We start from the raw sequence: 57,671 nt of genomic DNA, 5'->3' as shown, positions 1-57,671 counted from the left end.
GGGAGGCAGTTGACGATGACTTCGTTGTCCTTGTTCACAGTGGTCATATTGCCCTTCCTTGTGTCATGAATCATCGATTCGAATGTTTCGATATGACCTCACGGTAATACACCGTTAGTGTATCGATACACCAACCAGTAGTCATGATACGACGGATACTTCAGCGACGCAACGAATCAACAAAATCCCCCACACGTGCCAGACCTTCACGCAACGCATCGCGGGATGCCGCATAGGACAGCCTGACATGCGTATCCGCGGTCTTCACGGCGAAGTCGCGTCCTGGGGTAAGGGCCACATACCGCTCCTCCAGCAGTCGGCTACAGAACGTCCATGCATCCAGACCCGTGGACGCAACACTGAAGTACGCGTAGAAGGCACCGTTGGGCTCGACCTCCACCGGCAATCCGATCCGCTTCAGCCCCTCGATGACCAGCGATCGGCGTTTGCGGAATTCGTCACGACGATGATCGCACTCCGCATACGCCTCGGGTGTAAAGCAGGCCAAAGCGGCCCACTGTACCGGGGTCGGCGCACAGAGCAATGTATTCATGGCCAGATTATCCACCGCTCCGAGCAGGCACTCAGGCAGCACCATCCACCCCAGTCGCCAGCCGGTCATGCCGAAGTATTTCGAAAAACTGTTGACGGTGATGGCATCGGGATCGCATTCCAAGGCCGAACGCACCTGCGATCCGTCGGATTCGACATCGGCGAGATCGAGATAGGTCTCGTCGATGATACGCCACGCCCCATGGTCTCGCGCATAGCTACAGATATTCCGAAGCATTGTGAATGGGATACAGGTACCGGTCGGGTTCGACGGGGACGTGATCATCACCGCCTTGGTTCGTTCGGTCCACGCGGACGACACGGAATCCGGACTGAGATGGTATCGGCTGGCGGCGTCGGTCGGCACATTGATCACAGTCCCGCCGAACATGTTCACCAGTTCGCGATTGCAAGGATAGGAAGGGTCGGCGGCAAGCACCTCGTCACCGGGATCGATGGTGGCGGCTATGGCCAGCATCAGCGCTTCGGATCCTCCGCAGGTTATGGCGATGCGCTTCGGATCGACGTCAAGTCCGTGCCGCTGTCGATAGAACTCACTGATCGCCTCCCGCAGCGGGGTGATGCCAAGCGAGGCGGTATACGGCAACGGCCGGCCATCCATCTGCTCGATCATGGCGCGACGGACCACGGCAGGTGCGCCGAAGTCCGGCTCCCCCAGCCCGAGCTTGATGACGTCATGCCCCTGCGCGATCAGCTCATCGGCACGCGCTCCGAAGGCCATGGCCCGGAACGGCTCCGATTCCCTCGCTCGTTTCGACATCCTCGGCGACCCCATGGCCATGGTTGCATCTCCTTTCCGCGTCATGCGTCCGCACAACGTTGTGCCCCTAATATATACAGATGGTAAGGGCCGGCGACCCATGTGCGGTCGCCGGCCCTTACCGGATTCTCATATCATCGCATTGGAACGCCGATCGTCAACAACGATTGGCGTTCCAATGCACGGATGGATCAACGGGTGTAATCCATATCCTTGCTTTCCTTGATGAGGAACAGCGCGATCAGGGCGATCACCGCCATGACGGCAAGGTACCAGCCCACGGACATGATGCCGTACTTTTCAACCAGCCACGTGGCCAGCGACGGAGCGAAGGCTCCACCGAAGATCGCGGCGAGGTTGTAGGACAGGCCGGCACCGGAGTAGCGGACGTTCGTCGGGAACAGCTCGGGCAGATAGGCGCCGGAGGGGCCGAACAGTCCGCCCATGAGCACGAAGCCGAGGCACAGGAACAGCATGATGGATGCGACATTGTGCTGCAGCAACGCGGGAGCGAAGAAGCTGAAGACCACGGTGACCGCCGTGGTGGCGATCAGCACCTTCTTGCGTCCGGCCTTGTCGGCCCACAGGCATCCGACAACGATGAATGCGGCGAAGAAGAACACGGAGACCATCTGCATGGCAAGATACTCAGGCTGCTTGAATCCAAGGTTGGCGACGCCGTAGCTCAGCGACCAAGTGCCCAGTGTGTAGAACAGCGTGTAGGTGATACCCATGGCGAGAGTGCCGAGCACGACCTGCTTCCAGTACGGCACGAGCGAGCGTAGCGGGTGGCGGACGATACGCTTTTCCTCGGCTGCCTTGCGGAACACGGGGGTTTCGCTCATGCGGGCGCGCACGTAGAGTCCGACGATGACGAGGATGGCGGAGAGCAGGAAGGGGATGCGCCAGCCGAATGCGATCATCTGGGCCTTGCTCAGGTGGGTGGTGAGCAGCAGGTTGATGCCGTATGCGCAGAAGAAGCCGATCGGGGCGCCGAGGTTCGGGAAGGAGCCGTAGAGGGCGCGCTTGTCGGCGGGGGCGTTTTCGGTGGCCACGAGGGCGGCACCGGACCATTCTCCGGCGAGGCCGACGCCCTGGCATGCGCGGCAGAGGCACAGGATGACGACGGCCCATGCGCCGATCTGCTCATAGCCGGGCAGCAGGCCGACGACGAAGGTGGAGATGCCCATGGTCAGCAGGGCGATCACGAGTGTTTTCTTGCGGCCCATTCTGTCGCCGAAGTGTCCGAAGAGCATGGAGCCGAAGGGGCGGGCAAGGAAAGAGACGGCAAAGGTGACGAAGGACATCAGGGTCGCCAGCGCGGGGTTGGATTTGGCGACCGTGGTGAAGAAGATGGTGCCGAAGTAGCTGGCGGCTGCGATGGAATAGCAGTAGTTGTCGTAGAATTCGATGGCTGTGCCGACCATGGATGCGGCGATGATCTCGGCGACGGAGTCTTTCTTGACCGTCTTTGCGCCGCTTAGCGATGCTGTTGTGGTGGACATATCGCTGTTCCTCTCATATGTCTCAATACGCACCGCGCGTCAATCGTGACCGGCTGGCCATGTTCGGGCCGTGCCAAGTCAACGCTTGGCAACGGCGCGAAGGTTGATCATTTCCCCCTCTTAGGGAATCGCTTCACATTGTTGTCGGATTGGCGTGTCCCCTGTGTTTTATTCCGGATATTGGACAGTTTTTCTCGTACTGTGATACGTCGCACATTATGGCCGTCACGGTTTCAGCCGACCGGAGAGGCACGGCCGGTTCCAGTCAGCTCAGTCGGAATGGCGATCATCCTGCGGATGCTGTCGCGACTGTCGCTCGTTCTGTTCCGTCCCATCGCGGAGGATTTCGCGGATGCGCTGCAGTCGGGGTCCGATCTCCCGCTCATATCCCCTGTCGTTCGGATGGTAGTATTCCCTGCCCACGAGCTCGTCCGGCATGTACTGCTGGGCGGCAATGGCCCCGGGCGCGTCATGCGCGTACTGGTAGCCCTCGTGGTTGCCCCATTGCTTCATGAGCTTGGTCGGGGCGTTGCGCAGATGCAGCGGAACCGGGCCGGACAGGCCGGCGTCCACGTCGGCGAGCGCGGCGTTGATGGCGTTGTAGCTGGCGTTGGATTTGGGGGCTGTGGCGACGGCTATGACGGCTTCGGAAAGGATGATGCGGGCTTCGGGCATGCCGACGAGGGCCACGGCCTGTGCTGCGGCGACGGTGGTTTGGAGTATTTGGGGCGCGGCCATGCCGACTTCTTCCGCTGAGGCGATGATGATGCGTCGGGCGATGAAACGTGGGTCCTCTCCGGCACGGAGCATGCGGGCAAGGTAGTGGAGTGCGGCGTCAACGTCGGATCCGCGCATGGATTTGATGAAGGCGCTGGCGACGTCGTAGTGGTCGTCGCCGTTTTTGTCGTATCGGATGGTGGCGCGGTCCATGACGCTGGCGACGATGTCTGGGGTGATGGTGGGGATGGTGTCGTCGGTGTCGCTTGTGCTGCGTTGCGGGATGGCTCCGGCTGCGGCTTCGAGGATGGTGAGGGTTTTGCGGGCGTCTCCGCCGGCCATGCGGATGATGTCGTCTATGGCTTGTGGGGTGGCGGTGACCTGGTTGTTGAGTCCGTGCGGGCTGGTGAGTGCGCGTTGGATGAGCGTGGTGAGGTCGTGACTGTCGAGTGGGTTGAGTTTGACGACGACGGATCGGGACAGGAGTGGGGAGATGATGGAGAAGCTGGGGTTTTCCGTGGTGGCGGCGATGAAGGTGATGTCTCGGTTTTCGACGCTGGGCAGGAGTGCGTCCTGCTGGGTTTTGGAGAATCGGTGGACTTCGTCGATGAAGAGTACGGTTTCCTGGCCGCTGGTGACGAGTCGTTCGTGGGCGCGGGTGAGGACGGCGCGGATGTCTTTGACGCCGGAGGTTACGGCGGAGAGCTCTTCGAAGGCGCGGTCGGATTGGCGGGCGACGATGTAGGCGAGGGTGGTTTTGCCGACGCCGGGGGGTCCGAAGAGGATGATGGCGCTGGGGGCGGTGAGGGATCGGCGGCTGGAGGGTGATGCGAGGCGGCGCAGCGGTGAGCCTTTGCCAAGAATGCGCTGCTGTCCGACCACGTCGTCGAGGTTGGTGGGGCGCATGCGTACGGCGAGCGGGCGTGTAGGTTCCTGTGTGGCGTCGGCGGCGCCAAAGAGATCTTCCGGCATGGGTCCCAGTGTAGCCCACGGCTTCGAACGCGTGTTCTATACCGTGGGCCGTGGTGGGACTGTTGGATTATCGAAGTTCTTCGATGGGGCCGACCGCGTAGTCGGCGAAGACGACTTCGGCGCTGTCCTGGGTGGCGTCGAGATCGACGATGCCGTCGATGGCCCAGTCGTGATCGCCGTCGGAGTCGTCGAGGATCTGGCGGACGTGCCAGGTGTGCTCGTCGTTTTCGTGTTTGGTGTCGAGGATGAAGTAGTCTGCGGATCGGGCCTGTGCGTCGACGTTGATGTATTCGTGGTCGTCGTAGAGGTCGTCGAGGGTGTCTTCCCAGTCTCGTAGTCCCATACCCCATTGATCATCAAGGGATGCGAGGGTGCGGCTGTCTTCGCGGTCGATGAGTTCGACGCGGTGGAAGAGTGCGTTGCGGACGAGAACCGTGAGTCCTCGTCGATCCTGGACGACGCTGTCGCGTGTGGGCGGCGCGGCGGTGGCGGCGTCTTCGTCGGTTCTGCCGGAGTTCTCCCATTCGTCGACGAGGCTGGAGTCGATGCCGCGTACGATGACGCGCAGCCAGGCGATGATGTCATCAAGTTGCTCGTCGCATTTTTCCGGAGGTACGGTTCGTTCGAGCGCACGGTAGGCGTCGGACAGGTACCGCAGGAGTGTGCCTTCGGAACGGGCGATGCCGTATCGGGCGATGTAGCCGGTGAAATCGGAGGCGGTTTCGATCATGTCGCGCAGCACGGATTTGGGGCTGAGCCAGTAGTCGTTGGCCCAAGGCACGTCCTTGCGGTACTGGGTGAAGGCCGCGTCGAGCATGTCCTCCAACGGTTTCGGATAGGTGATCTCCTGAAGCCTGTCCATGCGTTCGTCGTATTCGAGGCCGTCGGCCTTCATGTCGGCGAGCGCCTTGTCTCGGGCCTGACGTTCCTGGGCCCGGAGCACCTGGCGCGGGTCCTCGAGCGTTGCTTCGACCATGGAGATGACGTCGAGGGCGTAGGTGTCGCTTTCCGGGTCGAGGAGTTCGAGCGCTGCGAGCAGGAAGGGTGAGAGCGGCTGGTCGAGGGCGAAGTCTTCGGGCAGGTCGACGGTGGTGTAGTAGTCGACGGTGCCGTCGGTGTTGGTTTCGCTTTCAATGACCTGGGTGTCGATGAGTGTCTGGAAGATCTCGTCGGCGCGGGCGTGGAGCTTGTCCTTCTGCTGTGGTGTCTGTGCCGAGTCGTCGATGAGGTCGTTGACTCGCTTGCGCGCGTCTCCGCCTTGTTCGACTTCGGCGAGGACCATGGAGTGGGTGATGCGCAGGTGGGGCGTGAGGGTTTCCGGCGGCTGGTCGATGAGTTTGTCGAAGGTGGCGTTGTTCCAGGTGACGAATCCCTCGGGGGCCTTCTTGCGTTTGATCTTCTTGAGTTTCTTGGGGTCGTTGCCGGCTTTGGCGAGCGCTCGCGCGTTTTCGATTTCGTATTCGGGGGCTTCGGCTATGACGAGGCCTTCGGTGTCGAAGCCGGATCGTCCGGCGCGTCCGGCGATCTGGTGGAATTCGCGGGCGCGGAGGCGGCGCATGTGTGAGCCGTCGAATTTGGTCAGCTGGGTGAGGATCACCGTGTGGATGGGAACGTTGATGCCCACGCCGAGTGTGTCGGTGCCGCAGATGATGGGGAGGAGTCCCTGCTGGGCGAGTTGTTCGACGAGTCGCCGGTATCGGGGGAGCATGCCGGCATGGTGGACGCCGATGCCCGTGCGGAGCAGTCGTTGCAGGATCTTGCCGAATGCGGTGGTGAATTTGGTACCTTTGATGGCTTCCGCGATGCTGGCCCGCTGCTCCTTGGTGGTGACTCCCGCACTGGAGAGGGCCTGTGCGGTTTCGAGGGCCGCGTCCTGGGAGAAGTGGACGACATAGATGGGTGATTCGCCGCGACGCATGGTCAGTTCCACGGTTGCGGCGAGTGGTGTGTCGACGTATTCATAGCTGAGCGGTATGGGGCGTTTGGCGTCGTCGACGATGGCCACGTCGGCGCTGGTGTGGGTTTCGAGGGTGTCGGCGATGCCGTCGACGTTGCCGAGCGTGGCGCTCATGAGAAGGAATTGGGTGCGGGGCAGGGTGAGCAGGGGGACCTGCCATGCCCACCCTCGTTCCGGGTCGCCGTAGTAGTGGAATTCGTCCATGGCCACGCAGCCGATGTCGGCGTGGCGGCCTTCGCGCAACGCCTGGTTGGCGAGGATCTCCGCGGTGCAGCAGATCACCGGCGCATCGCTGTTGATGTGCGTGTCGCCGGTGATCATGCCGACGTTGTCTCGGCCGAGCGTGGCCACGAGATCGAAGAACTTCTCCGAGACCAGCGCCTTGATCGGCGCGGTGTAGTAGGAGCGGCGTCCTGTGCACAGGGCTGCGAAGTGCAGTCCGAGCGCGACGAGGGACTTGCCGGATCCGGTGGGTGTGGAGAGGATCACGTGATCCCCGGCGAGCAGCGACATGATCGCCTCCTCCTGATGGGGCCATGGTGTGATGCCCCGTGATTCGACCCAAGAGAAGAATCGGTCGTAGATGTCGTCGGCGTCGAGGCTGCGGTCGTCATCGCCACGCCCCGGAATCATGTCCTGTAAAGTCCGTTCCACTCGATCAAGTCTAGCGTGAACGCCGCTGGATCCGATGAACCTATTCGTTCAGTCTGCGGCGTGCCTCGTCGAGATCGTAGTCGGCTGCCGGCCAGGACAGTTCCATGCTTTTGAGCGTGACTCGCAGCAGCTCCGATACGACCGCCCGCGAGTACCAGCGGTTGTCGGCGGGGACGAGATACCAGGGGGCGTAGTCGGTGCCGGTCTGTTCGAACACGTCCTGCCATGCGGCCATGTAGTCGTCCCATCGTGCGCGCGCGTCCAGATCGGAGACGTCGAACTTCCAATGCTTCGTCGGATCGTCGAGGCGTTCGAGGAACTGTCTGCGCTGTTCGTCGCGGGAGACGACGAGGAAGATCTTGATGATCGCGCAGCCGTCGGCGACCAGTTCCTTCTCGAATCGTCGGATCGTCTCATACCGGGATCGCCATTCGGTCTCGTCCATGGTGTGATACACGTGGGGCATCACCACGTCCTCGTAATGAGACCGGTCGAATATGGAGATCCAGCCACCGGCCGGCAGCTCGCGTCGCACACGCCATAGAAAGTCGTGGGCGGACTCCTCCGCGGTCGGTTTGCCGAACCCGTGATAGTGGATTCCCATGGGATTGACCTGACGGAACACGTGGCGCACGATGCCGCCCTTGCCTGAGGCGTCCATGCCCTGCAGCACGATGAGCAGCCGCCGATGTCCGCCCGATGCGCCGTTGGCGTACAGCAGGCTCTGGTATCGGGCGATCTCGGTGGAGCTCAACGCGATGAACCGCTCCCCCTCCTCGCTGGTGGCGTGGAAGCCTGGGGTGGATCCCCCTTTGACGTCGGACAGATCGTCCACTCCGGTTCCGAACCGCAGGCGGGTGGTTGGGTGCTTGCTCCACACCGAGCTGAGCAGGGCCGATGTCTCGCCGGCCAGCTTCAGACGATCCTGCAGTGATTTGCGTCGTTTGATGGCCTTGTCAAGTCCTCGGCTTGCGTTGGATGCGCTGTTGAGCGCGTTGTTGATGTATCGAGTGTCTGCCATGACGGTCTCCCTCAGCGTCGAGTTCGTTCAGCCCACTGTAGTCGCTTCGACACCGATCCGATGCACATATCGGTCGTGTCCTACGACCGGCTCTGGGGCCTCCCACCGGCGCGCAGGAAATCGATGAGGGTCTGGGCGTAGGGAACGCCCGTGTCCCGATAGTCGTTGCCGGTGAGGAAGTCCGAGAACCCGTCTCCTCCCGTCAGCAGGAAGCTGTTACCCGTCACAAGGATCGGCTGCGCGTCATCCACCGGTACGCCGTCAATGCTGAGCGCGTTAACGGCCACTCCGCGATCGGAGAACGTTATGTCGGCGGATACGTTGGATGAGACGCCCAGCGCGTCGCGATGCCACACACCGTCACGGTCATGCCGCCACTGTCTGGCCACCAGACGTTTGACATGCGCACCGTCGAGTGTGACCACCGCGTTGTCGAACTGCAGGGCCATCATGTCCCGGGCTTCACGGACGGTGACCGTGCCGTCGCCATCCAGATCAAGGGCCTGGGTGCGCAGACTGCCTGGATTGGAGAATCCGACACGGGCACCGGCGCCGTCGCTCGTACGTCGCGCCCCATCCAAGGCCGCATCGGCGATGAGCGTATGCAATGCGATCCTGCCCTGTTCGTCGGTCTTGTCGTACGGCTGACTCACGTTTGCGACGGGAACATCCCCGGTGGCGTGGGCTGACGCGTTCGCCGCACGGACGAGATCGGTCACCCGCGTATCCGTCTGGAGCGACGTCGCCGCAGCCGACCGCAACACGGCGTCGGAGCGTCGCTGCAGTGGCACGCCGAACGAATCGCGCACGACCACCCGCGCATTCCGGCCGCTTCCGGAGACCAGCAGATCCTGCACGGCGAGCGTATTGCCATAACTGCCGGCTTCGATGATGGGCGCGCCGAAACGGGTGTGCCGTCCGGTCTTGTTCGCATGGGTGTGCCCTGTGTAGACGAGGTCGATGTTGCCGTTCAGTCCCGTCTCGTCGCGGGCCACGATATCCGCATCATCATGGATGAGCGCCACCACCACGTCGGCCTCGCCGTTGGACTCGTCACCGTCGGACAGCATATCGGCCACCCGATTGACACTGCGTACAGCCGTATCCTTCAGATGGACGTCCTTCATGATGCTTGCGGACAGCACCGAGGAAAGATGATCGGTGACCGCTCCGACGAAGGCGATGCGCGTGCCGTTGACGGTTCGCATGGTGTAATCGCGTAGGTTGGAGAATTGTTCGGTCCGTTCCACGTTGGCGGCAAGCCAGTCTATGCCGTTGTTCGGGGCTGCGACCCGATCGTTGAAGTCATCGACGCCGCGATCCAGCTCATGATTGCCCATCGCGCTGACGGTCAGCCCCCATATGCCGGCCATGTCCAGCGTGGGACGATCCTGCTGGACCGCTGAAGGGTATGGGGATCCGCCCACCAGATCCCCGGTCGATACGAAGACCGTGTTGCCGGGGTTATGGCGTCGGGCCTGTTCCACCTCGGTTTCGACCCAGTCGCCATGCTCGATGTGCCCGTGAAAATCGGTGATGTCCGCTATGGTGACCGTGCGCTCGTCGTCGACTGCGGCGGCGGGCCGCGATACGAGTGTTCCGGCGAGAAGCGTCGCCGCAATCAGCAGTGTCATGATCTTTGCCGGGCGAGGCCAGGCGAAGCGCAGACCGTCACCGTGCATTCCCTCGAAAACCACAGGTTCACGGTATCGACACAAGGTGGCCGGCAATGATCGATAGACGAACGTGTCGGCTACGCTGACATGAACTCCCGTCGACAATGAGTCGGATCAGGCGCGGGCACGGCAGATCGACGCGATCGCACCCGACAACGTACGGTAGGCCACGTCATGCCATCCCGTCTTCCGCAGCATCGCGGCGACGCCGGCGCGTCCCGGCCACGCGTCGATCGAGTCGTCGAGATACCGGTAGGCGTCGCCGTTGCCTCCAAACAGGTTTCCCAGCATCGGCAGCATGATCGTGCGATACCGTTCATACAGCATGCGCCATGCCGGATTGTCAGGGGTGTCGAAATCAAGCACGACGATGATCCCGCCGGGACGGCACACGCGCCGCATGCCGGCGAGCACCGCTATAGGGTCGGGCATGTTGCGCAAGCCATACGACGTGGTGACCGCGTCGAACCGGTGATCGGGGAACGGCAGCCGCTGGGCGTCGCATCGCTCATACCGGATGGACGGCCGTGCGCCGCTCCCCCGTTCGGATTCCCGTCGGCGTGCGATGTCGAGCATGCCGGCGCTGATGTCGCAACCGGTGACCAGGGCGCCACGGGATGCGAGCGCGCGCGAGGAGGCACCGGTGCCGCAGGCCACGTCAAGGATCATTCTGTCGGCAAGCCCGTGGCACCCTCGTTCGAGTTCGTCGGCCACGACACGACGCCATGCGCGGTCTCGCCCCAACGAAGCCAGATCGTTGATCAGATCGTAGTGGCGTGCTATCCGGGCAAACATGGTCGACTGTTGTGCCGGGTCCTTGAGCGCGGCTTTCTGGGTATGCATACCGCACACGATACCGTGCTTTCCATCATGCCGTGCACGGTGGCCCGTCAGTGCTCGGGTTCGTCGAGGTCGAGCCGGTATCCCATGCCGGGTTCGGTCTTCAGGTAGCGCGGGTGCGAGGGGTCGCTTTCGATCTTCTTGCGCAACTGGGAGATGTAAAGCCGGAGGTATCCGGTGTCACGCACATGCTGGGCGCCCCATATTTCGGTGAGCAGGTCCTGTCTGGTCACAAGTCGTCCGGCGTTGCGGGCGAGTGCCTCGAGGACCTTCCATTCAGTGGGGGTGAGTCGTACGCGGACCTGACGTCCCTTGCGTCCTCGGAATACCGCGTGGGCGGCCAGGTCCACCGTCACATCACCGAAGGTCAACGTGGAGGATGGCGCGTCGGAATCCTCTTTGCGGGTACGGCGTAGCAGGGCGCGGATTCGGGCAAGCAGTTCGTCGATCGGCACCGGTTTGGTCACGTAGTCGTCGGCACCGGCATCGAGTACGGCGACCTTCTCCCGTTCGTTGGTGCGTCCGGAAACGACGAGGATGGGCGCTTCGGTCCATCCTCGTACGCCCTGGATCACACCCATGCCATCCATCTTCGGCATGCCAAGATCGATCATGAACAGGTCGGGATGCTCCCGGACCGCCACGGTGATGCATTCCACGCCGTCGCGTGCGGTGACGATCTCGTATCCCTGTGAGTGCAGCGTGATCTTCAACGCCTTGAGGAACTGCGGATCATCATCCGCGATCAATATCTTCATTATGTCCGTCCTTCTCGTTCTCATTCTTCACGGCTGGTTCCGTGGTGAGCGTTGCTGTCGCCGTCGGCGTAGGTGTTGGCGCCTCATCTGGGGCATGGTCATCGGCGGACTCGTCCCCCGTCCCGTCTGAGGATCGCGTGATGCCGTAGTTGATGAACCGGTCAAGCCCCCGCTCCTCGGAGGGGCCTTCGCCCGGCAGGGGCAGTATGACGTCGGAGATCGCACCGGACAGATTGAGGGTGTTCTCCCCCAGCATCTGCGAGGGGTCGGGACGCTCCGCATGAGGGATGGGCTGCCCCGGGTACAAGGCCGGGTCCGCGACGCGTAGCGAAATGACCATGGTCAGGCCTCCGCCCGGCGTATCCTCAGGTTCGATCGTGCCGCCCATCGATTCGACGAATCCCTTCGACAGGGCCATGCCGAGTCCCAGACCGGTGGTGTTGTCGGTGTCGCCCAGCCGGTGGAACGGCACGAAGATATCCTCCTTGCGATCATCGGGCACGCCGGGGCCCTGATCGACGATGCGGATTTCGACGACGCCGTTGAAGGTGGATGCGGCGATGCGCACCCGCTTGTCCGAAGGAGTGAATCGCAACGCGTTGACCAGTACGTTGGACAGCGCCCGACGCAGCAGTGACGGGTCCGCCACCACGGAGGGCAGGTTGGGGGCGATGTCGAGATCGACCTTCCAGGGGCCAATGCCCAGTTCATCGAACAGCGGCATGATGGCCTCCACCACGTCGGTGGCGACCAGTGACAACGGCAGTGCGCCCTCACGCAGTCGGGACACATCCAGCAGATCGGTGACCAGATTGGTGAGTTGCTTGAGGCCGTTGGATGCGACCTTGAGCAGCTCGACACGATCCTGTGCGCTCACCTTGTCGCCCATGCGCTGCAGACCGGACACCGCCGTGGTGGCGGATGCGAGGGGACGGCGGAGATCATGGCTGACGGCGTTGAGCAGCGCGGTGCGAATCTTCTCCGCAGCGGCAAGAGGCTCAACCTCGCTCGCCTTGCGTTCCAGATCATTGTGTTCGATCACGGTCTGCACCTGGGAAAGGATCGCCATGAGCATGCGCTGATCGCCCGCCTCGACCGTATGCCCGTACAGTTCAAGAGATGGCCCACCATCGTTCAGCGAGATCGTGTCATGCTCGATCCCTTCGCCGGCTGCTATGCCCAATGAGGTCAAGGGCTCTCCATCGGAGACGAGAAGCCGGCCCTTGTCAAGAATGCGGACACAATCGAAGCCGAATGCCTCACGGGTACGGTGCGCGATCGCGCGCAACGGGTCGTCACTGCGGAGCACGGCGCTGGCCACGCTTGCCAGCATCTCCGACTCCGCCCTGGCACGTTGCGCCTGACGGGCACGGGAGCTGGCGTTGTCGACCACGATCGCGACGATCAGACCCACAACCACATACAGGATGATCGTCACAACATCCGATATGCGCAGCACATGGAGCGTACCCACCGGCGCGGTATACAGAAAATCAAGCGCCAGACCGCTGAGCACGGCGGCCACGGTCGCGGGAATCAGTCCGCCGATCACAGCGGACACCACGACCAGCAGCTGCAGGATCAACGCGTCACGCTGGGCCGACTGTACTGAAGAGAACATCGCCAACAACCAGCTGACGCCGAGGACCGACAACAATGCGAATACCAGCCCCACGATCCTTCTGCCCAATCCGAGGGACTGCCGGTATCGGGGAAGCAGCCGCAGACCGCGGTTGGCGAACGTATGGGTGACAATATGCACATCGATGTCGCCGGATTTGGCGACGATCCCGCTCGTCGCGGACGGTCGTCCAAGCCATCGCGACAGCAGGCTGCGTCTCGACACTCCGACGATGACCTGCGTCGCATTGTTCGCCCGCGCAAAATCCAGCAAGGCGTCGGGGATATCTTCACCGACGATCTGATGATAGGTGCCGCCAAGCTTCTCCACAAGATTACGCTGCCTGGTCAGCAGACTAGGATCCGAGCCGGCCAAGCCGTCCTCCGAAGTGACATGCACGGCGATCAGGTCGCCGCCACCCGAAGCACGCGCCACACGAGCGCCACGACGAAGCAGCTGGTCACCCTCCGGTCCACCGGACAACGCCACAACCACGCGCTCTCGGGTCTCCCATTTGGCCTTGATGTGATGCTCGCTGCGATACTCCTTCAACGCCTCGTCCACACGTCCGGCAAGCCAGAGCAAGGCAAGCTCTCGCAACGCGGTAAGGTTCCCTACACGGAAGTAGTTGCTCAATGCGGCATCCACCCGATCGGGCTTGTACACGAAACCCGCGGCCAGACGCTCACGAAGCGTCTCCGGGGGAAGATCGACCAGCTCGACCTGTGTGGCGGACCGCAGCACCTTGTCTGGAACGGTCTCCTTCTGCGTGCTGCCGGTGATCTCACGCACCACATCGTTCAAGGACTCGATATGCTGCACGTTGATGGTTGTGATCACATCGATACCAGCGTCAAGAAGATCTTCGACATCCTGCCATCGTTTTTCGTGCACGGAACCGGGGATGTTCGTGTGGGCGAGTTCGTCGACCAATGCCACCTGCGGATGCCGTTCGATGACGCCGAACAGATCCATGTCATCAAGCGTCATCCCACGATACCGTTGACGACGTCGGGGAACGATCTCCAGTCCATCCGCCGACTGCTCGGTGACCTTACGACCGTGGGTCTCCAGCAGGGCGATGACTACATCCTTGCCATCATCCTTGAGCCGATGCCCCTCCTTGAGCATGGCCACGGTCTTGCCTACGCCGGGGGCTGCACCAAGCAAAACCCGGAATGATCCTCGCGCCCTTGCCATTGACGATGCGATCCTTTCTGCGATGCGTGATTTCGGGATTTCAGACCCACCCCCACTGTAGAGGATGCATGTTCCGAACGAACGAAGGCCCGTTCCCGCGACATGAATCGCGGGAACGGGCTCACCGCCCCTGACGGAACGGATGACATGGATCAGGACAGGTCGTCAAGCGCCTTGTTCAGGGTCACCACGTTGACAACGGGCTCGCCGATGAAACCGAGTCCACGTCCGGTGGTGTTGTCCTTGACCAGCTGCTCTACCTTCTCCTCGCTGATGCCACGCTCCTTGGCCACGCGGCGAACCTGAATGGCCGCGTATTCGGGGCTGATGTGCGGATCGAGTCCGGAGGAGGATGCGGTCACGGCGTCGGCAGGAACATCCTTGACGTTCACGCCCTCACGCTTGGCAATCTCGGCGCGACGCGTCGTGACATCCTTGATAAGACCCTCATCCTGATGACCGAGGTTCGTTCCGGACGATGCGGACGCATCGTACCCGGACGGGTTGTCGTCGCTGGCTCCAGCCGCCGACGGACGGGACTGGAAGTACTGCGGCAACGCCTCGCCCTTGGAATCGGTGAACGACTGTCCGATCAGAGAGGAGCCAACCACCTGACCCGATTCGTCGGTGATCAGCGAACCGTTGGCCTTATCCGGCATGCCGAGCTGGCCGATGCCGAACATGGCGAACGTGTAGACGATCACGATGACCGTGAACACCAGGACCGCCCTAAGACCGGCCCAATAGCTGCGCATGTTGAGCGCCATTGCGTTCTTCATAGATGCCTTCTTTCAAGCCTCGGGTCAGAACCCGGGAATCAGACGGACGAACAGATCGATGATCCAGATGCCGACGAACGGTGCGACGATGCCGCCCAGACCGTAGATCGACAGGTTACGGCCAAGGATCTTCTCCGACGATTCCGCACGGTACTTGACACCCTTCAGTGCCAGCGGGATCAGCAGCACGATGATGATCGCGTTGAAGATGATCGCGGACAGGACCGCGGACAGCGAGCTGTGCAGACCCATGAGGTTCAGTACACCGAGTCCGGGGAACTGCTCCATGAACATGGCCGGAATGATGGCGAAGTACTTCGCGATATCGTTGGCGATCGAGAACGTGGTCAGCGCGCCGCGGGTGATGAGCAGCTGCTTGCCGATCTGCACGATGTCGATGAGCTTGGTCGGATCGGAGTCGAGGTCGACCATGTTGCCGGCCTCCTTGGCAGCGGAGGTACCGGAGTTCATGGCCACGCCGACATCGGATTGGGCAAGCGCCGGGGCGTCGTTGGTACCGTCACCGGTCATGGCGACGAGCTGGCCCTTGGCCTGTTCCTTCTTGATGTAGGCGAGCTTGTCCTCAGGCTTGGCTTCGGCGATGAAATCGTCGACGCCTGCTTCCTTGGCGATGGCCGCAGCGGTCAGCGGGTTGTCGCCGGTGACCATCACCGTACGGATACCCATGGCACGCATGTCGGCGAAACGCTCGCGCAGACCCTCCTTCACGACGTCCTTCAGCTGGACGACACCCAGGATCTTGACGACGCCCGAAGCATCCTGCTCGGCGACCACCAGCGGCGTGCCGCCGGCGTTGGAGACGCTCTCCACACGGTCGTGCATAGCGTCGAGGATCTCCTGGCCAACGCCGGAACCCTCCTCGGCAACCCAATGCTCGATCGCGGAGGTGGCACCCTTGCGGATGCGCTCGCCGGTGGGCAGATCCAGACCGGACATACGGGTTTCAGCGGTGAACGGCACAGCAATGGCACCCGGAATGTCCTTCAGTTCCATGCCCTCCTTGCGGGCCAGATCCACAATGGACTGGCCTTCCGGAGTGGAGTCGGCGAGCGAGCTCAACGCGGCCGCACGCACGATCTCATCATGGTCCACACCGGGCAGGGCGTGGAAGTTGGAAGCCTGACGGTTGCCGTACGTGATGGTACCGGTCTTGTCGAGCAGCAGGGTGGTGACGTCACCGGCCGCCTCAATGGCTCGACCGGACGTGGCCAGCACGTTGCGCTGGACAAGACGATCCATGCCGGCGATGCCGATGGCGGACAGCAGGGCACCGATCGTGGTCGGGATCAGGCACACCAGCAGGGCGATCAGCACGGTCAGGCTCACGGAGGCGCCCACCGCGGAAGCCTGCGGATTGATGCAGAGCACCACGATCAGGAAGATGATGGTCAGCGAGCTCAAGAGCACGTCCAGGGCGATCTCGTTCGGGGTCTTCTGACGGTTGGCACCCTCAACGAGGGCGATCATCTTGTCCACGAAGCTCTCGCCCGGCTTCTGCGTGATGCGCACGACGATACGGTCGGACAGCACGCGAGTACCACCGGTGACGGCGGAACGGTCGCCGCCGGATTCACGAATCACAGGAGCGGACTCACCGGTGATGGCGGACTCGTCCACGGATGCGATACCGGAGATGATGTCACCGTCGCCGGGGATCAGATCGCCGGCTTCGACAACAACCACATCGCCAAGCTTCAGATCGGAGCTGGGAACCTCGACGATGGACGACGGACCCTCTCCCTTTTCCGGACCACGGACATCGGGATCGTTCTCCTCGTCATAGCACACCACACGGTGAGCCGGCGTGGTGGTGCGGGTCTTGCGAAGCGCATCGGCCTGAGCCTTGCCACGCCCCTCGGCCACTGCCTCGGCGAGATTCGCGAACAGTACGGTGAACCACAGCACGATGGCGATGATCCACGTGAAATACACCGGCTGTCCCTGGGAAAGCTCGGCCGGGGCGAAAAGCTGCCCAATGCCAAGCAGGGTAAGGAACGCAGCGCCAACCCACACGATGAACATGACGGGGTTGTGCCACATGTTGCGCGGATCGAACTTGCGCAACGCGTCGGGCAGGCTCTTGATGAGCATGGCACCCATGGACTTGTTGTTGGAATTCCTGACGTCGGACGCGATATCGTTCGCGACGCCATTCGCAGTTGCGGTAGACATTGCTTACGCCACCAATCCTTCAGCCAACGGTCCCAGAGCAAGCGTCGGGAAGAACGTCAGCGCGGAGATAATGAAGATAACGAACACCAGCAGGAAGACGAACAGACTATTGTCGGTCTTCATCGTTCCGGAGGTCTCCGGAACCACATCCTGCTTGGCGAGGGAGCCTGCCAGAGCGATGACCAGCATGATGGGCAGGAACCGGCCCAGCAGCACGGCCATGCCAAGAGCGGTATCCAACCATGGAGTATCGGCCGTCAGGCCGGCAAATGCGGAACCATTGTTGTTGGCCGCTGAAGTGAACGCATACACGACCTCGGAGAAGCCATGGTTGCCGTCATTGGCCAACGAGGTGTCGAACACGGACTGGCGGGCGAACGGCAGAGCGAAGCTCAGCGCCACACCGACGACGACCGTGATAGGCATGACCAAGAAGTACAGCGATGCCATCTTCATCTCACGGGGGCCGATCTTCTTGCCCAAGTACTCCGGGGTACGTCCCACCATCAGGCCGGCGATGAACACAGCCACGACGGCCATGACGAGAATGCCGTACAGACCGGCACCCACACCGCCCGGGCTCACCTCGCCGAGCATCATGTTGAACATGTACATCATGCCGCCAAGAGCCGTGTACGAGTCATGCATGGAGTCGACGGCACCAGTGGACGTGGACGTGGACGTCGTGCCGAACAGGCCGGACCAGACGATGCCGAAGCGATCCTCCTTGCCTTCCATCGAGCCGCCCGTCAGGCTGGTGATCGGATCGTTGGAGAACGATTCAGCGGTCACCACGGCGAGGAAGCTGATGCCGAACAAGGTGACCATGGCACCGAGCAGCGCATAGCCCTGACGGATATTGCCAACCATACGGCCGAAGGTGCGGGTCAGTGCCACCGGGATGCACAGCATGAGCAGGATCTCGATGAGGTTCGTCCACATATTCGGGTTCTCGTAAGGGTGAGAGGAGTTGGCGTTGAAGAAACCACCACCGTTGGTACCGAGCTCCTTGATGACCTCCTGGGAGGCCACGGGACCCTGCATGATCGACTGGCTACCGCCGGCGATGGTCTGGACATCGACGAAGCCGGCGAAGTTCTGAGCCACGCCAAGCGCCATGAGGATGATGCCCATGACAATAGCGATCGGCATGAGAATACGCATGGTGCAACGGGTGAGATCCACCCAGAAGTTGCCGATCGTGTCGGACTTGCGACGAGCGAAGCCGCGCACCAGCGCAATGGCCACGGAAATGCCCACGGCCGCGGACACGAAGTTCTGCACGGCGAGACCGGCGAACTGCACGGTGTAGCCCAGCGTGACATCAGGCGAATACGACTGCCAGTTCGTGTTCGTCACGAACGATGCTGCAGTGTTGAACGCCAGCGGCCCCTCGACGTTCGGGAAGCCCAGCGAGAACGGCAGCCACTGCTGCACACGCTGCAGCAGGTAGAGGAACAGCACGCTCATCAGCGAGAATCCAAGCACGCCGCGCAGGTAGGCCTTCCAGTTCTGTTCCTTGTTGGAGGCGACGCCGATGATCTTGTAGATCCAGCGCTCGAAGAACAGATCCTTGTCGGAGTTGAAGACCTCGTACATGTAGTCGCCCAGCGGTTTGTATATCACCGCCAGGATGATGGCAATCAACGCGAATGCCAGAACAGCGAACAGATAAACCATATCGAAACCTTGATCCTTGACCTTGTATGAATCCGAGCCGATATCAGAACTTCTCGGGACGGCACAGGGAGTACATCATGTAAACGACTCCGACGATTCCCAGAATCACACCCAATGTGGTAAAAACGGCCATCATAGCTTGTCCACCCACTTTCCACACAGATCGAACACAATGAATATGACGACCGTGCCAACGACGTAGGCGACATCAACCCACCAAGGCATGTCCTCTCCTTTGGTCAAACGAAAACCGGTCGACGCAGGCACTCACATACTTCCGTGCTTCATCGCGCCGACCGGCCATTACGGATTCAATGCTAGAGATGGCGCGACGAACGGATCGGAATCCTAACGGTTTACATATGGCTTTGGCGGTGAAACGCGGCATGCCACTAACACCGAATTAACGAAAAAGGACCGCCCCGGAAAACGGGTGCGGTCCCTGTATACGTGGAATCGGATCAGGCGGATCAGATCTCTGGCTTTCCGCCGATGTCGGTGTGTCCCTTGCCGATGTCGGCACCATGCTTGAACGTGGCTGCGCCGAATCGATGATGGTCTCCTGAGAAGCTCTTTCTGGATTCGTGACGATCCTCGGTCTTCTTTGGCGCACTGACTGACTTGTCCTCGGAAGACTGTCTGTCCTGAGTCTCCGGATGCGTCTGGTCATACCCCTGCTCGTAGCGAGTACGACGCCAATTATGGATCGACGCGTTCGTGCCGCGATGATGCGCATGGTATTTGCGCGGCGTGCCGCCGAGCGGCAGCTCCTTCATCTCCTTGGCCACGGCGATCTGATTGACGTTGGAGGGGTCCATGACGGCGATCGGGGCGACCGGCTCGGTATCCACCGGAGCGGCGGTGCGTTTCTGCATGTGCTCGGGAAGCCACTCGGCCAGACGGGACAGCAGCCAGCAGGCGAAGAAGTACACGATGCCGGCCACGACCAAGGTCTGCAGAATGTTGAAGTACATGGATCCGAGGCGGCGGGATTCCTGCAGAAGATCCGTGTACATGATGATGGAGCCCAGAGCCGTGTCCTTGAGTACGACAACGAGCTGGGTGACCGCGGCGGGCAGCATGGCCGTGACCGCTTGGGGAACCTCGATCTGCATGAGGGACTCGGTGCGGGTCAGGCCCAGTGCGAGCGCGGCTTCACGCTGACCGCCGGGCAGATTGCCCACACCGGATCGGACGAGCTCGGCCACCACGGAGCCATTGTAGAGCACCAGAGCGAGCACGACCGCCCAGTAGGAGGGCGATGCCATGCCGGTGAACGCGAACCAGCGCCAGAAGAAGATCATGAGCAGCAGCACAGGCACGGCGCGGCAGAATTCCACGATCACGGAGGAGACCATTCGTATGATCACGTTCGGCAGCAGTCGGCCGATGCCGAACAGCAGGCCGAAGACCACGGAACCAATCACGGCGAGGACGGACGCCTTGATGGTCATCCACAGACCGGGCAGGTAGAAGTCGGTCCACGCCTCCTTCTCCAATGCCGGCTTCCACAGTTCCCAGCTCAGCTGGTTCTCGCCGTTCGGAGGATTGTGCAGACGCATGAGGATGAGCAGGAGGATGATGGCGAAGCAGACGCCGGCCACCCAGTTGATGATCGTGATGCGACGACGTCCCTTGGGACCGGGCTGGTCGAACAGGACGGATGATGAGGTGTTGTTCATCTGGTCACCTTCTCACTGCGAGCTTGTTGGACAGGAACGTGGTGAGCATGCCGATGGGGATGATCAGGATCACGTAGCCGAACGCGAAGATCAGGAAGATCGAGACGATCACGTCGGGATGGTATTCGATCATCTCGCTCATCAGCGATGACGTCTCCGTGGCCACGGAGGCCGCGGCCGCCACGGTGGAGTTCTTCAGCAGCGCGATGAACGTGTTGCCGAGCGGTGCCACCGATCCTCGGAATGCCTGGGGCAGGATGATCTGCGTGGCGGACTGCATGAAGCTCAGTCCCAGCGCGCGAGCCGCCTCGGCCTGTCCGATCGGCACGGTGTTGATGCCCGAGCGGAGCGATTCGCAGACGAACGCCGCCGTGTACAGGCTCAGACCGGTGACGGCGAGCCAGAAGAAGTTCGTCGCGAACGTGTCGGAGAACGTGAGCTTGAGCTGGGCATATGCGCCGAGCACCATGAACACCATGATGATCGTCAACGGCATGTTCTTGAAGAACTCCACATAGCCGCCTGCGACGGTGCGCATCGAGCCGATCGGCGAGATGCGCATCATGACCAGGATCACGCCGAGAATCAGTGAGAAGAGCGTGGACCAGAGAGTCAGTTCGATGTTGACGAGGAATGCGGCGGGAATGTCGTATTCACTGAACAGGCTGATGAGACTTTCCATGTCACTCCCCTTCCTTGGCCTTCGGCGGGTTGTACTGCGCGTTCGGCTTGTACCCGGTGCCCTTGGTGTTATCCGTCACGGCGCGCTGCCATGCGCCGTCCTCGATCATTCCGTTGATTGCGGCGTTGATCTTTCTGGCGAATTCCTTGTCACCCTTCTTGATGCCCACGCCATAGTATTCCTGGGTGAACGGCTTGCCGACCACGCGCAGCTTGCCGCGGGATGCCGATGCCAGACCGGCGAGGATGATGTCGTCGGTGGTCACCGCGTCGACGATGCCGGAGAACAGTGCCGTGGCGCATTCGGCGTAGCCGGGCTGCTCCATGAGCTGCACCTCGTTGGCGAACTTCTCCTTGACGGTGGTCGCGGACGTCGATCCGGTCACCGAGCACAGGCGCTTGCCGTTCAGATCCTCGGGACCGTTGATGGACGTGTCGTCCTTGCGCACGAGCAGATCCTGACCAGCCACGAAGTACGGTCCGGCGAACGAGACCGCGTTCTTACGTGCGTCGGTGATCGAATACGTGGCGAGGATCATGTCCACATCACCGTTCTGCAGCATGGCCTCACGCTGCTTGGACGGCGCTTCCTTCCATATGATCTGATCCTCGGAATAGCCGAGCTGCCGGGCAACGTACCGGGCAACGTCAACGTCGAATCCCACGTAGGTTCCGGACTTCTTGAAGCCGAGTCCGGGCTGGTCGAACTTGATGCCGATGCGGATCTTGCCCGCCTCCTCGTCCGACCCGCAGGCGGCAAGGGACACCAGGCAGGCCAGTGCGCACACGCATGCCAGCGCCTTTCGTCCCAGCCGTCGCAGACTGATAATCATTGTGTTCATTCTTCTCACTTGTTTTCCTCCGCCGTGCACATATACGCATATACGACGGAATGGCTCACATGGTTCATCGATGTGTGTGAATCTCAGTGCGTCAGGATCTTCGACAGGAAGTCCTTGGCACGTTCGGTCTTCGGATTGTCGAAGAACTCGTCGGGAGCGGCTTCCTCGAGAATCTCGCCGTCGGCCATGAACACGATGCGATCGGCCGCTCGACGGGCAAAGCCCATCTCATGGGTGATGCAGATCATCGTCATGCCCTCATGGGCCAGTTCGATCATCACGTCGAGCACTTCGTTGACCATTTCGGGGTCCAGCGCCGAAGTGGGCTCGTCGAACAGCATGACCTTGGGCTGCATGGCCAGGGCGCGGGCGATGGCCACGCGCTGCTGCTGGCCGCCGGACAACTGGGAGGGCATCTTGTTGGCCTGGGAGTCGACGCCGACTCGGGCCAGCAGATCCATGGCCAGATCCTCGGCCTCCTTCTTGTCCATGTGACGTACGCGCATGGGAGCCAGAGTGACGTTCTCAAGGATCGTCTTGTTGGCGAACAGGTTGAACGACTGGAACACCATACCCACCTCGGCACGGAGGTTGGCAAGTTCCTTGCCTTCCTGCGGCAACGGTCGGCCGTCGATACGGATGTCGCCGGAATCGATGGTTTCCAGACGATTGATGGTGCGGCACATGGTCGACTTGCCGGAGCCGGACGGCCCAACGACAACAAGCACTTCTCCCTTGGCCACCTTAAGGTTGATGTCCTTGAGGACATGAAGGTCGCCGAAATGCTTTTCGACGTGGGTGAGTTCCACGAGCGGACGCTCCGCGCCCTCGGTATTCAGAATCTTCTCTTCAGACATAGGGGCAGTATAGCCCATGCCAAGGTTCAATCGTTTGACACGCCCACTGAACGGGATCGGCAAAGGACGACGCCGATACCGCCGTCGGATCTATTGCTGATCGGGACGGGCCTTCCCCAGATTCTCCACGATGCGCGCGCCCGGAATATGGTTGAAGATGGAACCGTTTACGACAAGCTTGGACGGGCGGATGCCCGAACCGAGATACAGCCTCGGAATGTCAAGGATGCGACGGTCCACCAGCAGTGGCCATTCGGCGGGCAGGCCGATCGGCGACATGCCGCCGGATTCCATGCCAGTGGCCTCAACGGCGGCGGCGATGGGCGCGAAGGAGACCTTGCTGACCTCAAGCGTGTGCTTGACCAGACCATTGAGATCGGCGCGACTGTCCGCGGTGACGAATGCGGCCGCGAACAACGGCGGAGCCTTGCGGGTCTTATGCGTGTGGACGACTACGACATTGCCGGTCGTCGCAAAAGGAATGCCGTACTTCGGGCACCACAGGTCGGTGTCCGACTCCTCGTCGGTGTTTTCGGTGACCCCGATGACCAGGTTCTCATCCACGCCATTGGCGATCAATGCATTCAACGCGTCGAACACCGGCTTCGCCAGCAGTTTTCCATCATGCCAGTCCAGTATTTCCAACGCCATGTATCCCCCGATCCCGACATATTTCCGGTTCCCCGGCTCGTCACTGGTGTTGAGAATAACGAAAGCGCCACCGGCACATGCCGATGGCGCTATTCGTAATACCTATAGACCGTTATTCAACCCCGGTGAGTTTCCTATTGGGAAATACCACGGAGGAAACCGGTCAGTCCTCGTCCTCGTTGGGGTCGTAGTCGACACCCGTCTCGGCACGCTGCTCGTCGGAGATCGGAGCCGGGGCGCCGGTCAGCGGGTCGCGGCCGCCGCCAGCCTTCGGGAAGGCGATGACGTCGCGGATGGAATCGGCACCGGCGAGAATGGACACGGTACGATCCCAGCCAAGGGCGATGCCGGCGTGCGGCGGCGCACCGAACTTGAAGGCGTCGAGCAGGAATCCGAACTTCTCCTTCGCCTCCTCGGGCTCGATGCCAAGGACGTTGAGCACACGATCCTGAATGTCGTCGCGGTGGATACGCACGGAACCGCCACCCATCTCCTCACCGTTGCAGACGATGTCGTAGGAGTCGGACATGGCGTGCTCGGGATCCTTGTCGAACTTGTCGATCCAATCCGCAGACGGCATGGTGAACGGGTGGTGCATGGAGGTCCACTTGGAGTGGCCGACCGCCACGTCATCGTCATCCGGATCGTCGGTCGGCTTGAACAGCGGGAAGTCAACGACCCAGGTGAACGCGAACTTCTTCGGATCGAGCAGACCCTGACGACGGGCGATCTCGACACGCACGGCACCGAGCAGCAGCTGGGAGGACTCGCGGGCACCAGCGGCGAAGAAGACGGCGTCACCGGGCTGGGCGCCGACGGCCTCACGCAGACCCTCACGTTCCGCATCGGAAAGGTTCTTGGCCACAGGTCCCTTGAGCGTGCCGTCCTCGGTGAACTGCACGTAGGCAAGTCCCTTGGCTCCGCGCTGGCGCGCCCAGTCCTGCCATGCGTCAAACTGACGGCGCGGCAGATCCGCGGCACCCTGATAGACGACGGCACCCACGTACGGGGCCTGGAACACGCGGAACGGCGTGTCCTTGAAGTACTCGGTCAGTTCGACGATCTGGTTGCCGAAACGCAGATCCGGCTTGTCGGAGCCGTACTTGTCCATGGCGTCCTGCCAGGAGATGCGGGCGATCGGCAGCTGGATGTCATAGCCGGCGGACTTCCAGATGGCGGCGATGACCTTCTCGGCCATGGCCATGACATCCTCCTGATCGACGAAGGCCATCTCCATGTCGAGCTGGGTGAACTCGGGCTGACGGTCGGCGCGGAAGTCCTCGTCGCGGTAGCAGCGGGCGAGCTGGTAGTAACGCTCCACACCGGAGACCATGAGCAGCTGCTTGAGCAGCTGCGGGGACTGCGGCAGCGCATACCAAGAGCCCGGCACCAGACGTGCCGGCACCACGAAGTCGCGGGCGCCCTCAGGGGTGGACTTGATGAACGTCGGGGTCTCGACCTCGGTGAAGTCCATCTCCTCAAGTGCGTGACGAGCCGCCTTGGCCATGTCGGAACGCAGCTTGAGGTTGTGCTGCATGGAGGGACGACGCAGATCAAGATAACGGTACTTGAGACGCACGTCCTCGCCCGGCAGCTTGTTCTCGGACTCGTTCTCGAGCGCAGTGGACACCTGGAAGGGCAGCGCGTCGGACTTGGCAAGCACCTTGAGGTCCTCAACGACGACCTCGATCTTGCCGGTGGCCAGATGATCGTTCTCGTTGCCTTCCGGACGCAGGCGCACCTCGCCGGTGATCTGCACGACGAACTCGCTGCGCAGCGGGCGGGCCATCTCCTCGTCGTAGATCACCACCTGCACCAGACCGGTGTTGTCCCTCAGATCGATGAAGGCGACACCACCGTGGTCGCGGCGACGATCGATCCAGCCCGCAAGGGTGACCTTCTGCCCTACGAGCGCCTCGGTCACTTCGGTCGCATGATGTGTTCTGTAAGCCGTCTGGCTCATCTTCCGTCCTTTGTTGTCGGTTCCCCGTGATGAACAGTCACGCGGAAAATGTTCGGATCAAATGCGGATATCAGTCCCCGTATTCGACGGTCTGCCGGGAGTACACAGTATCCGGCTGCCACGACGTGCGGTCAGCGGCCTGCTGGTCTCCGGTAATGATGTTCTTCACCTCGTCGCCGGCTCCCTCCTGTCCGGGGAACCACACATACGGAATGCCCAGCTTGTCGGCGTACTTGATCTGCTTGCCGAGCTTGGCGGCCGTGGGCGCCACGTCGGTGGCGATGCCGCGAGAACGCAGGGCCTCGGCGATGCGATTGGCCTCGCCGCGCTCCTCCTCGTTCCATACCGCGACAAGCACCGCAGCGGGAGACTGACGGTTCGCGTGGGCGCCAGCCGTGTGCAGCATGTAGGAGACCAGACGGGACAGGCCGATGGACAGGCCCACGCCCGGATACTTCTTCTTGCCCTGGGTGGCAAGGTTGTCGTAACGGCCACCGGAGCAGATCGATCCGAGAGACGCGGCACCGTCGAGGAAGGTCTCGTACACGGAACCGGTGTAGTAGTCCAGACCGCGGGCGATCTTCAGATCCGCCACCACGGAGCCGGGACGGATGCGTGCGGCGTCGTCCACGATCATGGCGAGCGTGGCGAGACCTTCGGAAGCCAGCGCGTATGCGTCGGAGGACTCTTCGATGCCGTGCCGTGCGCACAGCGCGCGGAACTCACGCTCCAGCTCCTCACCGGTGGACGCGCTCAGCTCCGCCAGTTCCAGACAAGCCGCCGCCTGAGCCTCGTTCGCACCGCATTCCGAGATCAGCAGCTTGGAGACCTCTTCGGCCCCGATCTTGTCAAGCTTATCGATCTCACGCAGCACGCCTTCGATGTCCTCGAGGCCAAGACCACGATAGAAGCCTTCGGAAAGCTTGCGGTTGTTGGCGTGGACGGTCGCCTTGGGCAGACCGAACGCACGCAGCGCCTCGAGCGCGGAGACCATGACCAGCGGCAGCTCCACCTCATAGTGCGAGGGAAGCTCGCCGTTGCCCACCACGTCGATGTCGGCCTGGATGAATTCGCGGAAACGTCCCTCCTGCGGGCGCTCGCCACGCCAGACCTTCTGGATCTGCCAGCGCTTGAAGGGGAACGCCACATCGCCGGAGTGCTCGACCACATACCTGCTCAGCGGCACGGTGAGATCGAAGTGCAGGCCAAGCCGATCCTCCACCGGGGTGTCGTTGTCCTGTCCTACCTCCTGAAGACGGCTCAGCAGGTAGATCTCCTTGCTGGTCTCGCCCTTCTTCAGCAGGCTGGAGCCCTGCTCCACGGCACGGGTCTCGATGCCGAGGAATCCATTGAGTTCGAAAATCCTGCGGAGCGTGTCGATAGCCTGCTGCTCGACGACCCGTTCTTCGGGGAGCCACTCCGGGAAACCTGATAATGATGCGCCTTTTGCCACGAGTCCATATAATAGGTCTAGTTGTGGAAAAATCGTGACATTCGGTTCTTCCCAATCTCTCTCACGCAAGAACACAAGGAGCTGGTCATGTCGGACGAGACTGCAACCACACCCGAGAACGTATCCGCCAACGCCCCGAAGGCTTCCGAGCCTTCGACGGCAGCACCGAAGCCGGCGGCCCCCAAACCGCACGCCCCCTCCCCCGCGGCCTTCGCGAAGAAGACGCCGAAGGTGGCTCCGGTCAAGAGCTCGTACTCCGACGAGGAGCTCGCCAAGGCCGAAGCGTTCGGGCGTGTCGCCGACGATGGCACCGTGTATGTGAAGGACGGGGACGGCGAACGCGAGGTCGGACAGTTCGCCGAGGGCGACAAGAACAAGGAATCCGCATTGCGTCTGTATGCGACCCGCTACCTTGATCTCAAGGCGAAGCTGGACTTCCTGGGAACCCGTCTCAAGTCTCAGAGCATCAAGCCCCACGACATTGACGACTCCATCAAGCTGCTGGAGCAGGAGATCTCCAACCCGCCGGTGGTGGGCGATCTCGCGGCGCTGAACACGCAGTTCGAGGCGCTGAAGGCCGCCGGTACCAAGAAGAAGGAAGAACTGTCCGCTGCCCGCAAGGCCGCCGTGGCCAAGGCAATCGAGGAACGTACCGCCATCGTGGAAAAGGCCGAGGCATTGGCGGCATCCCTTGGCGACAGCACGAACTGGCGTTCCACTGCGGACAAGTTCCGTGCCCTCTTCGACGAGTGGCAGGCCCATCAGCGCACCAGCGTGCGCATCGACAAGGCCCAGGCCGACGTGCTGTGGAAGCGCTTCTCCTCCGCCCGTACCGTCTTCAACCAGTCCCGTCGCAAGTGGGCGCAGAACCGCGACGCCGAACGCGCCCATGCCAAGAGCGTCAAGGAATCCATCATCGAGGAAGCCGACAGCATCAAGGACTCCACCGACTGGGGAGAGACCTCGCGCAAGTTCAACGAGCTGATGGACCGTTGGAAGAAGGCCGGTCGTGCCGGACGCAACGATGACGATGCGCTGTGGAACCGTTTCCGTGAGGCCGCCGACACCTTCTTCAACGCCCGTCAGGCCGATCGTGACCAGATCGACTCCAGTGAGAAGGAGAACCTCGCCGCCAAGGAGGCTCTGCTGGTTCGCGCCGAGGCCCTGCTGCCCGTGAAGGATGTCAAGGCCGCCAAGGAGGCCCGTCAAGCCCTGGGCAAGATTCAGGACGAGTGGGATCAGATCGGCTACGTGCCGCGTGGCGACGTGCACCGCATCGAAAGCCGTCTTGACGCCGTCGAGAAGCAGATCAAGGCCGTCGAGGACGCCGAATGGACGCAGACCGATCCGGAGACCGATGCCCGTAAGTCCAGCTTCGAGGAGCAGCTGACCGCTCAACTCGCCGAGCTGGCCAAGAAGATCGAAACCGAGACCGATCCGAAGAAGAAGGCCGCGCTTGAGGCCGAGAAGGCCACCAAGGAGCAGTGGCTCAACGCCGTGAAGTAGTTGTTCACGATTCCGGATAAGCACCCGGATACACCGACAGGAAGGTTCCTTCACTCCCGTCCCGCCTTTTGGCCCTTTCGGGAGTGAAGGGACCTTCCTGCGTTTTGCGACAATAAGTAGTGGACAGTGGACAGGGTCCAAGTACAAAGGAGCCGGTCGGATGGTCATTCCCCATCCGACCGGCTTCCGTGAACCCAGATGAATTACGATTTCTGGTCACATGTCACATATGCCGCAGCCGTGGCTCAGCGCTGTCCTTGGCTCCGGTGATGCGATAGCAGTCGAATACGCCATCGATCCTGCGCACCGCGGACAGCAGTGTGTTGAGATGCTGGGGGTCGGCCATTTCGAACACGAACTGGCTGGTAGCCACGCGGTCGTCGCCCGTCGAGATCGTGCCGGAGATGATGTTCACCCCATGATCGGACAGCATGCGGGTCACATCGCTGAGCAGATGAGGGCGGTCAAGCGCCTCGACCTGGATCTTCACCAGGAACGTCCCGTTCGTGCTGTTCCATGACACTTCGACGATGCGATCACCCTGATGCTTCTTCAGGTCGATGAGATTCTGACAGTCGGCCCGATGCACGGAGACTCCCTGGGCCTTGGTGATGAAGCCGACGATGGCGTCCCCGGGAACCGGCATACAGCATTTGGCCAGCTTGACCCACACGTCGCTGACCCCCTTGACGGAGATGCCCGGCGTGTTGTCGACGTTGCGCACGCGCTGCAACGGCAGCGCCTCCTGCTCCACCTCGTCGTCCACTTCAGCGGGGCCGACGTCCTTGACCAGTCGGGAGATGACGTTCTGCGTGGAGACCTGTCCCTCGCCGATCGCCGCGAATACCGCATTCGGATCAGGATAGTTGAGTTCCTCCGCCACGCCGATAAGCGCTTCAGGCGTCAACAGCGCGGAGATCGGCATGTTGCGCTTGCGCATGGCGCGGGTCAGTTCGTCGCGCCCCTCCTCGATGGCCTCGCTGCGACGCTCCTTGCTGAACCATTGACGGATCTTGTTGCGGGCCTTGGGGCTTTTGACGAAGCTCAGCCAGTCACGAGACGGTCCGGCGGTGTCGGATTTGGAGGTGAGGATCTCCACCGTATCCCCGTTGTCGAGTTTGGTATCCAGCGGGACCAGACGCCCATTGACACGGGCGCCCATGGTGCGATGACCGACTTCGGTGTGCACGGCATAGGCGAAATCCACGGGTGTGGCATTCGCAGGAAGGGAGACGATCTTGCCCTTCGGCGTGAACACGTAGACCTCGGCGGAACCGAGATCCTGTTTGAGGGATCCAAGGAACTCGTCGGAGTCCGGCGTCTCGCTGGTCCAGTCGGCGAGCTGCTGGATCCACTTGAGGTTGTCGGCCTCAGAAAGCTCCTTGTAGTCGTCCTGGCTTTCGCGCTTGCGATCCGATTTGTCCGGGGAGGACAGGGCACGGCCGGCCTGACCGTTCTCCTTGTACTTCCAATGGGCGGCGATGCCGAATTCCGCACGACGATGCATATCCCACGTGCGGATCTGGATCTCCACAGGCTTGCCGCCCGGGCCCACCACGGTGGTGTGCAGGCTCTGATACATATTGAGCTTCGGCATGGCGATGTAATCCTTGAACCGTCCGGGAACGGGGTTCCATCGTGCATGCACGGCACCGAGGGCCGCATAGCAGTCTCGGATCGAATCGACGATGATGCGCACGCCCACCAGATCGTAGATGTTCTCGAAATCATGTCCTCGAACGATCATCTTCTGGTAGATGCTGAAGTAGTCCTTGGGCCGACCGGTCACGTACGCCTTGACGTTCTGCTTCTTCAGATCGGCGTTGACCTCTTCGAGAATCTGCTTGAGATAGACCTCACGCTGCCCGGCGCGACGCGCCACCAGCACGACGATCTCGTTGTAGATCTTCGGATGAAGAACCTTGAAGCTCAATTCCTCAAGCTCGGTCTTGATGGCGTTCATACCCAGACGGTTCGCCAACGGCGCATACACATCGAGCGTCTCCCGGGCCTTGCGTTGAGCGCTGGGTGTCTTGACGTAGCGCCAGGTGCGGGCGTTGTGCACACGATCGGCCAGTTTGACGACCAGGACACGGACATCGCGACTCATCGCCACCACCATCTTGCGGATGGTCTCCGCCTGCGCGGAATCGCCATAATCCATTTTGCTCAGTTTGGTGACGCCGTCGACGAGACCGGCCACGGTATCGCCGAACTCCTTGCGACACTGATCGAGCGTATAGTCGGTGTCCTCCACGGTGTCGTGCAGCAGTCCCGCGGCCACGACCAGCGGCCCCATGCCCAGATCGGCGAGGATCTGTGCCACCGCCAGCGGATGGATGATATATGGCTCGCCCGACTTGCGCCGCTGTGGGGCGTGCTGGATCACCGCTCGGTCATACGCCCGCTGCAGGATCGACAGATCATCGTCGGGATGGTGCAATTCGCACATCTGCCGAATGGGCAGCAAAGGGTTGAGAGGGTCTGCGCTGATCTCACAACCCAACGCGTGTGCGGAGATATCCTTGGGCTTGTCATCGCCTTGTTCGGCCATAAATGCTCTCCTCTCCTACGCGTCTCTTACGCGGCTGTAGTGTTGCCCATTGTAATGAGTTTCCCCGCGAACCGTTGCATTCGCCTCCGGTTCGCGAAGATACACCGTTCCATCTCAGGAACGCACGCCGGTGGAGCCGAATCCGCGTTCCGCACGATCGGATCCAGGCAGTCGCTCGGCTTCGATGAATCTGGCCTCGACGTATCGCTGGATGACCAATTGCGCGATCCTATCCCCCGGTTCGAAGACCACGGTGTGTTCGGGGTCGAGGTTGATCAGCGGCACTTTGATCTCTCCGCGATATCCGGCGTCAATCGTTCCCGGGGCGTTCAGCACGGTCACACCCTGCTTGACCGCCAGTCCGGAACGGGGATGAACCAGCCCCACATACCCCGCAGGAAGCGCCATGGCCACACCGGTAGGCACCAAAGCCCGCGCGAAGGGTCTGAGCTCCACTCGCTCGGTGGTCCGCAGGTCGGCACCTGCATCCCCGCCATGGGCGTAATGCAGGTCGACGGGCTCGCCAGTCAGCGACCTGACAAGCACCTCCACGTTTTCCGGACCGTTGTATGTCTCGTCGTATGCCATATCAGCCGGCGCACTCCTCGCACACGGGGTCGCCGTCGTCGGTGGTGTAGGCCAGCTGGCTACGATGCTTGACGAGGAAGCATTCGGAGCAGACGAATTCGTCGCCCTGCATCGGGATGACGGTCACCGAGGAATCCTCGTTGCTCAGATCGGCACCGGGCAGCTCATAGTCTTCGGCAATGGCGTTCTCATCATCGTCGATGTCGCCGGCCTGATTCTGCCGCGAACTCTTGCCCAGGGCCTCGATGGACTCCTCGTCCTCGTCCTTGCTTCTGGGGGTATCGTAATCCTGCGCCATGATGGGGCTCCTTTCCTGTTCGAAAGACATGGTGTCATGTTCTGCGCCATAGGATACACGATTTCAAATACCCGCAAAATTCCGACACGTGGGGCACAATAGAAGTATTGGTGATCTTTGTAGGAAGTCGGGTACCTGTATGTCGGATGAAACGCTCAAGGTGGCGCATTTCGAACGTGTCGATACAAATGGCGATCTGGTCTTCTCGATGGATGGTCATTCCTTCCTCGTACGTATCGATGACCGCCTTGAACAAGGCATTCTCACCAGCAAGCAGATCCGGGTGGAACGTGGAGACGCCCCGGATCCACAGTCCAGTGCCACGATCCCCATTTCCATGATCCAATCGATGATTCGAGCCGGGCACAGCCCCAGTGAAGTGGCAAAGAACTACTCCATCAGCGAAGTGCTGGTACGGCGTTTCTCCCAGCCCGTGGAGACGGAGAAGAAGTACGCCATCAACCAGTTCTTCTCCGCGCCGGCCTCCGGAACCTCGCGTAGCAGGAGCATGGTCGACGTGGTCGAGACCTCACTGAGGGCGGCGCACATTCCCATGGATACGGTCCGCTGGTCAGCCACTCGTCATGCGCGCGAACCGTGGCGGATTCACGCGTCGTTCGAAACTGCGGGCCGCCTGATCAAAGCGGAATGGGCATGGGATATGCGCGACAATTCCGTCACGCCGATGAATTCCACGGCAGGCATGCTGATGAAGGCCAAACGCTTTGAACCAAACGGAGGGGAACCACCGGAATCCCCTTTCCGTTCCGACCATGAACAGCGGTCCAAAAATTCCGATAACGGCGTCCATATTTCGGACACTCATGGCGTTTCCTCCGGCGCTTCGAAAGAAACGACCGCCATCGCGGCACGGATTCCGGATTCGTCAGAGCATCGCAAGGATTCACCGAAGCAATCCGGCGACGGCGCATCCACGACCACGGACGCGTGGCTGTACGGAAAGGGAGACGGAACCACAGTCAAGGAAACCGCTCCGGACGCCCCGCAGCCGTCAACGTCCGGATCGGCGGAACCCGATCATGATGGGGTTCCGTCACTGGTGCCGGGCGCGCATGGCGATGCGACCGATGTTGGCGAGCCGTCGGCGAAACCACGGCGAAAAGGCCGTCGGTCGGCCGTTCCCAGCTGGGACGAGATACTGTTCGGAGAATAACCGGATCGACGCCGTCAGGCCATGTCGATCAGCAGCGGGATGTCCATTTCGGCGGATGTCTGCGATCCATGCACGGATGGCAGACGGGTCGCCTTATCGGTCTGAATGCGGGAATCCACAATGGTCGTCCGTCCGGCGGCGCTCACCAGCACATCTCCGATCATCGGCACGACACGAGGATCGACCGGACCGTAGACCCCATCGGCCACCGCCTCATCACGGGTTCGAACCAGCGCCCTGTCCCCCAGTCGATCCCGCCATCGATCGGCCACCTCATCGGCGGAGCATTCCGGCTCAAGATACAGCATGAGCGCCCGCGGCTCCCCTCCCACGGCTTGGACGCCCTGTGCCAGCATCGGCTCCTGGGCGATATCGATGCGCAGATCGGGATCCGTGGAGATCATGCCGTGATCGGCGACCACCACAATCAATGTCCCCCTGGGCACGCTGCGCTTCAACAGTCCGAGCTGGGCATCGATACGTTCAAACGCGCCGACCCACCGATCGGAATCCCATCCGTAGTTGTGTCCGGTCTTATCCGCGTCACGAATGTACAGGTAGGTGAGACCAGGCGTGCGGGCGGCCTTGGCCGCAGCGAGCACACGGTCCCGGGGCAGCACGTTGGAGACGTAATCGGCACCACGGAAGGCAGCCTGCGTGAGTGGCGACGCCGCGAATTTCGGCAGCCCGGAGGATGTGACCCGGACGCCTTCGGCGCTGAGCCGTTCAAAGATCGTCGGCTGACGCTGCAACTCCAGAGGCTCCGGAGCCCCCTTGAATTGAATGAGCTGGCATATCTCGTTGGTCTGAACATTCATCTGGGTGTACCCGGTCATCGCGGTCAATCCCGGGCAGGTACCGGTGCCGAATGTACTCATGGCGGCGACGGTGGTACTGGGATAGCAGGTGGAGATCGGCGTCGAGCAGGACGAATCATCGAGCAACGAACGCAGATACGGTGCATGGCCGCGGCGCATGGCCAGATTCCAAAATCCGAGTCCATCGACCAGAACGACGACGACGCTGGCCGCCTCGGGCAGTCCGAGCTGTTCACGGGCGAATTCGGGATCGCTGTGGACCGGCGTCGGAAGGGGGTGTCCCATGGCGGCGCTGATCGCCGGCAGCACCGCACTCAGGTGACGTGCGCCTCCACGACCCTGTTCGTTTCTGTCGTCGTATCGTACGGTCGGCTGCAGTCTCAACAGCTCGTTCGGGTCGGGCACTTCCACACTCATGCCTTCCATTGAACCACTGCTTCCCGTCAAGTCGTCGTAATATGGATGGTTGATTTACGTTCGCAAAGGAGTTCAAGCGTTGGCCACGAAGCATAAGACCAAGCCCTCGTTCGATCCTCGCACGGTGCAGGAGAACATCGTCGATACGCCGCTCAACGAGGAGATGAGCCATTCGTTCCTTGAATACGCGTATTCGGTGATCTACGCTCGCGCGCTGCCGGACGCCCGTGACGGACTCAAACCCGTGCAGCGGCGCATCATCTATCAGATGGGTGAGATGAATCTGACTCCCGACCGCTCGTATATGAAGTCGGCCCGTGTGGTGGGCGAGGTGATGGGCAAGCTCCATCCGCACGGCGATTCCGCTATCTATGAGGCCATGGTCCGCCTGGCACAGCCGTTTGCCATGCGCCTTCCGCTGGTCGACGGTCACGGCAATTTCGGTTCGCTTGATGACGGTCCGGCGGCATCCCGTTACACCGAGGCGCGTCTGGCACCGGCGGCATTGGGCATGAACGCCAACATCGACGAGGACACCGTGGCGTTTCGCGCGAACTACGATAACAAGCTGCAGGAGCCTGAGGTGCTTCCGGCCGCGATTCCGAACCTGCTGGTCAATGGATCGTCGGGAATCGCAGTGGGCATGGCCACGAACATGGTCACCCATAACCTTGGCGAGGTGGTGGCCGCGGCAAAGTATCTGATGACCCATCCCGAGGCAACCGTGGATGACCTGATGCGGTATGTCCCCGGCCCCGATCTGCCCGGCGGCGGCATCATCATCGGCCGCGACGGCATCCGTGATGCCTACGAGAACGGCCGTGGTTCGTTCGTCACACGTTCGGTGACGCATGTCGAGAACATCACGGCGCGCAAGAAGGGCATTGTGGTGACCGAGCTGCCGTTCATGGTAGGGCCCGAGAAGGTGCTCGAGCGCATTTCCGAAGGGGTGAAGAACAAGAAGCTCGAGGGAATCACCGGTGCGATCGATCTGACCGACCGTCATAACGGCACACGTCTGGTGATCGAGGTGAAGACCGGATTCAATCCCGAGGCCGTGCTCGCCCAGCTGTTCAGGCACACGCCGCTGCAGGATTCGTTCACGATCAACAACGTGGCCCTGGTGGACGGCCGCCCCCGTACCATGGGGCTTCGCGAGCTGTTGCAGGTGTGGATCGATCATCGTCGGACCGTGGTGCGTCGGCGTAGCGCCTATCGTCGTCGCAAGGCACAGGAACGCCTGCATCTGGTCGAAGGCCTGCTGCTGGCTCTGATCGACATCGACGAGGTGATCCAAGTGATCCGCGGATCCGAGGACGCCGATACGGCCAAGACCCGTCTGATGGCGGTGTTCGATCTCGATGACATCCAGGCGCAGTACATTCTTGACCTGCGGCTCCGTCGCCTGACCCGAATGAGCCGTATCGAACTGGAGGCCGAGCGTGACGATCTTCGCCGCCGCATCGAGGAGCTTGACGAGATTCTCGGCTCCGACGATCGACTGGATCGTGTGGTGACCGATGAGATGGATCAGGCGGTGGCCCAGTGGGGCACTCCCCGTCGAACGGTGCTCCTCGATTCCGCGCCGAGCGGCGAGCTCTCCCCCGTGCATAGCGAGGCATCGAACCTCTCCGGTGCTGATGCCGTTGCGGCCAAGGCCATCAGCAATGCGACGAGCATGGCCAAGGCCGCGTCCGTCCAGGCAGACGCCTCCACTCCATTGACGATCAGTGACGAGCCATGCACCGTGCTGCTCTCCGCATCCGGACTGATCGCCCGCAGCGGGGAAAGCGCGATCGACGCCCTGAACGCGCGCAACACCGACACGCCACGCTGCGCGAATGATGAGATCATCTCGGCGTTCCGCACCACCACGACATCCGATTACGGTCTGGTGACATCCGCCGGACGTTTTGTGCTGGCCCATGTGGCGGATCTGCCTGCTCTCCCGGCCATCGCCGAGCCGAACGTCTCCGGGGGCGTGCCCGCGGACGAACTGCTGACGATGACGGAGAACACCAAGCCCGTCGACGGCGAGCATGTCATCGCCGCCGTGGCCCTGGACGATGAGCGACCACTGGCCATCGGCACGCGCGGCGGCGTGATCAAACGATGGAACCGCGAATCCCCGACCACCATGGACTCCTGGAGTGTGATCGATCTCAAGGACGGTGACGTGGCGCTCGCCGCCGCCCCGGCCGCCGACGAGGATCGACTGGTGTTCGTGTCCACGGATTCCTCGTTGCTGACGTTTGACGCCGGCAATGTCCGCGCTCAGGGACGCAACTCGTCCGGTATGGCGGGCATCCGTCTCGCCGAAGGATGCCGGGTGGCCGAGTTCGCGGTCGTGTCCGCCGGCAGACTGGCTTGGACCGAGTCGGAGGACGCGAATGGCGATCCCGTGCATTCGGGGGCCGTGGTGCTTACCGTCGCCGGCGATTCCGATGCGCTCGAGGGCACGGAAAACGGCAGCGCCAAGATCACGCCGCTGGAACTGTACCCGACCAAGGGCCGTGGCACCGGCGGTGTGCGCTCCCAGCGGTTCCTCAAGGGCCAGAACACACTGATCCTAGCCAAGGTGGGGTTGTGGCCGCTGCTCGCATCCAGTGGCTCGGGCTCGCCCGTCACGTTGCCCGCGCCGGATATGCGCCGCGACGGATCCGGCGCGGATCTGGACTCCCCCATCGCATTCGTGGCCTGACCGGCATGGTCCCGTGGGATGGTGTCCGGCATCCGTCCCGCATCATTCAACCCGCCCGTGTACGCGTTCATGATCGTGTGCACGGGCGGACTCATTTGCAGGATCTATCGCGAATGGCGGAGGAACGGAACCGCCAGGTCACACGCTACGGATATATCTTCAGCCCCTGCGGAGAGGGCGCGAATCCTGCGGCGTGCATGATCCTCCATAGCGGATTCCCACGCGTCAGCGGCACGCCGTTGACGTCGCAGAACAACGTCGTTGATCGGAATCTGCCACGGCATGCATATGCCAGTTCACTGAAGGACCGACGTAGCACGTCATCATCATAGATACCCCCATCAGGATCGACGAACACCACCAGATGATGGCTCCGCGGCATGGCGTACAGTATCGCCATGCCTTCGCGCACCACGATCAACGTGCCATCCCTGCGCGTGGGACGTATGACGGCATGTGTCTCCACATCGGCCGGCCCTGTGATCGGCATTGGGTCCGGCCAACGGATCATGGCCCCGAACAGGCACGCAGGATCAAGCACATCCATGACGACCGGGGATCCATGCCCCCGACGTTCGTGGGAGCGTTCCTCGGTGATGCCACGCAGGGCGTCAACCGTATCCCTTCTGGCGAACTGGGCGGCACCGCAACCGTCCACGAACATGCCTCGGATCACATCCCCCCGGTCCTCCATGCGTCGCAGCACCGGGTAGATCCCGGAGAAGCCTCCGGCAAGACCGATCATTTCGATCAGCGATGCGCTGACCACACCGTAGCGGTTCAGCAGTCCATCGACGGTGTCCACGGCATGTCGCGCCGCCATTCTGGCCATATCCGCCGATGCGTTGCGCGGGGAATCCAGCTCGTCATAATCCGGTCCGTCATGATCTTGTTCGTCATGATCATCCTGACTCCGTCCACCGGGGAACGTCAGGGACCACAGTCCCGGTAGCTCGGCATCGATAATGGTCGGACGGACACGCCCTCGTGAACCTCTTCCCATGAAACCGACGGCACGTGATCGCCGACGGGATGCCCGCCGTGTTGGAATCGCGCCGCCATCGATCACCGCCCGAACCGGCGCGAACGAGCTGCTGGTAATCATCCCATCCCACATCAGTGTCCTCATCCAGTTCAGAAACGCATCGCTCGACATGTCGTCGGGCTTGAGCTCGCGAGCGTATCGGGCATCTCCATCCAGCAAGGGGTCGGGCACTCCCGGTTCATCATCGCTCAACACGTTGTCTTGTGATAACGGGGAGTCCGCAAGATACCAGATGATGGTTCTTGCCGACCCCTTGCCCGTCTTCGCCACCCAGAACACGTCGCCGGATGCCAGTAATTCGTCGAGCATACCGGCATGGTATCCCCGCACGCGGGAAGGGAACACCGATGATTCCCACACGTGCGCAGGCAATGCGACACCTTCCATGAGTTCGATGACGTCGAGCAGTCCGTCCACTCCCTCGTAGCGCTGCCCTCCGACCTGTTGGGGTCCGAGCCGCTGCATCACCAGCTCCTGATATACATGACAGGAGACCGGCCGCACGGCCGCACGGGCCTTGTTCAGCGACCTCCGACGAAGCATGCGGAAGACCCGTGGATGCAGCCAGCGCACCATATCCGTGCCGCCGACTGCGCCGCTATCCTCGATATCGCTCTCGTTGGCCCCGACATCGACGCCATCGCCATTGGCAATGAAGGAGCCCCGCAACAGCCGCCCCTCCTCCGTGAGATCGTTGAGCTCGGCACGGGTCTGCCCCAGATGCAGTCCGAATCGGACGGCGATGGTCTCCGCTGTGAATGGACCATGCGTCCCGGCGTACCGAAGAATCAGATCATCCGGATCCTCATCGAGACGGCGGCCGTCCTCAGGTGCGGCCCAATAGATGACACCACGGATATCCAACGAGATTGCCCGATGTTCGTGTCGCAGCCGTTCAACATGCTCCTCCGCCGAGTCGCCGTCTCGGAGTCGTGCCGCGATCTCGCCCACGGTAAGCGGCCCCAACAGGCGTAGCAGGTCCGCCACACCCTCCTTGCCGTGTTTGCGACGGTCCGGGATCAGGCACTGCAATTCGGCTTCGGTGTCCGTGACGATTTGCGAGTCGAGCAGTCCGGTTGGGGCGGTGTCATCGCCCAGAAGGCCGGCGAGCAGATCGGGGTCCAATGCCAGCGTGGCCGCGGCACGTTCGGCCTGCGGCACATCGTACTGATACATGTAGGCGCCGGTGTATCCGAACAGCAGCGATCGGGCGAATGGTGAAGGCGAGGCGGTCTGGGCGCAGACCACGGCGATGCGTCCGTCGGCGAGCGCGGCCATCATGTCCCGCAATGCCGTCATGTCATAGACGTCCTGGAGGCATTCTCGTGCGGTTTCGAGGATAAGCGGGAACCCGGGGATGCCGGATGCCGCGGTCTGCAGTTGGGCTGCGCGGAGTCGTTGCTGCCAGAGCGGGACGCGCTTGCTGGGATTCATGCGCGGCATGAACAGGGAACGTGCGGCGTTTTCCCGGAATCGCGCGGCGAACAGCGCCGTGCCGGCGACGTGCTGCCGTACGAGGGCCTCGAGCTCAACCGGGTCGAAGGTGATCAGCGTCTTCCATGGCAGCGGCGTATCCGTGTCGGGAACCCGGAGCACGATGCCGTCGTCGGCGGCCATGGTCTGTCCTTCATAGCCGTACCGTTCGCGTAGCCGCATGTCGATGCCCATGGCCCAGGGCTCGTGGATGCGTCGGCCGTATGGTGAGTGGATGATCACTCGCCAGTCGCCGTCCTCGTCCTGGCATCGTTCGACGAGCAGGGTGCGGTCGTCGGGAATGGTTCCCGTGGCCGTGCGCTGTTCGGTGAGGAACCGGGCGAGTTCGTCGATGCCCTGGTCGTCGAGCCCGTCGGCGTGCAACCGGCGGAGCGTGGTGGCGTCGAACAGTCCATCGGGCTGGATGCCGTCGGACAGTTCGCGGGTGATACGGCCTATGGTCCGACCACTGTCGGCATCCCTGCCGGGGCCGTCGCCATGCCAGAAGGGCAGTCGGGCGGTCTGCCCCGGTGCCGGCGTGACGATGACGCGGTCGTGGGTGATGTCGTGGATGCGCCATGTGGAGGTGCCAAGGGTGATCACGTCGCCGATGCGTGACTCGTAGACCATTTCCTCGTCGAGTTCCCCGACGCGTTTGGGGCCTCCTCCTGCGGCTTCGTCGGTCAGGACCACACTGTAGGTGCCTCGATCGGGGATGGTCCCTCCACAGGTCACGGCGAGACGCTGTGCTCCGGGTCTGCCGCTGATGGTTCCGGTATCGCGGTTCCATACCAGCGCGGGGCGGAACAGAGAGAATTCCTCCCCGTTGTATTGTCCGGACAGCATGCCGATCGTCGCGTCGAATGCAGCATGATCGAGGTGACGGTAGGGGGCTGCGCGACGGACGGTGTGGTACCAGTCGTCGTGATCAAGGTTGTCCATGGCCGCCGCCGCAACCGTCTGCTGCGCCAGTATGTCCAACGGATTGGCGGGAATGGACAGCGGCTCGATGCTTCCGGACCGCATGGCCTCGACGGTGGCGGTGGTGAGCAGTATCTGTTCTCTGGTGAGTGGATAGAATCGGGTCTGGGATGTGCCGTTGACGTGATGGTCAGCGCGTCCGGCGCGCTGCAGGGCACTGGACACCGAGAATGGCGGGGACACCTGGATGACCAGATCGATCGACCCCATGTCGATGCCGAGTTCGAGGCTGCTGGTGGCCACCACGCATCTGAGTCGGCCTTCCTTGAGGTCGGCTTCCACTTGACGTCGTCTGTCCTTGGATACAGACCCGTGGTGGGCCATGGCGATGATGTCGTCGGGGGCATGGTCGTGCACGAGCATGGTGCTGGAGCCGGCCACGGCGTCGTAATGAGTACGGTTTCGATAACGGACTGGCAGATCGCCGTGCAGTCGTTCCGCGTACAGGTCGTTAAGCCGAGCGGTGAGTTTTTCGCATAGTCCGCGTGAATTGACGAATACCAAGGTGGTGTGATGGTCGAGGACATCGTCCAGTATCGATTGTTCGACCTTTGGCCATACCGACCCATGATTGTCGTCTTCGTCGGCGGATGCGGAGATCTCCATGTCGTTCATGGCGTCGGCGGGATTGATGATGTGCAGCTGGAATGACGGGGATCCCTTCGGAGCGACGATGGAGACGGCACGGTCGCCGGCGAGGAATTCGGCCGCCGTTTCGACAGGACGTATCGTGGCGCTGAGTCCGATGTGTTGGAATGGCCCGGCCAGGTGTTCCAGTCGTTCCAGGCTGAGCGTCAGATGCACGCCGCGTTTGGTGCCGACAAGGGCGTGGACCTCGTCGATGATCACCGTATTCACCGTGGAGAGAATCCGCCGGGTCTTCGATGTGAGCATCAGGTACAGGGATTCCGGCGTGGTGACGAGGATGTCGGGCGGGTGGGACGCGATGGCGCGGCGTTCCTGCGGTGTGGAATCGCCGCTGCGTACTCCTATGGTGATCCTGGGGATCTGACGATGGTTCCGGTCGAATTGTTCGGCGATGCCATCGATCGGCTGACGCAGGTTTCTGGCCACATCCGTCCCCAACGCTTTCAGCGGGGAGATGTACAGGATACTGACGCCGTTGCGCTTCGGCTTGGCTTTGGTATCCGTGACATCCGTCGCATCGCCGTGACCGGCCATCCGGTCCCGGATCACCGCATCGATGGCGGACAGGAACGCGGCGAGAGTCTTTCCCGATCCGGTCGGCGCGGTGACCAGCACGTTGCCGCCGGATCGGATCGCATCCCACGCCGCACGTTGCACGTCGGTGGGAGATCCGAAGGCGTGAACGAACCAGTCCCGGGTCTCAATGGAGAACCATTCCGGAAGGGTTATGTCACTCATGTCTTTGATTCTTGCCATCCGCTCCGACATACAGGTTCCGACGACCGGTGCTCAGATGATCCGTACGGTTCCTCGGCGGATCAGTTCCGGCGGCAGGATGACGTGTCGGGGCTCCGACTCCTTGTCCTGCTCGATACGCTCCAGCATGAGTTTCACTGTCTCGTGGGCCAGCCATCCGATTTTCTGTCCCACAGTGGTGAGCGGATTGTCGAATCCGAATCGTTCGGCTATGCCGTCGTATCCGATCACGGACATATCATCAGGCACGTTCATACCTCGCTCATGCATGCGTCGCATTAGTCCCATGGCCATCAGATCGTTGCAGCAGAACACGGCGGTGGCGTCCGAGTCCAGTACGGAGTCCGCCGCATCGTATCCGCCTTCGAACCGGTAGTCGCCCTCGGCCACGATGACCGGTGTGATGCCATCGGCATCACACAGCGCCTGAATGAATCCCTCCCGGCGTTCGTAGGCATTGCCGACGCGAATGTCGCCGGATATGCAGGCGATGCGCCGGTGCCCGCATTCCAGCAGGAACTGCGCCGCCATACGACCTCCGGCACGGTTATTGATACCGACGCCGTCGATCCAGTCGAGATCGACAAGGCGATCGACGAACAGCACCGGGCAGCGGCATTCAGCCACATCCGACCGCAGGTCATCCACATCCACGCAGGATTCCCCTGCGGCGATCAGGAATATGCCGTCCACCCCGCGGGCGGACAATCTGCGCATGATATCCGACTCCGCGGCACGGGAATCGGAGTTGTTGGCGATTATCAACGAATACCCCGCTTGCCGGCACTCATCCTCCACGCGTTTCGCCAAGGCGGCGAAGAACAGGTTCTGGATGTCCGGTACGACGAGGGCCAGCATCATGGACCGCTGTGTCACCAGCGTGCGGGCAACCTGATTGGGTACATAGTGCAATCGTTCGGCTGTCTCGAGTATGATTCTGCGACGTTCCTCGGAGACCCGCGACGGTCGGTTGTTCAGTACCAGAGACACAGCCGTGACCGAGACGCCGGCCTCAGCGGCGACGTCTCGGATCGTCGTTCGTCCTCCCATATGATCAGACGCCGAACAGCTCTCGGATCTGACGGACATCGCCGTAGGAGGCCTGAGCGCCGGAGCCGGTGGCCGCGTAAGCGGACACATAGGACGCCACCTGAGCGGACCTGCCCAGCGTGAGGCCGGAGGCGAGGCCGGCGAGAATGGTACCCATGAACGAATCGCCGCAGCCCGTGGTATCCACGGCGTTCACGCGCACCGGGCTGATGCGTTCCACGGTTTCTCCGTCGATGACCACGCTGCCGTCGCCGCCGAGTGTGATCACGGCCTGCTCATAGCCGAAGTCGTGCAGCGCAGCCGCCACCGACGTCCAGTCCATGCCGTCCCAATCGCCGTCCTCCGGCTCGTCCACTCCAAGCAATTGGCTCATTTCATGCTCGTTGACGAGAAGGATGTCGGAATTGGCGATCAACTCGGCCGGCAGTTCCGGGATGAACGGGGAATCGTTGACCAACACCTTGACGCCGGCCTCATGGGCGATACGCGCACTCTCGATCACAGCCGGCAGCGGGCTTTCCAGGCAGAGTCCCAGCACAGCGGCCTCGGTGATGACGGATGCGTGGTCATGGATGTAGTCGACATCCACCTTGGCATTGGAGCCAGGCGAATAGACGATCGTGTTCTCACCGTTTGCGTCCACGGTAATGACCGTGGTGCCGCTGGGACCGGGGACATGCAGCACGTCCGACACGTCGACGCCGGCGTCCTTCAGTTTACCGAGCAGGAACTCGGCGTTCGCATCCTGTCCCACGGCACCGAGCAGACGCACCCGTGCGCCGATCCGGGCTGCGGACGCAGCCTGATTTCCGGATTTGCCGCCGGGCAGTACCCGCAACGGTCCGGCGTTCACGGTCTCACCCGGCTTGGGAAGACGCTCGGTAGTCACGGTATAGTCGGCGTTCATCGAACCCACCACAGCGATGGCTTCGTCGGCCGAGGCAAAGGATTCGAGCAGTGAGAACACCTCATCCCGATTGCTTGCTTGAGACATATGACAACTCCTTCGTTGGGCCAAGGGCACGAGCCATCGGCGAGTCGTTTTCGTCGTAACGTCGTCACGAGGACCGCCATAACGACCATCCTATCCTATGGTAAAACGTTAAACTACTTTTGGCAAGCGGCGGTCTCGCAATCAGTGATCAGGTCCTCGTATTGGCCAAGTTCGCATTCGATCAACGCAATCGCCATTTGCCGGACCGGAAGATCATCCGTCACTCGGTGCAGCACCACACAGGCCATGCCCTCGCACAGGTCCCGGAACAATCGCTGCTGCGTTTCGGATTCCTCCTCGCTGCAGTACAGCAGGGATTCGACGCCGGGATCATACCGATCGATCAGCAGCCTCGGCATCATGGCGAAACCGGACTCCCCTACGATCGTCATCGCCTCTCGCAGCTGCTCCACACCCCGATTGAACGTCCTGCGGTCCCGCTCCTCGAATCCGACGATCAGGTCGGACGACAGAGCGGACCCCAGCAACGATATGGCGAGATTGCGCAACGTCAGCGGATTCTGCCACAACGGCATATCCCGATCGCCGTCCCGGTTGCCCGCGGACAGCAGCACATCACGTGATCGAGGCGTCTCCGTATCCCACAGTTGGCGATACGCCTCGATCAGCCGCTCGGCGTCACGCAGATATCGCGCGCCGATGGCCGCAAAGCCGCACCCATCATCGGTCGCGGAGACGCCATCCCGATGTTCGGCGTCCCACCGACCGACCTCGTCCATCAGCTCCTCCTCATAGGCGACCACACGACGATACCGGTAATCGGGAACGGCACCCATGTCATCCACGCCGGCGTCGTCGCGGAGCATGCTCATGCCGATGCCCGGATCAGTGAGCATCATGCGGGCGATGGACAGGCTTTTCGGCTCTTGTTCGCCCCATTTGAGCATGGTGAAGGCACCGAGACGATGGGTCTCACGAACGAACTGCCAGACGTCCTCCTTGCGCTGCTTCTTGGTGCCAAACCGCTTGCGCCCCTTCGCCATGCCGCGAATGGCGAGCTCACGCGGGGTGAGAACGCGAATACATTTCGGCATGCGGTCGGACGGCTCCCCCGTATAGGCGGCGAGCGTGGACGCGCTCATCAGATCGTACAGCCATACCGGCAGGCCATACCGACGCACCACCGAGGCGGAGCCTCGCAGGAACCTCCGGCATTCGTCCATCAGCGCCACATCGAAGCATGCGGCCGCCGAGAACAGGTCCATGGACCATCCGGTATTGGTGAACACCTCATGCGCCAGCACATACAGGCGATGGTCAAGCGGTTCGGGGTTGACGCCGTTGTTCTCGTACACCCGCCGCTGCGATTCCCGCGAGGTCAGCTCGTCGAACCGACGCTCGAGCTTGTTGAGCGTCTGCAGGAATCCCCTGGCATCCATATTGAATTTCGTGGACATGATTACCCTTCTTTGCGCACCATTGTCCCTGCCGGACCTTCCGGAAGGCCTGTGCAAGGCACACTATGGCACGTTGGAAAATCAGCTACCACCGACCGGTGCAGAAATGTGGATAAGTGGAATAACTGAAAAGTTATCCACATTTCACGGCACCAACCGAGTGGCATGCCACGAATCGTCAGGCGTCGATATTGGACCGATCGAAGTCGTCGGCGTTGTCCACGATGAACTTCTTACGCGGAGGCACCTCACCGCCCATAAGCAGGTCGAAGATGTCCGCGGCCTGGGCGGCGTCCTCCATGCGAATGCGACGCAGCATACGCGTACGCGGATCCATGGTCGTGTCGGCCAGCTGATCGGCATCCATCTCACCCAGGCCCTTGTACCGCTGGATGTCCTCATCAAACCCGATACGATCGTGTCGGAGCTGCTCGAGCTTCGACGCCAGCTCATCATCGGAGTACGTGTAGATGTATTCGCCCTTGCGTTTGCCCGTCAACGCGATGCGGTGCAGTGGCGGTACGGCGGCATACACATGACCGGCTTCGATGAGCGGCCGCATGTACCGGTAGAACAGGGTGAGCAACAGGATGCGGATGTGCGCGCCATCCACATCGGCATCGGTCATCATGATGACCTTGTTGTATCGCGCCTGCGAAATATCGAAGGTCGCCCCCGATCCCGCACCGACCACCTGAATGATCGCACCGCATTCCTTGTTCGCCAGCATCTGCGAGATCGACGCCTTCTGCACGTTGAGGATCTTGCCTCGAATGGGCAGCAGGGCCTGGAAGCCGGAATTGCGGGCGGCCTTGGCGGTGCCGAGTGCGGAGTCGCCCTCCACGATGAACAGCTCGGCGATATCGTCGTTGCCCGGCTGGCAGTCCGACAGCTTGGACGGCATGGATGCGGATTCCAGCGCGTTCTTCCGCCTCGTGACCTCCTTGGTCTTGCGTGCCTGAATGCGGGCATGCATCTCGCCGACGATCTTCTCCAGCACGCGGGAGGACGGCTCCTTGTAGCCGCGTTTCGCACCAGTGATCATCTCGCCGAACTGCTTGTCGGTGAGCCTGGTGACGATCGGCTTGACCTGCGCTGTGCCGAGCACATCCTTGGTCTGTCCCTGGAACTGCGGCTCGGCGATGCGCACCGTGACCACCGCGACCAGACCAGTGGTCACATCATCGCGTTCGATCTTGGTACTGGAGTCCTTGAGATTCACCTTGAGCCGACGCGCATTGGCCTCCACGGTCTTGCGCACCTGCCGGGTGATCGCATTGAGGAACCCATCCACGTGCATCCCCCCGCCGGGGGTTTCCACTACGTTGACGAAGCTACGGATGGTGGTGTCATAATCATTGGTCCAGCGGAGTGCGATATCCACCCCGCAGGTGCGCTCGACCATCTGGGCGTGAAGGTCGCCGGTGGGACCCACCACCTGGGTCTCCTCCTCATAGGTGCCCTCGCCGGAGATATGCCAGATGCCACATACCGGCTCGCCCTTGGACAGAAAGTCCACGTAATCCACCACGCCGCCGGTGTGAAAAAACTCCTCCACGCGGGCGTGACCGGAACGCTCTTTCACTGTCGCCGATGCGGGGATTTCGTCGCCGGCGGTCTCGGCATCGGCCGTCTCCTCGACGGAGCGTACCCGCTGCTCCCGCAACGTATCATCCGTCTCACGCACGTCGTCGATGGATTCGTCACCGGTTTCCGGCACGTTCTCGTCGATCACGGTGATCGACAGTCCCGGAACGAGGAAGCTGGTCTGCCGCACGCGGTCGATCAGCTGCTCGTAGCTGAATTTCGCCGTACGGTTGAAGATCTCGGGGTCCGCCCAGTAGCGGATGCGGGTGCCGGTGACATTGGCGTCCACCGTGCCCACCTCACGCAGTTCGGTCGGAGACCGCTTGCGGGTCTTCTTGAAGGGGGAATCCGGTGAAGGATGCTCGGGGTCGGCGTCGGAATAGACCCCCGGATGCCCCTGGTGGAACTCCATGCGATAGGTCTTGCCGTTACGGTCAACCTCGACGTCCAGTCGGGAGCTCAGCGCATTGACCACGGAGGAGCCCACGCCATGCAAACCGCCGACGGCGTTATATGAGGAATTGCCGAACTTCGCGCCGGCATGCAGCTTGGTGAGGACCACCTCCACGCCGCTCAGACCGGTTTTGGGTTCCTTGTCGACAGGGATGCCACGACCGTTGTCGGCCACGGTGATCGATCCATCGGTGTGCAGCGTTACGATGATCCGCGTGCAGAAGCCCGCGAGCGCCTCATCCACCGAGTTGTCGATGATCTCCCAGAGACAGTGCATGAGTCCTTGGGAATCAGTGGTGCCGATGTACATACCAGGACGCTTGCGAACCGCGTCCAATCCTTCGAGAACCGCCAGGTCCTTCGCGCCGTATTCTTCCTTCTGCGCCGCCATGGCCCTCCTTCGCTAACGCGACTCGTGTATCGTCGCCTATACCGCATGCCGTCGCGGCATGCCCACATGGAAACGCTCCCCCGTATGGCGGAGGAGCGAATGAACGGAACCGGTTTCGGTCACCCGGTCACTGATCGAGGAAGTCCCTCAGCGTCTGGGAGCGGGACGGGTGACGCAGCTTCGACATCGTCTTGGATTCGATCTGACGGATGCGTTCACGGGTGACGCCGTACACGCGGCCGATATCGTCCAGGGTCTTGGGCTGGCCGTCCTCCAGACCGTAGCGCATCTTGATCACTCCGGCCTCGCGCGGCGACAGGGTTTCGAGCACCTGCTTGAACTGTTCCTGCAACAGCGAGAACGCGACCGCGTCGGACGGCGCGATGGCATCGGTGTCCTCGATCAGATCGCCGAACTCGGAATCGCCGTCCTCGCCCAACGGGGTGTGCAGCGAAATGGGCTCACGACCGTACTTCTGGACCTCCTGGACCTTCTCGACCGGCATGTCGAGCTCGCGGGCCAGCTCGTCCGGCGTGGGTTCGCGACCAAGATCCTGCAGCATCTGGCGCTGCACGCGGGAGAGCTTGTTGATGACTTCGACCATGTGGACGGGCACGCGGATGGTGCGGGCCTGATCGGCCATGGCTCGGGTGATGGCCTGACGGATCCACCAGGTGGCGTAGGTCGAGAACTTGAAGCCCTTCTTCCAGTCGAACTTCTCCACGGCGCGGATCAGACCGAGGTTGCCCTCCTGGATCAGGTCCAGGAACAGCATGCCTCGTCCGGTGTAGCGCTTGGCCAGGGAGACCACGAGTCGGAGGTTGGCCTCCAGCAGGTGGTCCTTCGCCTTGCGTCCGTCGTTCGCGGCCCATTTGAGCTCGCGCTTGCGCTTGAAGTCAAGCTGGTCGCCTTCGGTGTCCAGAAGATGCTGCGCGTACAGGCCTGCCTCGATGCGCTCGGACAGGTCAACCTCCTGCTCGGCGTTCAGCAGGCTGACGCGTCCGATCTGCTTGAGGTAATCCTTGACGGGGTCCGCGGTGGCACCGGTGGCGATCACACGACGCTTCGGGTTGCCCGAAGGGGTGTAGTTGTCGTCGTCATCCAGATCGGTGACGACGAACGCGCCCTTCTCCTTGGGCTGTTCCGGCGGCTTGGGCTTCTCCTCCTCTTCGGAGTCGTCGCCCGAGTTCTCGTCGTCGTCCGACTCCTCGATGTCGGTGTCGTCGTCAACGTCTTCGACATCGTCCTCGTCGAAATCCTCGTCGTCGATGTCCTCGACGTCGTCCAGCAGGTCGTCGCCTTCCAGCAGATCACCGTTCTGCTTGGTCGGCTCCTGCTCGGCCTTCTTGGCGGCGGCGCTCTTGCGAGTCTTCGTCGTCTTTGCGGCACCTGACGTCTTCCTGGTACGGGTCGTCTTCCGTGTTGCCTTCTCGGTGGCCAAACTTGTCCTCCTGGTTCGTCCTGTCGGCGTCTCCTATAGCACGAAGACACACTTATGGCAAGAGCAAATTGTCAACTAATAGAGTGAACCACGTTCCAAGGACGATTATTCCCGTTTGGTGGCATGAATCCATGCCGGATGGATGTCCCGTTGTACGACGCCCAGCAGAATCGTGGCCATTGTGCAGGAATCATCCACATATAGCGCCCTGAGCGAACAGGCCAGCGACTGGTCGTCCCTGCCCACCCACCACAGCAGATAGGCGAGTGCCGCCAATGGCTGTGCGCCGTAGTCCTCGGGAGCCAGCGTGATCATATGCGCCAGTGCATCGATACTGCGCTGACAGCGCTGCGGGTTCGGCGACAGGGACGGGTCCTCGAACCCGCGGGTCAACGTGTTGCACACCAGCGCGGAGCTGGATTCCGAATGCGGGTTCGTCACCAGTTCGAACAGATCGTCCTTGCTCACACCCGTCATCGGCGCAAGGATGATCGCGTCGCGCATGGCCAGCGTCTCGTTCATGCCGACGCACAGCTTCATCAGCGCTTCGGGGGCGACCTCGACAAGACCATTGACCAGCCATCGATGCCAGACATCGAACGGATCCCGGAACCAGTCGATGTCCGCCTGTCGTATTCCCTGAGTTCTGCGGTTGGCTCGGAAACGCCGCCGAAGCTCGGTGATCTCCGCGTCGTCCATTCTCATCGCTTCACGCCCCTCTGCGGTGGCGTAGGCTCCTTCCAGCGGTCTGAGCCCTACTTCGATCGTCATTGTGGTCGCCTCCTTGCGTCCGTGCTCCCGTTTCGTCCGGTCCATTCATCGGCCCGGATGAAACGGGAGTCGTATTCCGTCGTTCCTCCGTCCCGTTTCCACTATGCGTGCCGCCATCGCGCACGCCTAGTATTCGCGGCCAATGTGGTCGAATGGAAACCCCGCCCGGAATATCACCGTTTGTCAATACCGGTTCGATAGGCTGGTTAATATGACTGTTCAGGCTTCTTCGCATATCACCGGCAACGACATCGAGTCCCGCATCGGCGAACTGATCGTCCGGCACTGCTCCCCCATGAACGACGCATTGTCCGGATTCGACTGCGGACGACTGTATGACGATGTCGTCCGTCAGGCGTGTGTGTCGAGCGAAGGAGGCAAGCGGCTACGGGCACGTCTGCTGATGGCGTTCTACGATGCGCTGACCGGCACCTCGTCCGACGCGAACGCACGAGGCAGAGCACTGGATCTGGCGTGCGCCATCGAGGTGTTCCAGACCGCGGCGCTCGTGCACGACGACATCATCGACGAGGCCGACGTACGTCGGGGCAAGCCGGCCGCCCATAAGGCGCTGGCCTCAATGACAGCCGAACGATACGACGACACGACCGTCGCATCAGCGGCGTCCTTCGGATCGGGACTGGGCATCATGCTGGGCGATCTGCTCGCCACCGCCAGCGTGGACATTGTCAACGCAGCGGCCGTGGAACTGCCGAACCACGAAGGCATCATGTCGGGATTCCTCACCATGCACCGGGAAGTGGAGATCGGGCAGGTGCTCGATCTTGCCGCCGAGCACCTATCGTTGGACGATCCCGAGAATCTTGCCCGCAACTCATTGGCGGTGTTCCGTTGGAAGACCGCCAGCTACACCACCATCGCACCGATCCGTCTCGCGCTGCTGGCCGCCGGCGTCGACGGCGGCACAGCCTCCACGACGGCGGAATCGATCGGCATGCCGCTTGGTCTGGCATTCCAATTGGCGGACGATCTGCTCGACGTGGTTTCAGACCCCAAAGTGACGGGCAAGCCCGTGGGCGGCGACATTCGGGAGGGCAAGCGCACCGTACTGCTGGCCGACGCTTTGTCCGGGGCAAGCCCGGAGCAGGCGGCATATCTCCGTCGTTGCTTCGTCGCCCAGGAACGCGATGCCGAAGTCGTGCGGCATGTCATCGATTTGTTCACTGAGACGTCTGCGGTCCGTCGCTCCCGCGAGCGGATCGCGTCGCTGTGGTCGCAGACGAAGACCGCCATCGCCGATACCGGACGCGCACTTGATCTGGACGACGACGCACTGGCATCACTGCACGTCATGTGCGCACGGTTCGTTCCCGCGGATATTCGTGACTGAACGACGCAGGAGCACCAAACGGCCTGTTCACACGAACGTAGGATGAGAATATGAACGAAGCGATGGAAAATCCCGTGGGGCATGTCCTCGACGCTCGATATCAGGTGACGAGGAAGATCGCCGAAGGCGGCATGGCCACGGTGTATGAGGCGACCGACGTGCGTCTGGACCGCACGGTGGCGATCAAGATCATGCACACCCAGCTGGCGCAGGGGCCACATCGCGATCAGTTCGTTCAACGATTCCAACGGGAGGCACGTTCCGCCGCCGCCATAGCGAATCCGCACATCGTGCAGATCTATGACACCGGTGAATTCGAAGGACTCGACTATCTGGTCATGGAATACGTGCATGGCGTGAACCTGCGATACGAGATGAGCCAGCAGGGGGTCTTCACCGTCAGGGAGACGTTGCGCATTGTGGGCGAGGTTCTGGATGGGTTATCCGCCGCGCATGCCGTGGGCGTGGTGCATCGGGACATCAAGCCGGAGAACATCCTGCTCAACGACCGCGGACGGGTGCAGATCACGGATTTCGGTCTGGCGAAGGCGGCGTCCCAGGCGACGCTTGCCACCACCGGCATGCTACTGGGCACCGCCGCCTATCTCGCACCGGAAATGATCGAGAACAATCAGGCTCTTCCGCAAGGAGACCTGTATTCCGTGGGAATCATGGCATGGGAGATGCTGACCGGCGAGGTGCCGTTCGCATCCGACAACCCGGTGACCATGGTGTTCAAGCATGTGCATGAGGACATTCCCCGACTGACCGCCGACCACCCCGGCATGCCAAAGTCCATATCCGATTTCATCGCCCATCTGACGGCGAGACAGGTCGCGGAGCGCCCGGCCGACGCGGCATCGGCATTACGGGAGCTGCATGCGCTGACCACGACGCTCTCCCCCGCCGAACTGTCGTATCGAACCCGCAACAATGGGGAAACCGCAACCAGCGTACTTCCCTCGGACATGGCTTCGACGACTGGCAGCGACATGGGCCAGACGGCCACGCAGGCTTCTCCGGATGAGACGGAGACGCAAATCGTCGACGCCACTGCCGCCGATGGCGAGACTATGACTCATCAGGCGCGACAGGGGAATCTGCGGAGGATCGCCATCGTGTCGGGAGCGGCTCTGCTGTTGGCCGTCATGATAGGCGGCGGCTACGCCTGGTGGTATTTCCTTGGACCGGGTAGCTATTGGACGGTGCCGTCTGCGGACGATGTGTCCTGCGAGACCGGGCAGAACTGTTCACTCAAGGGGGCCGATTTCGCCAAGTACGAGCGCGCCCTGAAGGTGGCCGGCATCCCATATACGACCACGGGACAGTACAGTGACGATGTAGCGGAGGGATCCGTGATCTCCTCCGATCCGGCCAATGTCGGCGATCGTGTGAGTAAACGCAACGGCGACACGATGACGATCATCGTCTCCAAGGGCGTACGCGAAGCCACCATTCCCGAGGACATCACCGACGCATCGAGCGACAATGGCAAAACGCCACTGAACACATTGCAACAACTGGGATTCGACAATGTGACCCATGATAAGGAGCGGGATCAGTATTCGCTTGATGTGCCGGAAGGCGCACTGCTCAGCATCGATCCCCAGCCCGGCACCACGCTTCGTCATGGGGATCCGATCACCGTGACACTGTCCAAGGGTCCGATGCCGGTGAGCATGCCGAATATCGTGGGCGAATCCAAGGAGGATGCATTGTCCTCGCTGAACGATGCGAAGCTCAAGGTGACCACGTCGGAGATGTATTCCGATACCGTGGAGTCGGGCACGGTCATCTCCGCGTCGGTGAAGGCCGGAACCCAGATGCATTGGGGTGATTCGGTCAATATCGTCGTATCCAAGGGCCCTGAAATGGTGACGATTCCTGATGTTCGCGGCAAGAGCGAAAGCGAAGCCAAGCAGACGCTGGAAGCGCTCGGTCTGAAAGTGGAGATCACCGCTCCCCTCGGGGACCTGACACAGACCGTACGTCTGCAGGATCCCGCCCCCGGCCAGCAGGTTCGGCTACGCGACATGAAGGGCAATGCCACGACGGTGACGCTTACCGTCGTGTGATTCCCCGCTGCTGAATAGATGGATAGATCGCGGGTTGCGATGTGCAGACGGCTATCGAGCGGATAACAGCGTGGCGGGATTCCGACGTATCGTCATCGGAATCCCGCCACGTTTTCATTACCGTGTCGTCACTGCCGGGGCTGCTGCTGGGCGGCGAGACGCTCCTTCACCTTCTGGGCGTACTCATTCACATACTCCTGACCGCTCATGGCCTGAATCTCCCGGGTCACGCGGTCGGTAAGCTCACGCAGATCGTCGTGCGTCGCTTCGAGGTTGCGAGTGACGGGGATCGGACGACCATAGATCACCTGTGTGGTGCCCTTGGCGGGGATCACCGTTCCCGGCTTCTGCAGTTCCCGCGATCCGATGATCGCCGTGGGAATGATCGGGCATCCCGTTTCGAAGGCCAGTCTGGCCGCGCCGGTATGGCCCTTGTACAGACGCCCATCGGGGCTGCGGGTTCCTTCGATGTGAATGCCGAACAGATGGCCTTCCTCCAGAATCTCCCGGGCATGCTCCAAAGCGCCGAGGGATTTGGAACCACCGGAACGATCCACGGGGAACACGCCGACGGAAGTGAACCACCACTTCTTGAACTTGCCCTTGATGCCCTTGCCTTCGAAATACTCGGCCTTGCCCATGAAGTGCACCATGCGCGGGCAGGTGAGCGGGATCAGCGCATCATCGATGACCGCAAGATGATTCGCCGCGATGATGCCGCCGCCCTTGCGGGGAATGTTGTTCACGCCCTTGGCGCTTGGTCCAAGACGATGACGGGCAATGGGTCCGAATCCCTTGACGAAAAACCAATACAGCACAACGACCTCCGTACCGCGAAAACGTCTATTTCACGGCTACAGTTATACATATGACTGGCAACAAGAATAGCAACGAGAACCGATCGCCCTCAAGCGACGGCTCAGCAAACGGCTCCGACGGGGTCGATGCCGCATGGGAGGAGTTCGTGTCCTCCCATCAGGATGAGCTTCACGACGTGGAACGGTCACGCACGGCCCGTAAATTCAACAAGGCCGCCCGCAAGGCGGAAAAGCAGGCGCAACTGAGCATCGACGACCTCAAGCCGGAGGCGTTCGCGCGCGCCGCCGGACCGCGTGATTTCGAAGGCCGCAGCTGGCTGGACACCGACGATGTCCTGAACGATGACGATTCATCATTCGTCCCCCCGAACCCGTCGATCGGCTCGGTCCGCAAATCCACAATGCTGTTTGTCGTGCTACTGGTAATCGGTGTGATCACGCTGACGGCGTCCATTCTGATCCCGGCGCTGTCCGCTTGGCTGGGAACCGCGGGCGGTGTGATGACGCTTATCGGTGCCGCTGGCATGTTCGCCCAGCACAAAGGGCATACGGAAACGCGCACCGACATGTTCGACGACGGCGCGCGCGTATAGACGACATGCAAAATCGCGGGTCTTTGGCGACCGGCCGTTACCAGCCGATTGTCAAAGACCCGCGACGGGGATCAGCATAATCCGAATCAGACGTGCAGGGCCAGATCGGCGGCACCGATCATGCCCGCATCGCCACCGGCGGTCGCCGGCAGAATCTGGGCATGCTCACGGTACGCCGCGGCCTGCAGGAATCGCACGTAGTTGTAACGCGCAGGATCGAGCAGAATGTCGCCGACAGAGACCACGCCGCCGCCGATGACGAAGACGTCAGGATCGATCACCGCAGCGATGGCGGCCATGGTACGTCCCAGCCATTCGCCGATCTTGCCGAAGGCGTACAAAGCCAGTTCATCGCCTTCCTGAGCGGCCTGGGAGACCATCTTGCCTTCCAATGCGTGCACATCGCCACCGCACAGCTCCAGCAGACGATCGGCCTTCTGCGGCATGCGGCGGATGCCGGCGCGGGCGAAACGTTCAAGAGCGTTTCCGGAGGTGTAACGCTCGGCGCAACCACGAAGACCGCATCCGCAGAAATCACCATCGGAGACCATGGGAAGATGACCGAGCTCGGCAGCCATGCCGAAGGAACCACGGTACAGTTCGCCATTGATGACGATGGCGCCGCCCAGACCGGTGCCCACGGTCAGCATGACCATGTTGCGGCTGCCACGTCCTGCACCAAGGATGTACTCGCCCCAACCGGCGCAGTTGGCATCGTTCTCCACGACCACCTTGCACTTATGATCGGTCATTTCCTCGATGCGGTCCGCCAGCGGATAGTCGATCCACTTGGCGATGTTGGCGGAAAAGCTCATCGTACGGCGATCGGCCTTGACGTTGCCGGCGGCGGAAATGCCCATCGTCGGGATCTCGTCATGCAGCTTGAGCGCCTCGTTGTAAATCTCGATGATGCATTCGTTGATCTCATCGGGATCCGTCGGCGTGGGAACACGCCACTGGCTGAGAATCTTGTCATTCTCGTCACAGACCGCGCCAGCGATCTTGGTTCCACCGATGTCAATGCCGAGCGTGTACATGTAAACCTCCATCAGTTGGCCGTGCCGGGAAGATGCTCATCACTGATTCGTCTTCCTCGACAGCAAGGAATTAGAACGTTCAACAACAGTTTCATGATAACAGCGTTTCCAGCGACACGCCGAAGCGCCTACCAAACGGTCGGTTATTAATTGCCGGCATGGAACATCGCGAGCAACAATACAGAGAACAAAAGTCCCGTTCCGAATATCCGGAACGGGACCAATGTCGATATCCGACGATTCGCGCCCGAATGCGCTGACGTCGGGTTCAGATCATATGCAGATCGCGAGGAGTCACTCATCCTTGGACTTGGCGACGGCGATCCAACGGTCGAGCAGATCCGTCGCCTTGCCGGAGTCCACGGCCTCGGCGGCGATATCGTAGGCGGCCTTGAACCGTTCCGCAAGAGTGCCCTCGGGATTCGGCAGCAGGCTGTGGTCCGCCACGATGGCGGACGCGGCGTTCAGCAACGCGGTGGTGCGGAACGGCACGTCCTTACCCGCCAGAAAATCGCGCATGGCCTGCGCGTTGTATTCCGGCTCGCCACCGCGCAGATCGGATACGACGATGCGATCGAGCCCGAGTTCGACGGTGGGATCGAATTCCGTCTCCGTGACCTTGCCATCACGAATCTCCCAGACGCTCACCGGTCCGGTCGGGGCCATCTCATCCAGCCCCTCGGAGGATGTGTACACCATGCCATCCTGTCCGCGGTTCGCATACACCTGTGCCATGATCGGGCTCATGGCACGCTTCGCGCAACCAATGGCGACGTGCTTGGGATTGGCGGGGTTGGTCAGCGGACCGAGCACATTGAACACGCAGGGAATGCCCAGAGCCGCACGGATCGGCCCCACAAAACGCATGGCCGGATGGAATGTCTTGGCGAATGCGAAGGTGATTCCAACCTCATCGGCGACCTCGCCAACGGCATCGGGGGCGAGCGTCAGTGGCAGCCCAAGCTGTTCGAGGCAGTCTGCCGCACCGCACTTGCTCGACGCCGCGCGGTTACCATGCTTGACGATTTTCACACCAGCGGCCGCTGCCACCACGGAACCCATAGTGGACAGGTTCACCGTGGATGCGCCGTCGCCACCGGTGCCGACGATATCGGTCGTTTCACCCTGCACCTTCAGCGGCACGGCATGAGCCACCATGGCCTTGGCCGCGCCGGACACTTCCTCGCTGGTGAGTCCGAGCTGCTGCTGAGTGGCCAGCACCGCGCCGACGGCAGCGGGATTGGCCTGTCCCTTCATGAGGTCATCGACGTACCACTCACTTTCCTCGGCGCTCAGATGCTCGCCCCCGACGAGCTTGGTCAGGATGGCTTTCCACGTGAATGGTTCGGACATGGCTGTTCCTCCTTGGCGCTTGTCGCGCCTGGTAAAAATTCAGTTGCCATTGTAACGACTGCATGTTGCGGGCACTAGCACCATCATGAAGGAGTCCATTATGCGAAAAGAGCTGTGATCATACGACAACGGGGAGGCCCCGGTTTCCGGAGCCTCCCCTATCGGCTATGTTGACTGCGAACCCATTGCGCTCATCACAGCCTTGCCACGAACACTGAACTCACTTCTCGTTCTTGCCGTGGCAGAGCTTGTACTTCTTGCCCGATCCGCAGGGGCACGGAGCATTACGCGGCGTACCTTCGAACGTGCGTCCATCAGCTTCCGGAGCATGCGCCTCGTTGCTCT

40 protein-coding genes and 1 pseudogene (2 of these 41 cut by a window edge) are annotated in these 57,671 nt (G+C 61.7%); 6 read left to right on the top strand and 35 right to left on the bottom strand.

The features are described from left to right. The 20 genes from BTIS_RS10275 to hisS all read right to left on the bottom strand — a co-directional run. A protein-coding gene (locus tag BTIS_RS10275) for a D-2-hydroxyacid dehydrogenase (protein WP_094665157.1) crosses the window boundary here: on the bottom strand, positions 1-47 show its 5' portion. The gene continues 937 nt to the left of window position 1, outside the view; only the first 47 of its 984 coding nucleotides appear in the window; its start codon is at positions 45-47; the stop codon falls past the left edge of the window. 113 nt (positions 48-160) lie between these two features. Continuing rightward, positions 161-1,354 carry a pyridoxal phosphate-dependent aminotransferase gene (locus BTIS_RS10270; protein ID WP_094665155.1) on the bottom strand — a complete coding sequence of 398 codons (1,194 nt, stop codon included), beginning with the start codon at positions 1,352-1,354 and terminating at the stop codon, positions 161-163. Positions 1,355-1,524: 170 nt separating this feature from the next. After that, positions 1,525-2,838, bottom strand: coding sequence for an MFS transporter (locus tag BTIS_RS10265; RefSeq protein WP_094665153.1), 1,314 nt, complete (start codon positions 2,836-2,838; stop codon positions 1,525-1,527). Between the two features lie 270 nt (positions 2,839-3,108). Beyond that, on the bottom strand, positions 3,109-4,527 hold the full coding sequence (locus tag BTIS_RS10260; RefSeq protein ID WP_094665151.1) for a replication-associated recombination protein A: 1,419 nt from the start codon (positions 4,525-4,527) through the stop codon (positions 3,109-3,111). A 67-nt stretch (positions 4,528-4,594) separates the two neighbouring features. Further along, positions 4,595-7,117 (bottom strand): DEAD/DEAH box helicase, encoded by a 2,523-nt coding sequence (locus tag BTIS_RS10255; protein ID WP_094665149.1) that lies wholly within the window; start codon positions 7,115-7,117, stop codon positions 4,595-4,597. Positions 7,118-7,178: 61 nt separating this feature from the next. Beyond that, positions 7,179-8,159: a PPK2 family polyphosphate kinase gene (locus BTIS_RS10250; RefSeq protein ID WP_094665147.1), complete on the bottom strand. Its 981-nt coding sequence runs from the start codon at positions 8,157-8,159 to the stop codon at positions 7,179-7,181. Positions 8,160-8,239: 80 nt separating this feature from the next. Then, a complete protein-coding gene (locus BTIS_RS10245) occupies positions 8,240-9,793 on the bottom strand; it encodes a bifunctional metallophosphatase/5'-nucleotidase (protein ID WP_158216898.1) in 1,554 nt (517 codons plus the stop codon). 156 nt (positions 9,794-9,949) lie between these two features. Continuing rightward, the gene (locus tag BTIS_RS10240) at positions 9,950-10,678 is read right to left on the bottom strand and encodes a ubiquinone/menaquinone biosynthesis methyltransferase (RefSeq protein WP_094665143.1); all 729 of its coding nucleotides are present in this window, start codon (positions 10,676-10,678) and stop codon (positions 9,950-9,952) included. Between the two features lie 47 nt (positions 10,679-10,725). After that, positions 10,726-11,433, bottom strand: a complete 708-nt coding sequence (locus BTIS_RS10235; RefSeq protein ID WP_094665141.1) for a response regulator transcription factor — start codon at positions 11,431-11,433, stop codon at positions 10,726-10,728. After that, the gene (locus BTIS_RS10230; RefSeq protein ID WP_094665139.1) at positions 11,411-14,254 is read right to left on the bottom strand and encodes an ATP-binding protein; all 2,844 of its coding nucleotides are present in this window, start codon (positions 14,252-14,254) and stop codon (positions 11,411-11,413) included. The genes BTIS_RS10235 and BTIS_RS10230 overlap by 23 nt, the downstream gene beginning before the upstream one ends. Before the next feature lie 152 nt (positions 14,255-14,406). Beyond that, complete coding sequence (kdpC, locus tag BTIS_RS10225; RefSeq protein WP_094665137.1) at positions 14,407-15,033, bottom strand: K(+)-transporting ATPase subunit C; 627 nt, start codon at positions 15,031-15,033, stop codon at positions 14,407-14,409. Positions 15,034-15,057: 24 nt separating this feature from the next. Further along, a complete protein-coding gene (kdpB, locus tag BTIS_RS10220; RefSeq protein ID WP_094665135.1) occupies positions 15,058-17,226 on the bottom strand; it encodes a potassium-transporting ATPase subunit KdpB in 2,169 nt (722 codons plus the stop codon). 3 nt (positions 17,227-17,229) lie between these two features. Continuing rightward, positions 17,230-18,906 (bottom strand): potassium-transporting ATPase subunit KdpA, encoded by a 1,677-nt coding sequence (gene kdpA / locus BTIS_RS10215; RefSeq protein WP_094665133.1) that lies wholly within the window; start codon positions 18,904-18,906, stop codon positions 17,230-17,232. Positions 18,907-19,376: 470 nt separating this feature from the next. Beyond that, positions 19,377-20,588 (bottom strand): amino acid ABC transporter permease, encoded by a 1,212-nt coding sequence (locus tag BTIS_RS10210; protein WP_094665131.1) that lies wholly within the window; start codon positions 20,586-20,588, stop codon positions 19,377-19,379. A 4-nt stretch (positions 20,589-20,592) separates the two neighbouring features. After that, positions 20,593-21,270, bottom strand: a complete 678-nt coding sequence (locus BTIS_RS10205) for an amino acid ABC transporter permease (protein WP_094665129.1) — start codon at positions 21,268-21,270, stop codon at positions 20,593-20,595. Between the two features lies 1 nt (position 21,271). Further along, positions 21,272-22,102: a glutamate ABC transporter substrate-binding protein gene (locus BTIS_RS10200; protein ID WP_094665127.1), complete on the bottom strand. Its 831-nt coding sequence runs from the start codon at positions 22,100-22,102 to the stop codon at positions 21,272-21,274. 92 nt (positions 22,103-22,194) lie between these two features. Continuing rightward, the gene (locus BTIS_RS10195) at positions 22,195-22,968 is read right to left on the bottom strand and encodes an amino acid ABC transporter ATP-binding protein (RefSeq protein ID WP_158216897.1); all 774 of its coding nucleotides are present in this window, start codon (positions 22,966-22,968) and stop codon (positions 22,195-22,197) included. A gap of 90 nt (positions 22,969-23,058) precedes the next feature. Further along, on the bottom strand, positions 23,059-23,619 hold the full coding sequence (locus tag BTIS_RS10190) for a YbaK/EbsC family protein (protein ID WP_181160734.1): 561 nt from the start codon (positions 23,617-23,619) through the stop codon (positions 23,059-23,061). Positions 23,620-23,782: 163 nt separating this feature from the next. Continuing rightward, on the bottom strand, positions 23,783-25,582 hold the full coding sequence (gene aspS / locus BTIS_RS10185; protein WP_094665123.1) for an aspartate--tRNA ligase: 1,800 nt from the start codon (positions 25,580-25,582) through the stop codon (positions 23,783-23,785). Between the two features lie 70 nt (positions 25,583-25,652). Continuing rightward, the gene (gene hisS / locus BTIS_RS10180) at positions 25,653-27,035 is read right to left on the bottom strand and encodes a histidine--tRNA ligase (RefSeq protein WP_094665121.1); all 1,383 of its coding nucleotides are present in this window, start codon (positions 27,033-27,035) and stop codon (positions 25,653-25,655) included. Positions 27,036-27,122: 87 nt separating this feature from the next. Between hisS and BTIS_RS10175 the strand changes: the two genes are divergently transcribed. Next, positions 27,123-28,541, top strand: a complete 1,419-nt coding sequence (locus BTIS_RS10175; protein ID WP_094665119.1) for a DUF349 domain-containing protein — start codon at positions 27,123-27,125, stop codon at positions 28,539-28,541. A gap of 223 nt (positions 28,542-28,764) precedes the next feature. Here the strand turns inward: BTIS_RS10175 and BTIS_RS10170 are convergent, their stop codons facing one another. The 3 genes from BTIS_RS10170 to BTIS_RS10160 form a co-directional block, all read right to left on the bottom strand. After that, complete coding sequence (locus BTIS_RS10170; protein WP_094665117.1) at positions 28,765-31,095, bottom strand: RelA/SpoT family protein; 2,331 nt, start codon at positions 31,093-31,095, stop codon at positions 28,765-28,767. Between the two features lie 114 nt (positions 31,096-31,209). Next, complete coding sequence (gene dut, locus BTIS_RS10165; RefSeq protein WP_094665115.1) at positions 31,210-31,683, bottom strand: dUTP diphosphatase; 474 nt, start codon at positions 31,681-31,683, stop codon at positions 31,210-31,212. 1 nt (position 31,684) lies between these two features. Further along, positions 31,685-31,981, bottom strand: coding sequence for a DUF4193 domain-containing protein (locus BTIS_RS10160; RefSeq protein WP_093961389.1), 297 nt, complete (start codon positions 31,979-31,981; stop codon positions 31,685-31,687). A 139-nt stretch (positions 31,982-32,120) separates the two neighbouring features. Between BTIS_RS10160 and sepH the strand changes: the two genes are divergently transcribed. After that, positions 32,121-33,155 carry a septation protein SepH gene (sepH, locus tag BTIS_RS10155; protein WP_094665113.1) on the top strand — a complete coding sequence of 345 codons (1,035 nt, stop codon included), beginning with the start codon at positions 32,121-32,123 and terminating at the stop codon, positions 33,153-33,155. A 14-nt stretch (positions 33,156-33,169) separates the two neighbouring features. On the opposite strand, the gene BTIS_RS10150 is transcribed toward sepH, so the two are convergent. Continuing rightward, entirely contained in the window at positions 33,170-34,390 is a 1,221-nt protein-coding gene (locus tag BTIS_RS10150) for an alkaline phosphatase family protein (RefSeq protein ID WP_094665111.1), read from the bottom strand. Between the two features lie 79 nt (positions 34,391-34,469). On the opposite strand from BTIS_RS10150, the gene BTIS_RS10145 reads away from it, so the two are divergent. Then, a complete protein-coding gene (locus BTIS_RS10145; protein ID WP_245819417.1) occupies positions 34,470-37,091 on the top strand; it encodes a DNA gyrase/topoisomerase IV subunit A in 2,622 nt (873 codons plus the stop codon). A 586-nt stretch (positions 37,092-37,677) separates the two neighbouring features. On the opposite strand, the pseudogene BTIS_RS10140 reads toward BTIS_RS10145, so the two are convergent. The 7 genes and pseudogenes from BTIS_RS10140 to BTIS_RS10110 all read right to left on the bottom strand — a co-directional run. After that, a pseudogene (locus BTIS_RS10140) lies at positions 37,678-41,976 on the bottom strand (DEAD/DEAH box helicase); the annotation flags it as partial. Positions 41,977-42,027: 51 nt separating this feature from the next. Then, the gene (locus tag BTIS_RS10135; protein WP_094665107.1) at positions 42,028-43,044 is read right to left on the bottom strand and encodes a LacI family DNA-binding transcriptional regulator; all 1,017 of its coding nucleotides are present in this window, start codon (positions 43,042-43,044) and stop codon (positions 42,028-42,030) included. Between the two features lie 4 nt (positions 43,045-43,048). Continuing rightward, positions 43,049-44,038 carry a ribokinase gene (locus BTIS_RS10130; protein ID WP_094665105.1) on the bottom strand — a complete coding sequence of 330 codons (990 nt, stop codon included), beginning with the start codon at positions 44,036-44,038 and terminating at the stop codon, positions 43,049-43,051. 113 nt (positions 44,039-44,151) lie between these two features. Beyond that, positions 44,152-45,456 carry a hypothetical protein gene (locus BTIS_RS10125; protein WP_094665103.1) on the bottom strand — a complete coding sequence of 435 codons (1,305 nt, stop codon included), beginning with the start codon at positions 45,454-45,456 and terminating at the stop codon, positions 44,152-44,154. Positions 45,457-45,634: 178 nt separating this feature from the next. Continuing rightward, a complete protein-coding gene (locus BTIS_RS10120; protein WP_094665101.1) occupies positions 45,635-47,887 on the bottom strand; it encodes a DNA gyrase/topoisomerase IV subunit B in 2,253 nt (750 codons plus the stop codon). A gap of 127 nt (positions 47,888-48,014) precedes the next feature. Then, positions 48,015-49,328: an RNA polymerase sigma factor gene (locus tag BTIS_RS10115; RefSeq protein ID WP_094665099.1), complete on the bottom strand. Its 1,314-nt coding sequence runs from the start codon at positions 49,326-49,328 to the stop codon at positions 48,015-48,017. 105 nt (positions 49,329-49,433) lie between these two features. Continuing rightward, positions 49,434-50,099, bottom strand: coding sequence for a hypothetical protein (locus BTIS_RS10110; protein ID WP_143248940.1), 666 nt, complete (start codon positions 50,097-50,099; stop codon positions 49,434-49,436). Between the two features lie 211 nt (positions 50,100-50,310). On the opposite strand from BTIS_RS10110, the gene BTIS_RS10105 reads away from it, so the two are divergent. Next, positions 50,311-51,450, top strand: a complete 1,140-nt coding sequence (locus BTIS_RS10105) for a polyprenyl synthetase family protein (protein WP_245819416.1) — start codon at positions 50,311-50,313, stop codon at positions 51,448-51,450. 50 nt (positions 51,451-51,500) lie between these two features. Then, the gene (locus BTIS_RS10100) at positions 51,501-53,525 is read left to right on the top strand and encodes a protein kinase domain-containing protein (protein WP_094665095.1); all 2,025 of its coding nucleotides are present in this window, start codon (positions 51,501-51,503) and stop codon (positions 53,523-53,525) included. 128 nt (positions 53,526-53,653) lie between these two features. On the opposite strand, the gene BTIS_RS10095 is transcribed toward BTIS_RS10100, so the two are convergent. Then, positions 53,654-54,343, bottom strand: coding sequence for a lysophospholipid acyltransferase family protein (locus tag BTIS_RS10095; RefSeq protein WP_094665093.1), 690 nt, complete (start codon positions 54,341-54,343; stop codon positions 53,654-53,656). 50 nt (positions 54,344-54,393) lie between these two features. On the opposite strand from BTIS_RS10095, the gene BTIS_RS10090 reads away from it, so the two are divergent. Continuing rightward, positions 54,394-54,936, top strand: a complete 543-nt coding sequence (locus BTIS_RS10090; RefSeq protein ID WP_094665091.1) for a hypothetical protein — start codon at positions 54,394-54,396, stop codon at positions 54,934-54,936. Between the two features lie 86 nt (positions 54,937-55,022). On the opposite strand, the gene BTIS_RS10085 is transcribed toward BTIS_RS10090, so the two are convergent. The 3 genes from BTIS_RS10085 to secA form a co-directional block, all read right to left on the bottom strand. Beyond that, positions 55,023-55,973, bottom strand: a complete 951-nt coding sequence (locus BTIS_RS10085; RefSeq protein ID WP_094665089.1) for an ROK family glucokinase — start codon at positions 55,971-55,973, stop codon at positions 55,023-55,025. A 294-nt stretch (positions 55,974-56,267) separates the two neighbouring features. Beyond that, positions 56,268-57,326, bottom strand: a complete 1,059-nt coding sequence (gene trpD, locus BTIS_RS10080) for an anthranilate phosphoribosyltransferase (protein ID WP_094665087.1) — start codon at positions 57,324-57,326, stop codon at positions 56,268-56,270. 220 nt (positions 57,327-57,546) lie between these two features. After that, positions 57,547-57,671, bottom strand: partial view of a preprotein translocase subunit SecA gene (gene secA, locus BTIS_RS10075; RefSeq protein WP_094665085.1) — the end only. Its footprint extends 2,818 nt past the window's final position; only the last 125 of its 2,943 coding nucleotides appear in the window; its start codon lies off the right edge, out of view; the stop codon is at positions 57,547-57,549.

Origin of the sequence: Bifidobacterium tissieri (assembly GCF_002259645.1) — a bacterium.
Classification (GTDB): domain Bacteria; phylum Actinomycetota; class Actinomycetes; order Actinomycetales; family Bifidobacteriaceae; genus Galliscardovia; species Galliscardovia tissieri.
This window is presented reverse-complemented; position numbering and strand designations above follow the sequence as displayed.

What these genes read in the sequence shown, in the direction of transcription:
- BTIS_RS10270 (WP_094665155.1), bottom strand. Translation starts at nt 1,354, where the DNA reads ATGGCCATGGGGTCGCCGAGGATGTCGAAACGAGCGAGGGAATCGGAG.
- BTIS_RS10265 (WP_094665153.1), bottom strand. Translation starts at nt 2,838, where the DNA reads ATGTCCACCACAACAGCATCGCTAAGCGGCGCAAAGACGGTCAAGAAA.
- BTIS_RS10260 (WP_094665151.1), bottom strand. Translation starts at nt 4,527, where the DNA reads ATGCCGGAAGATCTCTTTGGCGCCGCCGACGCCACACAGGAACCTACA.
- BTIS_RS10255 (WP_094665149.1), bottom strand. Translation starts at nt 7,117, where the DNA reads ATGATTCCGGGGCGTGGCGATGACGACCGCAGCCTCGACGCCGACGAC.
- BTIS_RS10250 (WP_094665147.1), bottom strand. Translation starts at nt 8,159, where the DNA reads ATGGCAGACACTCGATACATCAACAACGCGCTCAACAGCGCATCCAAC.
- BTIS_RS10245 (WP_158216898.1), bottom strand. Translation starts at nt 9,793, where the DNA reads ATGACACTGCTGATTGCGGCGACGCTTCTCGCCGGAACACTCGTATCG.
- BTIS_RS10240 (WP_094665143.1), bottom strand. Translation starts at nt 10,678, where the DNA reads ATGCATACCCAGAAAGCCGCGCTCAAGGACCCGGCACAACAGTCGACC.
- BTIS_RS10235 (WP_094665141.1), bottom strand. Translation starts at nt 11,433, where the DNA reads ATGAAGATATTGATCGCGGATGATGATCCGCAGTTCCTCAAGGCGTTG.
- BTIS_RS10230 (WP_094665139.1), bottom strand. Translation starts at nt 14,254, where the DNA reads ATGGCAAGGGCGCGAGGATCATTCCGGGTTTTGCTTGGTGCAGCCCCC.
- kdpC (WP_094665137.1), bottom strand. Translation starts at nt 15,033, where the DNA reads ATGAAGAACGCAATGGCGCTCAACATGCGCAGCTATTGGGCCGGTCTT.
- kdpB (WP_094665135.1), bottom strand. Translation starts at nt 17,226, where the DNA reads ATGTCTACCGCAACTGCGAATGGCGTCGCGAACGATATCGCGTCCGAC.
- kdpA (WP_094665133.1), bottom strand. Translation starts at nt 18,906, where the DNA reads ATGGTTTATCTGTTCGCTGTTCTGGCATTCGCGTTGATTGCCATCATC.
- BTIS_RS10210 (WP_094665131.1), bottom strand. Translation starts at nt 20,588, where the DNA reads ATGAACAACACCTCATCATCCGTCCTGTTCGACCAGCCCGGTCCCAAG.
- BTIS_RS10205 (WP_094665129.1), bottom strand. Translation starts at nt 21,270, where the DNA reads ATGGAAAGTCTCATCAGCCTGTTCAGTGAATACGACATTCCCGCCGCA.
- BTIS_RS10200 (WP_094665127.1), bottom strand. Translation starts at nt 22,102, where the DNA reads ATGATTATCAGTCTGCGACGGCTGGGACGAAAGGCGCTGGCATGCGTG.
- BTIS_RS10195 (WP_158216897.1), bottom strand. Translation starts at nt 22,968, where the DNA reads ATGTCTGAAGAGAAGATTCTGAATACCGAGGGCGCGGAGCGTCCGCTC.
- BTIS_RS10190 (WP_181160734.1), bottom strand. Translation starts at nt 23,619, where the DNA reads ATGGCGTTGGAAATACTGGACTGGCATGATGGAAAACTGCTGGCGAAG.
- aspS (WP_094665123.1), bottom strand. Translation starts at nt 25,582, where the DNA reads ATGAGCCAGACGGCTTACAGAACACATCATGCGACCGAAGTGACCGAG.
- BTIS_RS10175 (WP_094665119.1), top strand. Translation starts at nt 27,123, where the DNA reads ATGTCGGACGAGACTGCAACCACACCCGAGAACGTATCCGCCAACGCC.
- BTIS_RS10170 (WP_094665117.1), bottom strand. Translation starts at nt 31,095, where the DNA reads ATGGCCGAACAAGGCGATGACAAGCCCAAGGATATCTCCGCACACGCG.
- dut (WP_094665115.1), bottom strand. Translation starts at nt 31,683, where the DNA reads ATGGCATACGACGAGACATACAACGGTCCGGAAAACGTGGAGGTGCTT.
- BTIS_RS10160 (WP_093961389.1), bottom strand. Translation starts at nt 31,981, where the DNA reads ATGGCGCAGGATTACGATACCCCCAGAAGCAAGGACGAGGACGAGGAG.
- sepH (WP_094665113.1), top strand. Translation starts at nt 32,121, where the DNA reads ATGTCGGATGAAACGCTCAAGGTGGCGCATTTCGAACGTGTCGATACA.
- BTIS_RS10150 (WP_094665111.1), bottom strand. Translation starts at nt 34,390, where the DNA reads ATGAGTGTGGAAGTGCCCGACCCGAACGAGCTGTTGAGACTGCAGCCG.
- BTIS_RS10135 (WP_094665107.1), bottom strand. Translation starts at nt 43,044, where the DNA reads ATGGGAGGACGAACGACGATCCGAGACGTCGCCGCTGAGGCCGGCGTC.
- BTIS_RS10130 (WP_094665105.1), bottom strand. Translation starts at nt 44,038, where the DNA reads ATGTCTCAAGCAAGCAATCGGGATGAGGTGTTCTCACTGCTCGAATCC.
- BTIS_RS10125 (WP_094665103.1), bottom strand. Translation starts at nt 45,456, where the DNA reads ATGTCCACGAAATTCAATATGGATGCCAGGGGATTCCTGCAGACGCTC.
- BTIS_RS10120 (WP_094665101.1), bottom strand. Translation starts at nt 47,887, where the DNA reads ATGGCGGCGCAGAAGGAAGAATACGGCGCGAAGGACCTGGCGGTTCTC.
- BTIS_RS10110 (WP_143248940.1), bottom strand. Translation starts at nt 50,099, where the DNA reads ATGACGATCGAAGTAGGGCTCAGACCGCTGGAAGGAGCCTACGCCACC.
- BTIS_RS10105 (WP_245819416.1), top strand. Translation starts at nt 50,311, where the DNA reads ATGACTGTTCAGGCTTCTTCGCATATCACCGGCAACGACATCGAGTCC.
- BTIS_RS10100 (WP_094665095.1), top strand. Translation starts at nt 51,501, where the DNA reads ATGAACGAAGCGATGGAAAATCCCGTGGGGCATGTCCTCGACGCTCGA.
- BTIS_RS10090 (WP_094665091.1), top strand. Translation starts at nt 54,394, where the DNA reads ATGACTGGCAACAAGAATAGCAACGAGAACCGATCGCCCTCAAGCGAC.
- BTIS_RS10085 (WP_094665089.1), bottom strand. Translation starts at nt 55,973, where the DNA reads ATGTACACGCTCGGCATTGACATCGGTGGAACCAAGATCGCTGGCGCG.
- trpD (WP_094665087.1), bottom strand. Translation starts at nt 57,326, where the DNA reads ATGTCCGAACCATTCACGTGGAAAGCCATCCTGACCAAGCTCGTCGGG.